This window comes from Cytobacillus sp. NCCP-133 (assembly GCF_026011715.1).
Lineage (GTDB): Bacteria > Bacillota > Bacilli > Bacillales > Cytobacillaceae > Cytobacillus.
The window spans coordinates 529021-586691 of record NZ_BRVM01000001.1 but is presented as its reverse complement, the minus strand read 5'-3'; the positions used below and the strand labels follow the sequence as shown (position 1 = coordinate 586691).

Genomic DNA, 57671 nt, shown 5'->3' with positions numbered 1-57671 from the left:
TCAGGTCCCGTTTTGTTGGCTGCCTCTGGTTCAGGTAATAGGAATGAAGGGCTGAAGGATTTTCTTTGGCTTTTTTTTTGCGATATATTTAATAGACATGATGATCGGCAATAGTGAATCAGTGGATAAGCGGCGAAAAATGATTCAGTGTTAGGCAGAAGATGCAGTCAATCGAGTGAACACTAATCGCCAACTCGCCTGGCCAAACAGACGATTGGCACACAGGGATAAGCAATGAGCACAAATCAGTCAATCTATATGTGACCACAAACTAAACTAAAATTAAACGGAAAAAGGTGAACGCTATGGCCCAGCATTGGCAAGAAATGCTTCCAATTGACCGATACACAGTAGCCGCCAGCGGGCTTTTGCATGATTATGATCGAAAAGTACTGACATTGCTCTACCAGCCACTTATTGGTTCAGCTTGTTTCAGCCTTTATATGACCCTCTGGGCTGAGCTGGAAGAGAACCGGCTTTGGTCTTCCTCTAATTCACATCATAGTTTAATGAATTTCATGGATATGGGGCTTAAGGATATTTATGAATCCCGCCTTAAACTGGAAGGCATCGGGCTTTTGAAGGTTTATGTCAATAAGGAAGAGGATACCCGCTCTTTTATCTATGAACTTCTTCCTCCTTTAACGCCCGAGCAGTTTTTTCTTGATGGCATGCTAAATATTTATCTCTATAAGAAATTGGGAAAAAACCAGTTTATGAGACTGAAACGCTTCTTTTCAGATCAGCGGGTAGAGTTGAAGTCTGGATATCAAGAAGTCACAAAAGCTTTTCAGGATGTGTATCAGTCCGGTTATCCCGGCTCTTTTGAGGTTGACGGGGAAATGAATCAGCTCATGAGTGAATCAGATGGGACAGGGTATATAGGAAGGCAGGAACGAGGAGGAATACAAATCTTAAATGAGACTTTTAATTTTGAATTGCTGCAGGCAGGGCTGAATGAATCACTCGTACCAAAAAAAGCTCTTACAGGTAAAGTGAAGGAATCAATCAGCAACCTTGCTTTTTTGTATGGAATCGATCCTATTCAAATGAAAAATATAGTAATTAGTGCTGTAAATGAAGATAATGAGATTAACATTGAAGAGTTAAGAAAGACTGCACGTGATTGGTATCAATTTCAGAATCAGGATCAGCTGCCATCCTTAATCGATCGGCTGCAGCCTGCCATTCACCAAACTCATAAAAAAGAACCTAAAACACAGGAAGAAGAGCTGGTCCGCTACTTGGAAACTACCTCGCCAAGGCAGCTATTGAAGGATATATCCGGAGGAGCTGAGCCATCCAAAAGCGACTTGCAAATTATTGAGGAAGTCATGTTCCAGCAAAAGCTCCTTCCTGGCGTAACCAATGTACTTATTCAGTATGTTATGCTTAAAACAGACATGAAACTGACAAAAGGCTATGTAGAAAAGATAGCTGGCCACTGGGCAAGAAAAAAAATCAAAACTCCCCAGGAGGCCATGCTTTTAGCTAAAAAGGAACATCGCCAATACCTTGATTGGGCAGAAGGGAAGAAAACAGCCAATCCAAAAGGTACCCGTAAGCAGCCAATCAGGACAGAAATGCTCCCTGACTGGTTCGATGATAAAAATAACACAAGCAATAATAAGTCTGAATCTCATCCGCCTAAGAGCGCAAAAGATCAGGATGCGCTTGAAATGAAAAAAAGAGAGGTTAAAGAAAAGCTAAAGAAATTGCGATCACAGGAGGTGAATGACTGATGGAAAAAATAAATGAAACACTTAGGCGACTTGCAGGAAATGAAGATTTTCAAAAAAGGTATGAAATGATGCGAAATCAAACGCTGAACCATCCGGAGGTTAAGGCTTTTTTGCGAAACCATCAAGAAGAATTGACTTCTCAAATGGTGGAAAAAGGCCTGTCCAAGCTATTTGAATATACACAGCAAAGCAAGGAATGCAATAAGTGTCCAAGCTTGGAGGGCTGTGTTAATTTCATGCAGGGCTATCATCCTGAACTGGTCATTCAAAGGGGTACCATTGATTTAAAATATGATAAATGTCCCAGGAAAGTTATGCATGACGAAAAGCGCAAAAATGAAAAGCTTATCCAGAGCTTGTATGTCCCAAGTGATATTCTTCATGCCACTTTTGACTCTCTATATGATGATGACGATCGGATCATGGCAGTGGACAAAGCTGCCTCATTCGTAATGGACTATCAGCCCCGCTCTAAGCAAAAGGGGATCTATTTTTACGGCAAATTCGGTGTGGGCAAATCCTATTTGCTTGGTGCCATCGCGAATAAGCTGGCAAGCAAAAAAGTGTCTTCCATGATTGTGTATGTTCCAGAGCTATTCAGGGAATTGAAAAATTCAATCGGCGACCAGACACTGAACAGCAAGATAGAAACGATCAAGAAGGCATCTGTCTTAATGTTTGATGACATCGGCGCTGAAACAATGTCCAGCTGGACCAGAGACGAAATTTTAGGCCCAATACTGCAATTCCGTATGCAGGAAAGCCTGCCAACCTTTTTTACCTCTAATTTTGACCTAAAAGGGCTGGAACATCATCTATCCTACAGTCAGCGTGGCGAGGAGGAGAAGATGAAGGCAAGAAGAATTATGGAACGCATTAAATATCTTGCTGAACCTGTCCTTGTCGAAGGTCCGAACAGAAGAGTATAGCAAGAAAAGCGCAAGCGCCTTGTCCACGAAGGAACGCAGGCTAAAAACACCACGCACAACCAAAAGCTGCCGCTTTCGGTTGTGCGTGGATATCCTCAAAAAAAGCTACCGCTTTTTTCTTCGTGCCAAAAGATTTGCTGACGAAGCCTTCCTTGTCCTGAGGGCCTCAAGCCCAAGACGGGCCTCCCGGAAAGACGTCCTTTGCTTTTTTGGGAGGATTGGTTTGGGAACTCGAGGGGGAGGCTGATTGCGCTAGACAGTTATCTAAGTTCGAAATTTTCTTATCTTTCAAATAAAGCTGCCGATAAAATTTTCGGCAGCTTTATTGTTATTCTGTAACCATGTTTTATTAGATTAAAAGGTCAAACCATACTTCTATTTTGACCAAGTCCACCATATACATAAAACAGAGATGTGTATAAAGGGGGGATTTGGTTGATCGAAATCATTTTCCAAAGCAGTGCAGATGCCAGGAATTTTCATGAACAGCTTCATGGACGGCTTCTGCCTTCTAGCCAAACGGATAAAAAAACTCTTCAATTTGAAGGTCAACATATAGTAAAAATCTTTATTGATCATCATATAAAAGATTTGGAATGTGTTAAAGAAGTATTTTGCCAGTTTATTGTGAACCGCAAGCAGGATGATTGGTTCAGAAAAATTTTAATGGAAAATTATTATTATGAAGATGAAGGTGAACAGCAGCAAATTTTAGAGATTATCCATTCTATTTTAGAAGGAAACCGGGAGGATCTTGCTGCATTTGTCAGTGATCTCGATGTTAATGGGAGCTTGAAATGCGCAATCGATCAGCTGTTTCAAGAGAATATTTCATTTTCTTTTGATTCCTTTGTAAAGTTTCGGATGCGTCCACTGATGGATCAGATGGCAAAATATGTGGAAGTATCCATTGATGAGTATAAGATGGAGCAGGAATACCAGATGTTTATTCAGACATTAAGGGACTTTTTATCAGGCAGGAAGGCTAAGCTGGATAAAATCCATATTCTTATGGATGAGGGCATTACGTTTTTTGATGATCAGTTTTATGAAATGAAACGCGGGGAGCTGTTAAGGATGATTGACCGGAAGCTAATCTCCAATCATCCTGTATATGTAGATTCCGGCACAATTGCACCGCTTCTATCCATAGCACCATCCTGCATTTATCTTTATTCGGATGATTACGAACAGCCACTGGTGAGAACCATTCGGAATATATTTGAAGAAAGGCTTGTGCTCGATTCCATTTCAGCCTTTTACGAAAATAAAAGATTCTATCCTTACGCAGCGGATGAAAAAATGTAAAGATACCCTTGATTTTCCTGAAGTAACAAACTATAATAACGTACATATTATGATAATTAAGCAAATGTTGCGATGAGGACAAGGGTATTCTTAAACGGTTCAAAGAGAGGGAAGGCATGGCTGAAACCTTCCTAACACGATTTGAATGCTTACCGCCTCTGAACTCCAGCCAGGAAATGGGCTGGCGGGAAAAGACCGTTATCTTACTACAGAGTCATTTTTTAGTTGCGAAAAGTGAGAAGTAGGGTGGAACCACGTGTTAATCATAACTCGTCCCTTTTTTAGGGGCGGGTTTTTTGTTTTTTAAACTGTAAAACGCGCTTTAGGAGTAAATCAGAATCAAAGCTCCTGCGCCTAGCCCCTCGAGGTCACAAGCTTGTCTGATGCTTGTCGTCCCTGGGCAGTCGCTCCACATTTCGGGCAAGCCTCCAAAAAAGGAAAGAACGCCTTTTTTGGAGGCTCGTCTTGTGCTTGTCGGGGCTGATCGAGGCGCTTCCCGCTTTTCGCAGTCTGACGGGCAGTAAATCCCTATGCAAGTTGGTGACACTCGATAAGATATGTAGAGATAACTGCCCGTTAGGCCCGATAAGTTCAACTAACAATCAGGAGAAAATCACTCCTGATTGAAGTTTCACTTTATAAATAAGGAGGAAATATCATGTCAGAAGTTGTTAAAGTTTCGTTTCCAGATGGTGCTGTAAAGGAATTTCCAAAGGGAACGACAACAGAAGATATTGCAGCTTCAATCAGCCCGGGCCTTAAGAAAAAGGCGATTGCCGGTAAACTGGATGGAGAAATGTATGATCTTCGCCGTCCGATTGAAAACGATGGGGCAATTGAAATTGTTACACCTGACTCAAGCGATTCGCTGGAGGTTCTTCGCCACAGCACAGCCCATTTGATGGCTCAGGCGATTAAACGTTTATATAAAAATGTAAAGCTTGGAGTAGGGCCCGTAATTGAAGGCGGTTTTTATTATGACATCGACCTGGAGGAATCATTGTCTCCAGAGGACCTTCCTGTGATCGAAAAAGAAATGAAAAAGATCATCAATGAGAACCTTGAAATTGTACGCAAAGAAGTCAGCCGCAATGAGGCGGTTGAGATGTACAAAGAAATTGGCGACGAATATAAACTTGAACTAATTGAAGCCATTCCTGAAGATGAAACAGTGACAATCTATGAGCAAGGTGAATTTTTTGACCTTTGCCGCGGCGTTCACGTTCCATCAACAGGAAAACTGAAAGAGTTCAAGTTATTGAGCATTGCGGGAGCATACTGGAGAGGCGACAGCGATAATAAAATGCTTCAGCGCATTTATGGAACAGCTTTCTTTAAGAAGGAAGACCTTGCTGAGCATTTACGTTTGCTTGAGGAAGCGAAAGAGAGAGACCACCGTAAAATCGGCAAAGAGCTTAATTTGTTCATGAACTCGCAAAAGGTTGGGCAGGGCTTGCCGCTATGGCTCCCGAAAGGCGCAACAATCCGCCGCAACATTGAGCGCTATATTGTTGATAAGGAAGAAAGACTGGGTTATGACCATGTGTACACTCCAATCATGGGAAGCGTGGATCTTTATAAAACATCCGGCCACTGGGATCATTATCAGGAAGACATGTTCCCTGTGATGGAAATGGATAACGAACAGCTTGTTCTTCGTCCAATGAACTGCCCTCATCACATGATGATCTACAAAAATGGCATTCACAGCTATAGAGAGCTTCCTATTCGGATTGCTGAACTTGGAACTATGCACCGCTATGAAATGTCTGGAGCATTATCGGGGCTTCAGCGTGTGCGCGGCATGACTTTAAATGATGCCCATATTTTTGTGCGTCCTGACCAAATCAAGGAAGAGTTCAAGCGCGTTGTTCACTTGATCCTTGAAGTATATAAAGATTTCGATATCAATGACTATTCATTCCGCCTGTCCTACAGAGATCCGCAAGATACGGAGAAATACTTTAATGATGATGAAATGTGGGAAAAAGCACAGGCAATGCTAAAAGAGGCCATGGATGAAATCGGCCTTGATTACTTTGAGGCAGAAGGCGAGGCAGCTTTCTACGGTCCGAAATTGGATGTTCAAGTTAAAACTGCGCTTGGCAAGGATGAGACATTATCTACTGTCCAGCTGGACTTCCTGCTTCCTGAACGTTTTGATTTAACTTATGTAGGAGAAGATGGAAAGCCTCACCGCCCTGTGGTTATTCACCGCGGTGTCGTTTCCACTATGGAACGATTTGTGGCATTCCTTATTGAAGAATACAAGGGAGCATTCCCGACGTGGCTCGCGCCTGTTCAACTCCAGGTAATTCCTGTCTCTCCTGATGTACACTTTGACTATGCAAAACAAGTACAGGAGCAGCTGCAAGCTGAGGGCTTCCGGGTTGAACTTGACGACCGCAATGAGAAAATTGGCTACAAGATCCGCGAGGCCCAAATGCAAAAAACTCCGTATATGCTTGTAGTTGGGGACAATGAAGTAGCTGAAAAAGCTGTCAATGTACGCAAATACGGAGAGCAAAAATCAGAAACCGTATCATTCGAAGACTTTATCGCTTCTTTAAAAGCTGAAGTAAAGCGCTGATGAAAGGAAGGGCTGCGTAATGTGCGGCCCTTTTTCCGTTTGCTGAGGGCGAAGGGTTGATCTATTTGAAACTTTGGTTGATAAATGCTTAATTTTGATTGATAAAACAGAGTTTCTGTTGATAAATTAAAGATTTTATTGATAGACTTTTTCAGTCATGTGTTAAGCAATCATGAAAAATGGGTACATAATTCTTTTCCGAAGAAAATAACAAAATCATATTGCAAAAAGTGATTTATTTTGATATGCTTTTCTTCGTTGTGATAAAAGTTATTCGTTTGACAAAAAATCATACTTTGTGATATAGTAGCTAATGAATTGAATACAGTTTGAGGAAAAGAAGAAGCACCCGCTTCTCACCTGATTGACGCAAAGTGCAGTTGGCAGGTTTTACGTGAACATTTTTTGTTTATATACGTAAGTGTGGGTGTTTTCATCCGCACTTTTTTATTTGGTTAAAAACAGTTCAGCTTCCCTTTCGGAAGAGAAATGTTTCATAACTTGCGATTCAGCTTTGGTCCGGTGCAGATAGCTGCTTATAAAGCTGTCAATCTCCAGCAGGCGCTTGCGCTTTTCTTGACCCAAACGTTGTGTTCGCATTAAACCTTGGAGGTGTCTAGCTATTAGCAAAGATATGTTGTTAAACGAGGGCATTCGCGCCCGCGAAGTCCGTCTTATTGATCAAAACGGCGAGCAGTTAGGTATTAAATCAAAATTCGACGCACTTGAGATTGCTTCTCGTGCCAATCTTGATCTGGTTCTGGTTGCACCGAACGCGAAGCCTCCGGTAGCCCGTATCATGGACTACGGAAAGTTCAAGTTCGAGCAGCAGAAGAAAGACAAAGAAGCTCGCAAAAACCAGAAGATTATCAGTATTAAAGAAGTTCGTCTTAGTCCGACTATTGAAGAGCATGACTTTAATACTAAACTTCGCAATGCGATTAAATTCCTTGAAAAAGGCGATAAAGTAAAAGCATCGATCCGATTCAAAGGTCGTGCCATTACGCATAAGGAAATCGGCCAGCGTGTTCTAGTCCGTTTTGCGGAATCTTGCAATGAAGTTGCAGCAGTAGAATCACATCCAAAAATGGATGGCCGAAGCATGTTTATGGTCTTAGCACCGAAAAACGACAAGTAAGAGGAGGAATTCCCCATGCCAAAAATGAAAACTCACCGCGGCGCTGCTAAGCGTTTCAAAAGAACAGGTTCTGGTAAACTGAAGCGTTCTCATGCTTACAGAAGCCATATGTTCGCTAACAAATCTCAAAAGCAAAAGCGCAAGCTTCGCAAAGGAACTCTTGTTTCTTCAGGCGATTACAAGCGTATTCGTAACTTATTAGTAAATCTTAAGTAATATCTCGAAAATAGGAGGGAAATAATATGCCACGTGTAAAAGGCGGTACAGTTACTCGCAAACGTCGTAAAAAAGTCATTAAATTAGCTAAAGGTTATTTCGGTTCAAAACATACATTATACAAAGTTGCTAACCAGCAGGTTATGAAATCCCTAATGTATGCTTACCGCGATCGTCGCCAGAAAAAGCGCGACTTCCGTAAACTTTGGGTTACTCGCATTAACGCAGCAGCTCGCATGAACGGTCTTTCTTACAGCCGTTTAATGCACGGATTAAAGCTTGCTGGCATCGAAGTTAACCGCAAAATGCTTGCTGAATTAGCAATCGCTGACGAAAAGGCATTTGCTGAATTAGCATCAGCTGCAAAGCAGCAGCTTAGCAAGTAATAATTGATCAACAGCCATTCTCTAACAGGGAGTGGCTGTTTTATTTTCTTTTCTTGGCTTAGTTAAATGATGGTGTTGATTTCCGTTCCAGGCACGCAGCAAACCCGCGGGGAGGGCGGTGAGCCTCATCGGCGCTCACGCCTGTGGGGTCTCGCCTGTCCCACTCCTCCTGCAGGACGTTGAATAAGCTTCCATGAATGAACACCGCACGAAGGAAATGCGAAGCATTTTCGAGGATCGAGCGCCTTCCGCTTCAATCAACTTAGTGAAAAATCTACAATAAGCTTTTTCTTAAGAGCAAATCGATCTTACAAAAAAAATTGCCATTTACTTATAGACAGAATCCTCCGCTTCTCTTAAGCTCATTACAGGCTTAATACATACAAAGGAGATCAAGCATGATTAAATCAATTTTTCTCATTTATCTGATTGTGAATTTTGCCGGCTTTTTCTTAATGAAGCTGGATAAAGAAAAGGCGAAAAGAAAACAGTACCGGATCAGTGAAAAGAATTTGTGGCTTGTTGCTTTCTTAAGTGGTGCTGCAGGGATGGCGCTTGGGATGAACACCTTTAGGCATAAAACAAAACATCTTCAATTTAAAATTGGTTTACCTGTTTTAGCTTTGCTGGAAGCAGGGTTAATCCTGTATCTGATTATTCAATTGTCATAAGCAGGCATGGCCTTCCATAAGCTTTAGTGAACACCCAGAATGTCAGCAGGGGAGAAGGTGGATGCATGAATGACCAATTGTCGCTGCTGTTTGTGATTGTGGAGACTGCAGGAATTCTTGCTCCCATTGCTTTTATTTTTTTCCATCTCATCAGGCAGTTTTTGTTTGTTCCTGTTCCGCTCGTTTGTGTGACAGGGGGAGTCTTATTTGGAAGCTTTTTTGGCGCTGCTTTTTCGATGATCGGATTATTTATGAGCAGCATTCTCTTCTACTTCATGATCAGTAAAATGCCAAAAACACATGAAAAGCTCTCCACCTTAAAGAAAAAATGGTTCGGTGAATACCGGAATTTGACTGTCGGGCAGGTAACAGTCTTAAGGCTTATTCCATTTATCCACTATCATCTGCTAAACTTTTGTTTGATGGAGAGAAACAGGAATTTTAGTGATTATGTAAAAAATTCCTGGATCAGCAATTTGCCTCTGGCGATTTTTTATACCGTATTCGGAGAGTTCATCAGCCGGTTTACTCCCTCAATGATTCTGTTAATTCTATTTTCTTTAGCTATTTTAGTGTTTGTTTTAAGGGAAAAAGTCACGGTGATAAAGTGGAGGGAATTCTTTAAAGCAGCATAAAAAAACGTTCGGTCAGCCGAACGTTTTTTACATATGATCATGAAATGGTTCCTCTGGGGAAGGGGCTTTATGCAAAAACTCCTTAACGGGGCTCTTCCAGTCGACTTTGGCATTTGGATAGGCTTCGCTGATTTTTCTTTCGATGAAAAGAAAATCTTCCCGAACCATTCCTTTAAGGGCAGCAGTGCTGCGCGGCCAGATAAAAATAGACACGACTTCAAAAGCATTGTCCGTTGTACCGAGATACTTTTCGCCTTCAAATAAAACACCTTTATACGTAATCAGGAAATTTTTCCGGACATTTTCCGGGTCATCCCAAAAATAATAACGTTTTTGTTCGTGGGCAAGTTCAAGCTTTCGCTTCGAATTCAGAAGATATTTTACCGCTGTGTATATAAGAAAAAGGATGAGTGCAAACAACAGCATGCGCAGGAGCCACATAATAACCAGCCCTCCAATATGATTTTCTTTACTTTACGGATGAGATCTAAAAAAGTTTCAACTTTTTATCAATTTGCTATAATTTTTTTAAACAGAAATAGTGAGATATAATTTATATAGTTATTTAAGTATATAGGATGGTGGAAAATGAATTATCAGCAATTATTTAAAATGCAAAAGGGATTGGATCAGCATATAGAAAAAAATCATCAGCTGCAGGATGAAGATTTATTTGAGCGCAAGGTTTTGGCCTTGCTTGTTGAATTAGGTGAGCTTGCAAACGAAACAAGATGTTTTAAATTTTGGAGCTTAAAACCTTCTTCTCCTCAGGAAACAGTATTGGAAGAGTTTGTAGACGGGATACACTTCATTCTATCAATCGGCATTGAGTGCGGATTTGACCGGGAAGCAGAGTATGCAATCACTTTAGAAAAAGAAGATTCCGTCAATGGGCAGTTTTTAGCTGTTTATGAAGCTATCGGCAAATTTCGGACAAGCCGTTCACCTTCCCATTACAAAGATCTAGTTACAGCTTATTTAAACCTTGGGGAAATGCTTGGATTCACCTCTTCAGATATAGAAAAGGCATATATAGACAAAAATGAAGTAAATTATAAAAGGCAGGCGGAAGGTTACTGAGATTAAAAATCCGTCTTCAGCAGGATTGGATACCTGTCTGATAATTCTTTATATTAATTCGCAGGTTCTGTATAATAGGAATGAATACATATTAAGGGAGTCGAAATGATGGCTGAATTAGATGAAACATTGACAATGCTTAAAGAATTAACAGATGCCAAAGGGATTCCGGGCAATGAGCGCGAACCGCGCGAAGTGATGAAAAAATACATTACAGCATACGCTGATGAAGTGACAACAGATGGACTAGGGAGTTTAATTGCGAAAAAGACCGGTCAGGAAGGCGGCCCTAAAATCATGATAGCAGGCCATCTGGATGAAGTTGGATTCATGGTAACAAGCATCGATGATAAAGGATTCATCCGCTTCCAGACTGTTGGCGGCTGGTGGTCCCAGGTTATGCTTGCACAGCGTGTCACGATCGTAACTTCCAAGGGAGATGTAACGGGGGTAATTGGATCAAAGCCACCTCATATCCTATCTCCGGAAGCACGCAAAAAGCCAGTTGAAATTAAAGACATGTTTATTGATATCGGGGCTTCCAGCCGTGAAGAAGTGAAGGAGTGGGGAGTTAAACCTGGTGACATGGTGGTTCCTTATTTCGAATTCACAGTAATGAACAATGAAAAAATGCTTTTGGCAAAAGCATGGGATAACCGCATTGGCTGTGCGATTGCCATTGATGTTTTAAAGCAATTGAAAGATGCTGACCATCCTAACGTTGTTTACGGTGTAGGAACAGTACAGGAAGAAGTTGGACTGCGTGGCGCCCGCACTTCTGCGCAAAAGATCGAGCCGGATATCGCATTTGGTGTCGATGTTGGAATTGCAGGAGACACTCCCGGAATTTCTGAAAAAGAAGCAATGAGTAAAATGGGCAAAGGGCCGCAAATCATTCTTTATGATGCATCCATGGTTTCGCATAAAGGTTTGCGTGATCTTGTTACTGATGCAGCCGATGAATTGAATATTCCATATCAGTTTGATGCGATTGCAGGCGGAGGAACAGATTCAGGCTCCATCCATGTGACGCATAATGGCGTACCTTCCCTTTCCATTACAATCGCAACACGCTATATCCATTCACACGCAGCAATGCTTCATCGTGATGACTACGAAAATGCAGTCAAGCTGATTACTGCAGTAATTAAGAAGCTTGATCGTGAAACAGTTGATAAAATTACTTTTGAGTAAGTTTCTTTAAAAACTCCGGGAGCATTCCCGATTTTTTGCTCTAATTAGGGGCTGCAAAAAACGTAAAACTGCGCTTAACATGATTCTTAGCCAGCAGATTAAAGATCAAAACACCCCCTTTAAATGGTTTACAAAAAGAATGCAAAAAAGATAGAATAGGGCCAGATATCAGAGCAGTTTTTATGTGAGGTGGAGAAGATTATCTGGGAATATATATTAGTTTTTATTCTGGCGGCTATTCCATGGATAGAAATTGCAGCAGTTATCCCTCTAGCCATTCTCAAGGGTTTGAATCCGTTTCTTGTTGCACTGCTTTCATTCGCGGGAAATTTTTTTACGGTTTTCCTGCTGATTGTTTTATTTGAACGGTTTCAGGAATGGAGAAGAAAAAGGAAAGGAGCAGAGGAGAAGGAAACTGGCCGTTCCAAAAGAGGCAAGGAGATTTGGAACCGATATGGGCTGCCAGGCTTGGCTCTCGCCGGCCCTATACTAATCGGGACCCATATTGCAGCTGCAATTGGGATGGGGTTAGGGGCAAAAAAGCAATGGACTACCCTTTGGATGACCATTTCACTTGTATTATGGAGCGGGATTTTTGCTGTCGCCAGCCATTTTGGTTTTGATTTTTTTAGAGGCTAAAGAAGAAAACTGCCCTTCGAGGAGCAGTTTTCTTCATTTCGGTTGTTAGTTATTTAAGTCCGCTTTCCAATGTTTGGAGCATCTCCTGTTTGTCTTCCTCAGAAGAGTTTCTCCAGATTACTTCAAATAAAACACCTAGACCAGGCAGCATTTTTTCTTCTCCGTTTTGAATCGCATCTACGATTGTATCTTTTAGTTCATCTTGAGAATTCCCTGAAACATTGTGTAAAATAGCATTGCGAAGGTTTAAGTTCACCTTTATGCACTCCTTCCAGATTTAATTCGTTATTATGTTCTCTATTTTCGCTTTTATTATGTATTTTAAATTGGATAAACTAAAAAAAATTGTATAAAAGAAATTCCGGATCTGCGGTTTTTCTATAAAAAGGAGAGACAGCGTTGAATCATATTCAATCTGCAAAAAACCCTAAAATAAAAGAGTGGAAAAAGCTCTTAACTAAAAAAGAGCGGGATCAAACAGGCACTTTTTTGGTTGAAGGCTTTCATCTGGTTGAAGAAGCCCTTGCAGGCGATCGAATTATAGAGATGATTATCATCGAAAGTAAGGACATGCCTCCTGGGTGGAATTATGGCGATATTCCTGTGACGATGGTAACTGATGAGATTATTGGAATGCTGGCTGACACAGAAACACCTCAAGGCATTCTTGCAGTCTGCGAACAGGATCATTCATCTGTTGATATTGAAGGCAGAAGGTATTTGCTGATTGATGCAGTTCAGGATCCGGGTAATCTCGGCACCATGATTCGTACAGCAGATGCTGCTGGGCTGGATGCCGTCATTGTGGGAGAAGGAAGCGTAGATGTTTATAATCCAAAGGTACTCCGCTCAGCTCAAGGGAGCCACTTTCATCTGCCTGTCATAAAAGGGAATTTGTTTGATTGGGTGAACAGACTTAAGGAGAATCATGTACCTGTTTATGGAACTGCTTTGGAAGGTGCCAGTGAATACACGGGGCACGGGCAATTAGATTCCTTTGCCCTCTTGGTCGGAAATGAAGGTAGGGGAGTTAACAAGGAGCTGTTAACTCAAACAACCGCTAATCTCTATATCCCGATATTAGGTAAAAGTGAATCACTTAATGTTGCAGTAGCTGCCGGAATCCTGCTTTATCATTTCAGAAAATAAAAAATGGGCAGCGTTTTTATGAAAACCGTTTGAAACAGCTTGAAGAATATAATATAATTAACAGCAAAATTATAAGAAATAAAACGATGATGGAGATCAGTACTTTGTCAAAACCTTTTCAGGGAGAAAATGCCTTAGACTGAAAGCATTTTTACAGGGATTGCAAAGGAATTTTCAACTCCTGAGTTGGCATCGGGACCATTGAAAGCATTGTTGGCGTTCGGCTGAGTTGTTCAGCTGCAGCGGCTGGCCCCTCGAGGTCATAAGCCAATCCTCTCAGAAAGGTAAAGAACGCCTTTCCAAGAGGCTCGCCTTATGCTTGTCGGACTTGCACAGGATGTGCTGACTTCAACGTTCGCCACAGGACGTGGCGGTTCTTAGTTGAAGTTCATCCTAAGCCACTTCCGCTTTTCTTTGTAAAGATGTACCGGCACATGCCGTTATCTCAATGAAGTGAACACGTGCTTTATGTACATATATGTGTTAAAAAGGGTGGTACCGCGAAACCTCGTCCCTTTATGGGGATAGAGGTTTTTTGTTTTGGCTAAAAAAGTAAAAGGAATCAATTAAAGGAGGATTTTCAGATGCAAGAGCGTTTAAAAGAACTGCAAACTGAAGCGTTGGAAAAAATCAGTACTGCTGCTGATTTAAAAGAACTTAATGATATCCGTGTATCTTATCTGGGCAAAAAAGGCCCAATTACAGAAGTTCTAAAAGGAATGGGAAAATTGTCTGCTGAAGAGCGCCCGAAAATGGGGGCCCTTGCGAATGAAGTGCGGGACAGCATTGCTGCTGGAATTGAACAAAAGCAGAAACACCATGAAGAAGCAGCTGTGAAGCAAAAGCTGGCCGCTGAAAAAATTGATGTCACTCTTCCAGGACGTCCTGTTAAAACAGGTAACCATCATCCATTAACACGCATTATCGAAGAAATAGAAGATTTGTTCATTGGAATGGGCTATACAGTGGCAGAAGGTCCTGAAGTTGAAAAAGATTATTATAATTTTGAAGCGCTGAATCTTCCTAAAGGCCACCCTGCCCGTGATATGCAGGATTCTTTCTATATTACAGAAGAGATTCTTCTTCGCACACATACTTCTCCAGTACAGGCAAGAACGATGGAGAAGCATGAAGGCAAAGGGCCGGTTAAAATCATTTGTCCGGGAAAAGTGTATCGCCGTGATAATGATGATGCAACACACTCTCATCAGTTCATGCAAATTGAAGGACTTGTTGTGGATGAGAATATCCGTATGACAGACCTTAAAGGAACACTTGAAGTGTTTGCAAAGAAAATGTTCGGAGATGACAGGGAGATTCGTCTTCGCCCAAGTTTCTTCCCATTTACAGAGCCATCTGTTGAAATGGATATCTCCTGTAAAATTTGCGGCGGAAAAGGATGCAGTGTATGTAAAGGAACTGGCTGGATTGAAATTCTCGGTGCCGGGATGGTTCATCCAAATGTTCTTGAAATGGCAGGATTCGACTCCAAGAAATACACAGGCTTTGCATTCGGAATGGGTCCTGAGCGAATTGCCATGCTGAAGTATGGTGTAGATGACATTCGCCACTTCTACACAAATGATGTTCGATTCTTAAAACAATTTTCAATTCATGAATAATTAGAAAAGCGGAGGCGGCTGCTCACATAAGAAGGCAGACTAAGAACGCCACGTCCTGTGGCAACGTCTGCATGACCCCATCCTGGGGGCCTCAAGCATAAGGCAAGCTGAAAGGAAGGTTGCACTTTAACCTTTATGGCAGAATGACTTATGATCTTGAGGGGTTAGGAGCCGAAGCTGGACAATTAAAGAGGAGGATATTACATGTTCGTTTCATATAAATGGCTCCAGGAATATGTTGATTTATCAGGAGTAACTCCTGTTGAGCTTGCAGAAAAGATTACAAAAAGCGGTATTGAAGTTGAAGGCGTAGAAGTTCTGAATGAGGGAATCAAGGGTGTTGTCGTTGGTCATGTCCTGGAAAGAGAACAGCATCCAAATGCCGATAAACTTAATAAGTGCTTGGTTGATACAGGAGCAGGCGAGCCAGTACAAATCATTTGTGGAGCTTCCAATGTCGATAAAGGACAGAAGGTGGCTGTTGCAACAGTCGGAGCTGTACTTCCAGGCAATTTTAAAATAAAGCGTGCTAAACTTCGCGGAGAAGAATCAAGCGGGATGATTTGCTCCCTGCAGGAGTTAGGCTTTGATAGCAAACTTGTCGCAAAGGAATATTCTGAAGGGATTTATGTGTTCCCTGAAGACGTTGAGGTTGGACAGAATGCCATTGAGCAATTAAACCGTGACGATCAGGTTCTTGAGCTTGGATTAACGCCAAACCGTTCAGACTGCTTAAGCATGCTGGGCGTTGCCTATGAAGTGGCAGCTATTTTAGGAAGAGAAGTAAGGCTCCCTGAGCCGCAAGTGGAGACTTCTTCTGAAGAGGCATCAGATTACATCGATGTTCAGGCGGAAGCAAAAGAAGATAACCCTTTATACGTTGCCAAGGTTATTAAGAATGTAAAAGTAGGCCCGTCACCAGTATGGATGCAGGCACGATTAATGGCAGCCGGAATCCGTCCTCACAATAATGTAGTGGATGTAACGAACTACATTCTGCTGGAATACGGACAGCCGCTTCATGCTTTTGACTATGACCGCTTGGGGTCAAAAGAAATTCTTATCCGCAGAGCAAAAGACGGAGAAGTGATTGTTACACTTGATGATGCAAAGCGTGAGTTAACATCTGACCATCTTTTAATTACAAATGGCTCAGAACCGATTGCGCTTGCTGGCGTTATGGGCGGAGCTAATTCTGAAGTGCAATCTGATACTAAGAATGTACTTATTGAATCAGCTTATTTCAAAGGTGCAACTGTAAGAAAGGCATCCAAGGATCATGGCCTTAGAAGTGAAGCGAGCTCCCGTTTCGAAAAAGGAGTAGACCCGAACAGAGTCAGGGATGCGGCTGAAAGAGCGGCCCAATTGCTTGCTGAATATGCTGGCGGTGAAGTGCTGGAAGGTTCTGTAGAGGCAGATTCACTAAAGGTTGAGCCTGCGGTGATTTCCGTAACACTCGAAAAGATTAACCGTGTGCTTGGTACAGCTTTGTCCATGAAGGAAGTAAAAGAAATCTTTGCCCGCCTTCAATTTGAAACTTCGGCTGACCATCATGAAATCACTGTGACAGTGCCCACACGCAGAGGCGACATCACGATCGAAGAAGACTTAATCGAGGAAGTTGGCCGTTTATATGGCTACGGTAATCTGGACTCTACACTGCCGGTTGGGGCTTCAGCACCAGGGCACCTTACCGATTATCAGAATAAGCGCAGATTGGTCCGCCGTTATCTTGAAGGTGCGGGACTTTATCAGGCCGTGACCTATTCTTTGACAAATGAAGCAAAGGCAACACAATATGCACTGGAGGAGCGCGAACCTGTCCAATTGGCAATGCCAATGAGTGAGGACCGCAGCCTGCTTCGCTTAAGCCTCGTTCCTCAGCTTCTTGAGGTATTAAAATATAATTCTGCCCGCCAAAACGATAGCCTGGCTGTTTATGAAACTGGAGCTGTTTTCCTTTCCAATAGCAAAGGTGAATTGCCGGAAGAGCGCGAGCATCTGGCTGGAGCAGTAACTGGCTTATGGGAAATCCACCCATGGCAGGGAGAAAAGAAACCTGTTGATTTTTATGTGGTAAAAGGGATTCTGGAAGGATTATTCGACAATCTGGGGATTTCCGGTAAAATTGCATACCGCCAATCTGAAAAAGATGGCATGCATCCTGGCAGAACAGCTGAAATATTGCTGTCTGGAAATTCTGTTGGCTTTGTTGGCCAGGTTCATCCGACTGTTGAAAAAGAGCTTGATTTGAAAGAGACATATGTATTTGAATTATCTTTGAAGGCTATTTTGGAAGCGGAAGTTGCTCCATTGCAGTATGAAGCGATCCCTCGCTTCCCATCCATCACCAGGGATATTGCCCTTGTGGTTGATAAGGCAGCTGCAGCTGGCGAGCTTGAGGCCATTATTAAAGAAGCTGGCGGCAAGCTATTAAAAGATGTTCATGTATTTGACCTGTACGAAGGCGAGCGTATGGAGCCAGGCAAAAAGTCGATTGCCTTCTCCTTAAAGTACTTCGATCCTGAACGTACATTAACAGATGAAGATGTCGCAAAAGCACATGATCAAGTATTGGATGCTGTGAAGGAAAAAGCCGGAGCGGTATTAAGAGGATAATAAAGAAAAGGGCAGCCTGATGGCTGCCTTTTCTTTATGGTTATTTTTGATTGGCCGTTAAAAGCTGAGTTGTGGCTGATAAAAATAGAAAATTCGCCAATAAATGTCCAATTATGGCCGATAAATAAAAAGTGAAAGCAGCAAAAACCCATTGTTTTCATCCTTATCAATAAAACGGACATTTTTCTTTTAGAGTTTTATTGCTTATATTTCCGGCTATAAAGCTTCATTGTTTTCTCAGTATTGGCAAAATGCAGCTTTACAAAAGTGGACAGGACTTCACGGCCTTTTTCTCTGATTAATCGTGCAGCCGCCTCATCTACCCTGGGACCGGCGCCTTTTGTCAGCCTGAAGCCGGCCGCTTTACTTAGATTTTCAAAATGGCGTACAAAAGCATAGCGTGCCAGTATGGATGCTGATGCTACTGCCAGGTGGATTCCTTCAGCTTTCGTGCTGAAAAATACACGCTCCCTTTGGATGGTTTGCTGATTTTTTAAATAGTTATAGTACACCTCTTCTTTGGCAAATTGGTCGATCAGTATTGCTTCGGGTTTTTCAGGAGCAATTTTACCAAGAACATGGCCAATCGCCTGATTGTGCAGCAATGCCTTAATTTTTCCCTGAGACATGCCTGATTGCTGCAGCTTGTTGTATTTTTCATTATGAAGTGTTAATAAGCTGTGCGGTACGATATCCTTAATTTGCTTAGCAATTTCAATGATTTTTTCGTCCCTAAGATTTTTTGAATCCTTTACACCGAGCTCCTTCAGTAAAGGAATCTGCTCTTTCTTTACATATGCTGCCACAACGGTGATCGGGCCAAAGTAATCACCGGTGCCAACTTCGTCTGACCCTATGACTGAAAGGGAGCTAATATTTTCCGGAAGGCTGGCTGCTGCCGGGCTCTTCTTTTTGCTTGGCTGAGCGCTCCTTGCAGTATCTCCCCATTTCTTAGCTTCTGTTTCACTCCCGCTGCCCTGGAACAGGACTTTGCCTGATTTATAGGCAGTGATCGAACAGCCTGGAACTTTTGCTGCAAATATGCTTCCTGGTGGCTGTTTTTCATTTAAATGCTTAGAATAATAGCTTTTCATTGCCGAAATTTCATTTGTTTTTTTTAAGAGTACCACTTGGCTCATTTCCATTTCTCCTCTAGTGAATTCATTTTTGTTTCATAGCCGTCTTTTTGGAAAAAGTTTTACATGAACTGAGCTCTTTTGACATGCTTTGACTTCCCACCCATTTGCGTTCATGTTATGATATTGATTAGGATTCTTAAAGAAGGAGGGCATGGACGTTGTCAGATATACAAAAAAATCGAACAAGTGTAGACATATATGGACAGCAATATGTAATAGTAGGCTCCGAGAGTTCGAGCCATGTTCGCCTCATTGCTTCGCTGGTTGACGATAAAATGCGTGAAATCAGTTCGAAGAATCCTTCACTCGACATTAGTAAGTTAGCCGTACTAACGGCAGTCAATGCTGTTAATGATTATATAAAGCTAAAAGACCGTCTGGAGCGGCTGGAAAACGAATTAAATAGAGTAAAGGACGGAAAATAGCCATGTTGGATCTCGCAATTATCATTATTTTAATTTTTGGCTTTTTTATCGGGCTAAAGAGAGGATTTATCCTTCAATTAATTCATTTAACAGGTTTTATTATCGCTTTTATTGTAGCTCGTATGTATTATGAAGAACTTGCTCCTAAATTGACCCTATGGGTGCCATATCCCAGCTTTAGCAGTGACTCAGCGATTCAAACGCTTTTTGAGAATGCAAATCTTGAAGATGCCTACTATCGCGCCATCGCATTTGTCGTGATTTTTTTTGCGGTCAAAATAGTATTGCAAATTATTGGCAGTATGCTCGACTTTGTTGCCCATCTTCCCGTTTTAAAGCAGCTAAACGTCTGGGCAGGCGGCGTTCTTGGGTTTATAGAAGTCTATCTTATCATGTTTATCCTATTATACATAGCCGCACTGGTTCCAATTGAAGTGCTGCAGGGACCTATTAATAATTCTTTTATGGCAGAATTAATGGTTAAGAACACGCCTGTTCTCTCTAGCCAGCTGAAAGAAATGTGGGTTGAATATATAGCAGCGTAACTTCTCTATTTTTAGAGGAGTTTTCTTTTTGAAATATTTGCAGCTGGTGTGCAAAAACCTTTATGAAAAAGCAATTTGAAATAGCCATTATTTGAAGTTGCACCACAAAATAAGAGATAATACGGATACGATTACAGTAACGGGCAGGTGTTATGTATGAGTATAAATAAAAAAGATGTGATCAGGCTGTTGGAAACAATAGCCGTTTATATGGAGCTAAAGGGTGAAAACCCCTTTAAAACCGCTGCCTTCCGCAAGGCGGCATTGGCACTTGAATCAAATGATGAAAGTCTGTCTGAAATTGAGGATTTTACCAAGCTGTCCGGTATCGGCAAAGGGACTGCAGCTGTAATAGATGAATATATTCAAGAAGGAAAGTCATCCGTTCTGGATGAGCTGAAGGTAGAGGTCCCATCTGGCTTAATCCCTCTTCTCCAGCTGCCAGGTTTAGGAGGCAAAAAAATCGCCAAGCTTTATAAAGAGCTGGGGGTTGAGAATGCAGCAGATCTTGAGGAGGCATGCCGCAATAAAAAAGTGCAGGCACTGGCAGGCTTTGGAAAGAAGACTGAGGAAAAGATTTTGGCTGCCCTGGAGAATGCAGGCTCAAGGCCGGATCGGCTTCCCCTGGCTTATATGCTGCCTATAGCAGAAGGCATTGAGGATGCCCTGGCTGAAATGAAGGATATTACTAAATACTCCAGAGCAGGAAGCTTAAGAAGAATGAGAGAGACGATTAAGGATCTTGATTTTATCATTGCCACCGAAAATCCTGCTTCCGTCAAAAACCAGTTATTAAACCTATCTGGAATTAAAGAGGTCATTGCAGCAGGAGATACAAAGGTATCCGTTGTTATTGAGCATTCTTATGATATATCTGCAGACTTCCGTTTAGTGGAGCCTCACGAGTTTGCGACAACTTTGCATCATTTTACCGGTTCAAAGGACCATAACGTCCGCATGCGCCAGCTTGCTAAAGAACGCGGCGAAAAAATCAGTGAATATGGTGTAGAAAACACTGAAACAGGTGCGATTCTCACTTTTTCAACAGAAGAAGAATTTTATGCTCATTTTGGACTCCCATTTTTCCCTCCTGAAATTAGGGAAGATGGGAAAGAAGTGGATGAATATAAAGAAGGTCTGGCATTGATATCCCTTGATGATATAAAGGGGGATCTTCATATGCATTCTACCTGGAGCGATGGTGCCTACTCAATTGAAGAAATGATTGAAGCCTGCCGTGCCCGCGGCTATAAGTACATGGCCATTACAGACCATTCACAGTACTTAAAGGTGGCTAACGGTTTAACGGCTGAAAGGCTGCGGCAGCAAAGCGAGGAAATTAAACGCCTTAATGAACAATTTGATGATGTTACTATTCTTTCAGGAGTAGAAATGGATATACTGCCTGATGGTACGCTTGATTATGATGATGAGCTTCTTGAGGAACTCGACATTGTTATTGCTTCCATCCATTCTTCATTTTCCCAGCCGAAGGAAAAAGTCATGGATCGGTTAAAAACAGCCTTGCAAAATGCCCATGTTGATATTATTGCACATCCTACCGGTAGATTGATTGGCCGGAGGGAAGGCTATGAAGTGGACATGGACATGCTGATCGAGCTGGCAAAGGAGACAAATACAGCTCTTGAGCTGAATGCGAACCCGCATCGGCTGGATCTTGCTTCAGAGCATATCCGAAAAGCTCAGGAAGCTGGTGTCAAAATTGTCATAAATACTGATGCACACAAAATTGATACACTAAACCATATGGAAATAGGCGTTTCCGCGGCCAAAAAAGGCTGGATTAAAAAGGAATCTGTCCTTAATGCCATGGAACCAGAAGATCTGCTCAAATTCCTGCAAGAACGAAAATAGGGAAGTTGGGTTTGAAAGGGGAAAGTCCTCATGCAAGAACGAGTTTTAAAGATTCTTGAATTCAATAAAGTAAAAGAACAGCTGCTGGAACACGTTTCCTCTTCCTTAGGAAGAAAAAAAGCGGAAAATATCCTTCCTTCAGCAAATTATGACGAAGTAATCCGCTGGCAGGAAGAAACTGATGAAGCAGTGACAGTCCTTAGAATAAAAGGGAATGTGCCGCTAGGAGGCATTTTCGATATTCGGCCTCATGTAAAAAGATCCGTTATCGGCGGTATGCTCAGCCCTCAGGAGCTCACGCAGGTTTCGAGTACAATCCATGCAAGCAGACTGATGAAAAGATTTATCGAGGATTTTGCAGAGGAAGAAAGCAGCCTGCCCATCTTGCATGGATATACTGATAAAATCATTGTCCTGGCAGATCTGGAAACATCTATCCGCAATGCTGTCGATGATAATGGGGAAGTGCTGGACAGTGCAAGCGAGACATTGCGATCGCTCCGCAATCAGCTGCGCACAAAGGAATCGCGAATCAGAGAACGCCTTGAGAGCATGATCCGCTCCTCAAATGCGCAAAAAATGCTTTCCGATGCAATTGTTACGATCAGGAATGACCGATTTGTCATTCCTGTTAAGCAGGAATACCGCGGACACTATGGAGGAATCATCCATGACCAAAGTTCATCCGGGCAGACATTGTTTATTGAACCGCAATCAATCGTCCAGCTGAATAACGAACTGCAGGGCATCCGGGTAAAAGAGCAGCAGGAAATTGAACGGATTTTGATTACACTCTCTGCACAAACAGCAGAACAGAGCGGTGAACTGGAGACGATTGTGGAAGTGCTTGGGGAAATCGACTTTATGTTTGCAAAAGCCAGATACAGCAAGCGGATAAAAGCTTCCAAACCGAAAATAAATAATGAAGGAAGGATTTCTCTGTTTAAGGCGCGGCATCCGCTTATTCCTGCTGACGAAGTGGTCGCAAATGATATCGCGCTGGGCGATGAATATTCGACCATCGTTATTACGGGTCCGAATACGGGCGGTAAAACTGTAACCCTAAAAACGGTTGGCCTATGTAACTTAATGGCTCAGGCAGGACTGCAGATACCTGCTCTTGATGGATCGGAGACAGCTGTTTTTGGAGCCGTCTTTGCGGATATCGGGGATGAACAGTCAATTGAGCAAAGCTTGAGTACCTTTTCTTCTCATATGGTCAATATTGTGGATATCCTGAATCACGTGGATTTTAACAGCCTTATCCTATTTGATGAGCTTGGGGCAGGAACAGATCCCCAGGAAGGGGCAGCCCTGGCAATATCCATCCTGGATGAAGTTTATAAGTGTGGAGCAAGAGTCATTGCCACAACGCATTATCCTGAGCTAAAGGCCTATGGGTATAATAGAGAAGGAGTCATTAACGCAAGTGTAGAATTTGATATTGAGACGCTAAGTCCTACTTATAAGTTGCTAATCGGTGTGCCTGGGCGAAGCAATGCATTTGAAATATCAAAGCGGCTCGGGCTTCATGACAAAGTCATTGATACAGCAAGATCCTATATTGGAGCAGACTCGAATCAGGTTGAAAACATGATCGCTTCTCTTGAAGAAAGCCGCAAGCAGGCTGAAGCTGACCGGGAAGAAGCAAATGCTCATCTGAAGGATGCAGAAAAAATCCATAAAGATCTGCAAAAGCAAATGATTGAATTTTATGAGCAGAAACATTCTATACATGAAAAGGCAGCTGAGAAAGCAGCAGATATCGTTGAAAAAGCGAAAGCGGAAGCTGAGCAAATCATCCGTGATTTAAGAAAGATGCGGATGGAAAAACATGCGGAAGTAAAAGAGCATGAACTGATTGAAGCAAAAAAACGATTGAATGAAGCAGTTCCGCAGATGAACAAAACTCAGAATAAAGCCAAGGCAGAGAATAACAAACGTGTTTTTGAGCCTGGGGATGAAGTGAAAGTTCTTAGCTTTGGCCAAAAGGGACATTTGCTGAAAAAAGTATCCGATAATGAGTGGCAGGTCCAAATTGGAATTTTAAAAATGAGGGTCGCTGAAAAAGAGTTGGAATATATTAAGAGACCGAAGCCAGTGGAAACCAAACCGATGGCGACAGTGAAGGGCAAAGATTTTCATGTCAGCCTTGAGCTGGACTTGCGGGGAGAACGCTATGAAAATGCACTCTTAAGGGTAGAAAAGTATATCGATGATGCGCTTTTGGCAGGCTATCCGCGTGTATCGATTATCCATGGTAAAGGCACTGGAGCCTTAAGACAGGGTGTTCAGGAATATCTGCGGTACCACAGAGCTGTTAAGAAAATCCGATTTGGCGAAGCTGGAGAAGGTGGCACTGGTGTTACAGTCGTTGAATTTAAATAAAGACTGTTTAATGCGGATAGCGCTAAAATATAATAGAGTCTAAAAGTTTTCTATTATCGGGCCCTGTTTTTATCATGAGCAGCTGACCAAGTGACTTCTTAAAATCACATTTGTCCTTGCGGTTTAAGGCAATGTATAGGAAAAGGTATTAAATTCCAATGGGGAGAATGGAAATGAACCAATTTTGGGAAAATGAATTTATTCAGACAGCTGCATATTATAGTGTTGTTATTTTGTGTATGATTGTCTTTTTAGCTATTTTTGAATTGGTCACAAAGTATCGGAATTGGGAAGAAATCAAAAATGGAAATGTGGCTGTTGCCATGGCAACAGGGGGCAAAATATTTGGAATTGCCAATATTTTCAGGCACTCCATTTTGCATAATGACACATTATTGACGATGATAACCTGGGGGATTTTCGGATTCTTTCTATTGCTGATTGGTTATTTTATTTTTGAGTTTTTAACGCCGAAGTTTAAGATTGATGAGGAAATCGAAAACAATAATAAGGCTGTCGGTTTTATTTCTATGATGTTATCTATCGGATTATCGTACGTTATCGGGGCAGGTTTATCTTAAGGGGAGATTTGACAGTGGAAAAGTTAGCGAAAGTTCTCCTGGTTCTTTGTGGAATATTTCTTCTTATAGGGGCCATTTATATTTTCTTTCTAGCATAATATTTTAGTGATATAGATATAAACAAGAAAACGCCATGATTGTGCGGCGTTTTTTTTGTTTTATTTTTACAGAAAATTCCCGGTTTTGGGGACAACCTATTTATAATCCCTTTATGTGTGAATGGTCTTATTCTAATTGTCATAGAGGGAGCATTATATTATAATAGGAATGAACAATTAGAATGTTCTAAAAATTTTCAGGTTTGTGTCCAATAAGCGAGTTTGCCTTTGGACATTAGATAAAGGAGGGATATAATGGCAGAAGCAAAACCATGGCTCGAGCAGTATCCGGCAGAAATCCCCTCAACTTTGTCCTACCCCAGCCAGCCGGTACAGGATTATTTGAAACAAGCTGCAGACGAATTTCCGGAAAAAATAGCCATCCATTTTATGGGGAAGGAATTCACCTTTGAATATGTGTATAATACTTCTCTTAAGCTGGCTGCGTATCTGCAAAGCATTGGGATAGAAAAGGGAGATAAGGTAGCTATCATGCTTCCCAATACTCCTCAATCTGTAATCAGCTATTACGGTATTTTGATGGCTGGAGGTGTCGTTGTACAAACGAATCCATTATATATGGAACGTGAACTTGAATATCAAATGAAAGATTCAGGGGCAAAGGCAATCATTACGATCGATATTTTATATCCAAGAGTGAGTAAGGTAATGCCTCAAACAGATATTGAACACATTATTGTAACCGCTATCAAAGATTTTCTCCCATTTCCAAAAAATTTGGTTTATCCATTTATCCAGAAAAAGCAATATGGCATTGTTGTTAATGTAAGGCATGAAGGACATAATCATTTGCTTACTGAGATTTTAAAAAGGCCTTTTGAGCCTCTCAAGATTTATGAATTTGATTTTGAGGAAGACCTGGCTTTGCTGCAATACACAGGGGGCACAACCGGTTTTCCAAAAGGTGTAATGCTATCGCATCGGAACCTGGTCTCCAATGCTGCAATGTGCAAAGCATGGCTTTATAAATGCAGGCGAGGCGAGGAAGTCGTACTGGGCATTTTACCATTTTTCCATGTGTATGGAATGACAGCAGTTATGATTTTGTCTGTAATGGATGCACACAAAATGGTGCTTCTGCCTAAGTTTGACCCTGAAACGACATTGAAAACGATTCAAAAGCAGCGTCCTACCTTATTCCCTGGCGCACCTACAATCTATATTGGCTTATTGAATCATCCTGATCTGAAAAAATATGATTTGTCTTCCATTGATTCTTGCATCAGCGGATCAGCAGCCCTTCCTGTTGAAGTTCAGCAGAAATTTGAAGAAATAACAGGCGGAAAACTTGTTGAAGGATACGGCTTAACCGAGTCTTCACCCGTTACTCACGCGAATTTCCTATGGGATCGTCCGCGGGTAAAAGGAAGCATAGGCGTACCTTGGCCGGATACTGATGCAGCAATTTTTTCACTGGAGACAGGAGAATCGCTTCCGGTAGGTGAAGTAGGTGAGATAGCAGTAAAAGGCCCTCAGGTAATGAAAGGCTATTGGAACCGGCCGGAAGATACCGAACAGACTTTAAGGGATGGCTGGCTCCTGACAGGTGATCTTGGTTACATGGATGATAATGGATATTTCTATGTTGTGGACAGGAAAAAAGATATGATCATTGCAGGCGGGTTCAATATTTACCCGCGTGAAATAGAAGAAGTTCTTTACGAGCATCCTGAAGTACAAGAAGTAGTAGCTGCAGGAATTCCAGACCCTTATCGGGGTGAAACCGTAAAAGCTTATATTGTGCTGAAAGAGGGTTCAAAAGCAACTGAAGATGAGTTGAATCAATTTGCGAGAAAGCATCTTGCCTCCTATAAGGTACCCAGGCTATATGAATTCCGTCAAGAGCTTCCAAAGACAGCTGTCGGAAAGATATTGAGAAGGGCACTTGTAGATGAGGAAAAAAAGAGATTAAAAGAAGAAGAGGAAAAGCGGGCTTAATTGCAGAGACCGATTCTCATCGGCTCTTTATTTTTGATGAATTATGCTTGTCCGCGGTTTAAAGGAATGTCATAATGAACCATATATTTCCGGGGGTAACTTCTTGACAGAAATGAATTGTACTACTATTATAAAATTATGAATGATTATTCATTCATAATAGGACATCGGGACGATTTTTAGAAATATTTAAAATCATAGTTAAACATACTGGCTTACTAGTTCTTATTTTACTGGTTAATACAGCAGCGGGGATGGTACTTCACGTATAACGAAGGCGATCCTATGCGGCTGCACCTAACTAAGATTGAAAAAAGGCACTGCCGTTTAGCTGGTTTTATTCTTGAAAGGAGGGAAAAGCTTGAAGAAAACGAAACCCAAATACCGGCAAATTATTGATGCGGCAGTAGTCGTGATTGCTGAAAATGGCTATCACCAGGCACAGGTATCAAAAATTGCAAAGCAGGCAGGTGTCGCTGATGGCACCATATACTTATATTTTAAAAACAAAGAAGATATCTTAATATCCCTCTTTCAGGATAAAATGGGTTACTTTGTTGAGAAAATCGAGGAAAAAATTGCAGGAAAAGAGAAATCTGCAGAGAAACTATTAATGATGGTAGAATCGCACTTTAAAATGCTCTCAGAAGATCGGCACCTGGCAATTGTCACCCAGCTCGAATTAAGGCAATCAAATAAAGATCTCCGCCATAAAATCAATGAAGTCCTAAAGGGATATCTTACATTAGTTGAAAGGATTCTGGCTGATGGAAAGGAAAGCGGAGAGTTTGCAAGTGACCTGGATATAAGGCTTGCCCGCCAAATGATCTTTGGTACGATGGATGAAACAGTAACGACATGGGTGATGAATGAACAAAAATATGATCTGACTGCTTTGGCAGAACCTGTGCACAAACTGCTGATTAGCGGGTGTGGAAGAGTATGATCCGAAAGTGCTCATAAAATATTGTGAGGAGGGATAGGATGGAGTACTTAAAATGGTCCCATCAGGATATGGTAGCGACAATTACAATTGAACGTCCACCGGCAAACGCTCTTTCATCCGGCCTGTTAAAAGAGCTATCATCAGTACTGGATGAAATTGAACCAAATGATGATATAAGGATAGTCCTTATTCACGGGGAAGGCAGATTTTTCTCTGCCGGTGCCGATATTAAAGAATTTACTACAATTGAAAGCGGAGAAGATTTTTCTAATCTGTCTGCCTATGGCCAGGATCTTTTTGAAAGAATGGAAAAATTCCCTAAGCCAATTATTGCAGCCATTCATGGCGCTGCGCTCGGCGGCGGATTGGAACTTGCGATGGGCTGCCACTTCCGGCTTGTTTCTGAGAATGCAAAGCTTGGGCTTCCTGAGCTTCAGCTAGGCTTGATTCCAGGCTTCGCTGGGACTCAGCGGCTTCCACGCTTTGTTGGAACAGCCCGTGCAGCAGAAATGTTATTTACAAGTGACCCGATTACAGGACTGGAAGCTGTTCAATATGGTTTAGCAAATCATGCTTATCCAGAAGAAGAGCTTTTGGAAAATGCCTATAAAATGGCGAAAAAAATAGCCAAAAAGAGTCCAGGCTCGATCAAGGCAGCCATTGAACTGTTGAATTATGGGAAAAATGGCCAGTTCACCGAAGGTGTAAAAAAGGAAGCAGAATTGTTTGGTCAGGTCTTTGTTTCCAAGGATGGCAAGGAAGGCATATCTGCCTTTATTGAAAAACGGGAACCAAAGTTTACCGGCCAATAGTATTTTTAAAGATTTGCCCTGAAAGATTACATTCATTCTCATTATCTATTATAATAGACTTGTATGCGGATGATTTAATCTTCAGAAGATTCATTGGTTAAATTATGATCTGTGAACGAGCGCCCGCTCAATTTCAAAAAGCTTGGCGTTCGCAGCAGATATACCTTTCTGTATGCCTTGAATATTTTCAATCTTTCGAAGTAAAGAAATGTTTTTATTACTAGGAGGGAAATCATGAACATCTACGTATTAATGAAGAGAACATTTGATACTGAAGAAAAAATTACGATCTCCGGCGGCAAAATCAACGAAGATGGCGCTGAATTTATCATTAACCCTTATGATGAATATGCGATTGAAGAAGCCATTCAGGTTCGTGATGCACAAGGCGGAGAAGTTACAGTTGTTTCTGTGGGTACAGAAGAAGCTGAGAAGCAGCTTCGCACAGCCCTTGCCATGGGTGTGGACAAAGCAGTATTAATCAATACTGAAGATGACCTTGAAGACGGAGATCCATTTACAACTGCAAAAATACTATCAGAATACCTGAAAGATAAAGATGCTGACTTAATCATTGGCGGAAATGTAGCCATTGACGGCGGTTCTGGACAAGTGGGGCCAAGAGTGGCAGAACTTCTGGGCATTACCTATGTAACAACAATCACTAAGCTTGAAATCAGCGGCAGCTCTGCAACTGTAGTGCGCGATGTTGAGGGTGATTCCGAAGTCATTGAAACATCACTTCCACTATTAGTAACTGCACAGCAAGGTTTGAATGAGCCTCGCTATCCGTCTTTACCTGGAATTATGAAGGCAAAGAAAAAGCCTCTTGATGAGCTGGAGCTTGACGACCTTGGCCTTGATGAGGACGATGTTGAAGCAAAAACAAAGACAATTGAAATCTATTTGCCTCCTAAGAAAGAAGCAGGAAAGGTTCTTGAAGGCGAACTGGAAGATCAAGTGAAAGAGCTTGTAAACCTTCTTCATACTGAATCCAAAGTTGTCTGATCGTCAATAACTGATAATAATAACGCAGGGGGTAAAACATATGGCTAGAAAAGTATTAGTATTAGGTGAAGTCCGTGACGGTTTATTGCGTAATGTATCCTTCGAAGCCGTGGCAGCAGGAAAAACTGCAGCTGAGGGCGGAGAAGTTATTGGTGTTTTAATTGGTGATTCTGTAAGCGCTTTAACGCAAGGGATGATTCATTATGGAGCTGACCGTGTTGTAACGGTTGAGGATGAAAAGCTTAAACAATATACTTCAGATGGCTTTTCACAGGCTCTAATGGCTGTAATTAATTCAGAAAGCCCAGAGGGCCTTATTTTTGGACATACAGCATTAGGAAAGGATCTTGCTCCTAAAATTGCAGCCAAAATGGAATCAGGATTAATCTCTGATGTTACAAGCCTTGAAGAAGCAGGTGGAAATCTTGTATTTACACGTCCTATTTATTCAGGAAAAGCATTCGAAAAGAAAATTGTAACAGATGGAATCCTATTTGCGACAATCCGACCTAACAACATTGCTCCACTTGAAAAAGATGAGTCAAGATCTGGGGACGTTACTTCTGTGTCTGCAGAAATCAAGGAACTTCGTACCATCATTAAAGAAGTTGTCCGCAAAGCAAGCGAAGGCGTTGACCTTTCTGAAGCAAAAGTTATTATTGCCGGCGGACGCGGTGTTAAGAGTGAGGAAGGCTTTGAGCCATTAAAAGAACTTGCTGCTGTATTAAACGGAGCTGTGGGTGCATCCCGCGGTGCATGTGATGCTGATTACTGTGACTATTCACTGCAAATTGGCCAGACAGGAAAGGTAGTTACACCAGACCTTTATATTGCATGCGGTATCTCAGGAGCGATTCAGCATTTAGCGGGTATGTCAAACTCAAAAGTAATTGTAGCCATCAATAAAGATCCTGAAGCTAATATTTTTAAAGTGGCGGATTACGGCATAGTTGGCGACCTGTTTGAAGTTGTCCCAATGCTGACGGAAGAGTTTAAAAAATTAAAAGTAAACGCATAAGAATCAGCTGAGCAAGTTTTTTCTGGCTGTATTTCGGTAAAAAGGGCGGCTTATGGCTGCCCTTTATACATAAGCCTAAAATAAAGGCAAAGTAGAATAATTCCCTTTAAATAGGGTAAATTACGATCGAGCAAATTGTTAGCAACATAATATAAACGATGATATACTGTCGTTAGTATTTGAGTTAAATTTTAGGAGGCATATTAAATGGCTATTACACATGCAACGGATCAAAATTTCTCTACTGAGACAGGCTCTGGCTTAGTATTGGCTGATTTCTGGGCTCCATGGTGCGGACCTTGCAAGATGATTGCACCTGTATTGGAAGAGCTTGATGCAGAAATGGGCGATAAAGTAAAAATCGTAAAAATTGATGTGGATGAAAACCAGGAAACAGCTGGCAAATTTGGCGTAATGAGCATCCCAACACTAATTGTCCTTAAAGACGGTGAAGTTGTAGATAAAGTGGTTGGCTTCCAGCCTAAAGAAGCTCTTGCTGAACTTCTTACAAAACATGCATAATGCATTAGGAGCCTCTCGATGTCCGGTAGAGACATCGGGGGTTTTTTTGTAATATTTGTAATATCAGAATTTATATCCTTTTGAACTTTGATAACTGTCTATCGCAAGGAGCCCTGCGCTTTTCTTACAGCGTATAGCTTTTATGTATGGGCCCCCTTGATTTTTGCCTCTCTATTATTACAGCCACTATACCCCATATCCAATACCCGTTATAATTAGATTGTTGATTCTCGCATCAGACATCACAGCGGACTAAAATGTACAAAAGCAGGCTGAAAGATGCCTTTAGGCAATGCGTTCAGGATGGTTAATTATATCGTTTTATATAAATGAAGTGAAAACCCGGGAGGTGAGACTGGTGAATGACACGATAAAAAATAAGCTGATGCTGCTTCCGGCACAGCCAGGCTGTTATTTGATGAAGGACAGGCAAGGGACCATTATTTACGTAGGCAAGGCAAAAATTTTAAAAAATCGCGTCAGATCCTATTTTACCGGTTCACATGATGGGAAAACATTAAGGCTTGTCAATGAAATTGAGGATTTTGAATATATTGTTACATCTTCAGATATGGAAGCGTTGATCCTTGAGCTGAACCTTATTAAGAAATATGATCCCAAATATAATGTGATGCTTAAGGATGATAAGAGCTATCCATTTATCAAATTGACAGCTGAAAGACATCCGAGGCTGATTACAACCCGTAAGGTTAAAAAGGATAAAGGAAAATACTTTGGACCTTATCCAAATGTCCATGCTGCCAATGAAACAAAGAAGCTGCTCGACCGGATATATCCTCTCCGGAAATGCTCGACTCTTCCTGATCGAGTTTGTCTATATTATCATTTGGACCAATGCCTGGCACCCTGTATAAAGGATGTCAGTGAAGAAGAATACAAAAAAATGACAGAGGAAATTGCCAGATTCTTGAATGGAGGATACAAAGATATAAAAAAAGAATTGATGGAAAAAATGACGGCTGCTGCAGAAGAACTCGATTTTGAGAGAGCTAAAGAGATCAGGGATAAAATTGCCCATATTGATGCTACGATGGAAAAGCAGAAAATGACGATGACAGACTTTACAGACCGGGATGTGTTTGGCTATGCGGTTGATAAAGGCTGGATGTGCGTTCAGGTCTTCTTCATCAGGCAAGGAAAACTCATTGAACGAGATGTATCAATGTTCCCGATTTATAATGAATCGGAGGAAGAAATCTTAACCTTCCTTGGCCAGTTTTATTCTAAGGCCAACCATTTTAAGCCTCGTGAAATTTTGGCTCCAGACTCCGTAAATACGGAAATGGCAGAACAGCTTCTAGGAGTAAAAGTGTTAAAGCCACAGCGCGGCCAAAAGAAGGATCTTGTAAAATTCGCCTATAAAAATGCCAAAATTGCTCTTCAGGAGAAATTCTCATTGATTGAGCGGGATGAGGAACGCACAATTAAGGCAGTAGAAAACCTCGGCCAGCAACTCGGCATATATACCCCTTACAGAATTGAAGCATTCGATAATTCAAATATACAGGGATCAGATCCAGTATCTGCCATGATTGTTTTTATTGATGGAAAGCCTGAAAAAAGGGAATACAGAAAATATAAAATTAAGTCTGTAAAGGGCCCTGATGACTATGAATCCATGAGGGAAGTGGTTCGGCGCAGGTATACAAGAGTTCTGAAAGAAGAGCTGCCGCTACCTGACTTGATTATGATTGATGGCGGAAAAGGTCATGTGGAAGCTGTGAGAGATGTGCTTGAAAATGAATTGGGCCTTGATATTCCGATCTCAGGCATGGTTAAAGATGAAAAGCACAGGACCTCCCAGCTTCTATACGGAAGTCCGCTGGAAATCATTCCGCTTGCGAGAAACAGTCAGGAATTTTATTTGCTGCAGAGAATTCAGGATGAGGTGCACCGTTTTGCCATCACTTTTCACCGCCAGCTTCGTGGGAAAAGTGCTTTTCAATCAATACTTGATGAGATTCCGGGAATTGGCGAGAAAAGGAAGAAGCAGCTGCTGAAAGCCTTTGGATCTGTAAAAAAGATGAAAGAGGCAACGCCTGAAGAATTTAGGGAAATAGGCATCCCGGTAAAAGTTGCTGAAGAACTTATGCAGCGCCTTGAGGAAGAAAGCGGGAAGGCTTCCACGTAAATTGGATATAGACAGCGAATATCTGATATGTTATACTAATTGAAACTTTATATCAATATCACTTTATAGCGATAAAGTATGTGTTCGAATAAGGGATAAAGGAGCTAAATGCTTTTTATCTCAGGCTTTTTGAACTGCATCGTTAAGTGAAGGTAGAGGTGCAAACTTCATCAGTAAAGGCTTGGAGAAGAATGAGCTTCCGTGAAGAGCTTTGAAAGGGAATGTTTGCCGAAGTGGAGAAAATCTCATCATTTTCTTTGCTGGTTTTGCATTGAATAAATGCGGGATTGTCAGGGCTATGCCGTCCTGGAGAGCTATCTCACTGTGTTTGCTCACTTTTATACATTTGGCGCACAGCAATGGGATAGTATTATATCCCATTGCTTTTTTTATTGTCAAAAAGCGGAAGTAAACTGGTAAAGGGTAATTTACATAAGGACGGCAAACAATACAACAAGATTGATTAGAAAGAAGGGGAAGCTGTGGGAATTATTGTGCAGAAATTTGGAGGCACCTCTGTAGGTACTGTCGACAGAATTCAAAATGTGGCAAATCGGGTGATTGAAGAAAAGAAAAAAGGAAATGCTGTTGTCGTGGTTGTATCAGCTATGGGAAAAACGACAGATCAGCTAGTCGGTATGGCGAAGGAGATATCTCCTTCGCCAAATAAACGGGAAATGGATATGCTGCTTACAACCGGTGAACAGGTGACCATCTCTTTATTAGCAATGGCTTTGGGTGCGAAAGGCCACCCTGCTGTTTCTTTTACAGGCTGGCAGGCCGGTATAAAGACTGAACCCATTCACGGAAATGCAAGAATCCTGGACATTGACACAAGTAAAATCCAAGGAGAACTGCAACAGGGGAATATCGTCATTGCTGCAGGGTTTCAGGGTGTGACAGAAAATGGTGCAATCACTACGCTGGGACGCGGAGGATCAGATACAACAGCTGTGGCATTGGCGGCTGCACTTAAGGCAGATAAGTGCGATATTTATACAGATGTAACTGGGGTATTTACAACTGATCCCCGCTATATAAAAAGTGCCAGAAAACTTCATTCTGTTTCATATGATGAGATGCTTGAACTGGCAAATTTAGGTGCTGGTGTACTTCACCCTAGAGCTGTAGAATTTGCCAAAAACTATGGCCTTCCGCTAGAAGTGCGTTCAAGCCTAGAGAAGGAATCCGGGACAATAATTGAGGAGGAAGTAAAAATGGAGCAAAATTTAGTCGTTCGCGGTGTGGCATTTGAAGATGATATTACAAGGGTGACGATACTTGGTCTTCCTAATTCACTGACCGGCTTGTCTACCATTTTTTCAGCCCTTGCAAAAAGTCACATCAACGTCGACATCATTATTCAAAGCATGACAGAAGCCCAAACAACTAACCTGTCATTCTCGATTAAAAATGAAGACCTGACTGATACGATAAAGGTACTGGAAAAGAACAGAGAAAGCTTAAACTACGATCGGATTGAATGGGAATCGGGACTTGCCAAGGTTTCAATAGTCGGATCAGGCATGATCTCCAATCCTGGTGTGGCAGCTGAAATGTTTGAAGTTCTTTCAGCCAATGAAGTTCAGGTGAAAATGGTAAGTACATCGGAAATAAAGGTCTCAGCTGTAATAGAGAACGGAAAAATGCTGGATGCTGTTGATGCTTTGCATGATGCTTTCCGGCTTTCGGGTTCTGCAGTTCAAGCTTAACTGTTAAGTCTGTTAATGCTTGAATGAACAAAAAGCTTTCAAAGGGAGTGTTTGAAAGCTTTTTGTCCTGGAAATGAAATCAAACAGCTGTATCTTTTTTATCCCATTTGATTGTAATGAGGATTTTTCCGGTTTTTTTGCGGGGGTGTTCAAAAGCCTCGCAAATGACTTCCTTCTGGAATTCTATTTGCTGGGCTATAAATCCGGCTTCCAGCTGAAATGTGCATCCCTTATTTTTTTTGCAGCGTTCGGCGATCAGCGGGCTGAATAGTTCCATTTCTACTTCATTTTTTGTTTCATTTTTAATGGAGAGATTTCCCCAGCCGGCATCTTGAAAAAACTGTGCAATATGCTCGGCTGATTCAAGAGGATATTTGCGTGCAAGCTTTTTGCCTGCCCAATATAAGATTTCTGGTGCTTCATCTCCTAATAGGTCATGGAGCAGCACTTCCCGAATTAGTTCATAACCAAATGCCGGGACTGACTGTACGTGATCTTCGTTAGTGATTTTCGCAGATGCTAATTCGCTCAATAGTCTCCCCTCTTTCTATTATTCTATTATATACAATATGCAGAGGGTTGTAATATCCATTCAAGAAAAAATAGAACGATATACACAGAAAAAATTACTATTTTAATATATGTCGAGCTTAAAAATACTGCCAAGCTGAAAGCATGCTGGAGATGGATTTATAGTATAAAATATTCTAAAAGAATTTTATTAATATGGAACATTTTGTGTATTCGTTTTCTTGACGCTCTAATATCTTGGGAGTAAAATGGACATGTCACATAATTGTAAGAAAATGAATAACATTTTCGAGATGATGTTCTGAGCGGGGGCTCAGCATCGTTTTATACAAATCAGGGGGGAAAGTTTATGGCAGGTAATCGAGAGTTTTTTAATCGCAGATTGCATTCATTACTTGGAGTTATACCGGTTGGACTGTTTTTAGTTCAGCACCTTGTAGTGAACCATTTTGCAACAGGGGGAGAAGAGTCTTTTAATAATGCGGCGCATTTTATGGAGAGTCTTCCTTTCAGGATTTTCCTTGAAACGTTTGTTATTTATCTACCTTTGTTGTTCCACGCAATTTACGGCCTTTATATTGCTTTTACTGCGAAAAATAATACGAGCAGATATGGATTCTTCCGAAACTGGATGTTTATGCTTCAGCGTGTGTCGGGTGTAATCACATTGGTTTTTGTTGCATGGCACGTTTGGGAAACTCGTGTAGCGGCAGCCTTTGGATCAGAAGTTAATTTCCAGATGATGGAAAATATCCTCTCTAATCCTTTCATGTTCTGGTTCTATATTATTGGTGTTATTTCTGCGATTTTCCACTTCGCAAATGGCCTATGGTCATTCCTTGTAAGCTGGGGAATTACAGTATCACCTCGTTCTCAAGTTATTTCCACTTATGTAACGATCGGCATTTTCATTGTTCTATCGATTGTTGGCGTGCGTGCACTTACAGCATTCATTTAATAGTCATTAAAAGACTGAAAGACTAGATTGGAATATTAAAATTTTGAAGATACAAGCTTTAGAGTAGACAGCTGTCTAGCTCAGGCGCCATCGGCTTAAGAGAATTCTTGCCGATATACGGGCGCCATACGCTTTTCTTTGTACTAGGATTAAGGGAGTGAGTCACGATGGGTAAAGGAAAGGTTATAGTTGTCGGCGGCGGATTAGCTGGATTAATGGCGACAATTAAAGTTGCAGAATCAGGGACTCCGGTTGAATTATTTTCATTAGTGCCGGTTAAACGTTCTCACTCCGTTTGTGCCCAGGGCGGTATTAACGGAGCAGTAAATACTAAAGGAGAAGGAGATTCTCCTTATATTCATTTTGACGATACAATCTATGGCGGTGACTTTTTGGCAAACCAGCCCCCTGTTAAAGCAATGGCTGAAGCTGCACCAGGCATCATCCATTTATTTGACCGTATGGGTGTAATGTTTAACCGTACACCTGAAGGATTGCTTGACTTCCGCCGCTTCGGTGGAACACAGCATCACCGCACAGCATTTGCGGGTGCTACGACTGGCCAGCAGCTGCTTTATGCGATGGACGAGCAGGTTCGCCGCCATGAAGTTGCCGGCTTGGTTACGAAGTATGAAGGCTGGGAATTCCTGGGGGTAGTGATTGACGATGATGGAGCTTGTAAAGGTGTCGTTGTCCAGAATCTGACTTCAATGGAAATCAAATCATTTGCAGCAGATGCTGTTATTATGGCAACTGGCGGACCAGGAATCATTTTTGGAAAATCAACGAACTCTGTCATTAACACTGGTTCAGCAGCTTCGATTGTGTATCAGCAAGGTGTTTATTATGCGAATGGAGAATTCATTCAAATTCATCCAACAGCTATCCCAGGAGATGATAAGCTTCGTCTTATGAGTGAATCAGCCCGCGGTGAGGGTGGGCGAGTTTGGACTTATAAAGATGGCAAGCCTTGGTATTTCCTTGAAGAGAAATATCCTGCCTATGGAAACTTGGTGCCGCGTGATATTGCAACACGTGAAATCTTTGACGTATGTGTTAACCAAAAGCTTGGCGTTAATGGGGAGAACATGGTTTATTTGGATCTATCCCATAAAGATCCTAAAGAATTAGATATCAAGCTGGGCGGAATTATTGAAATTTATGAGAAATTCCAGGGTGAAGATCCTCGTAAAGTACCAATGAAAATCTTCCCTGCAGTCCACTATTCAATGGGCGGACTGTGGGTCGATTATGACCAAATGACAAATATTCCTGGCTTGTTTGCAGCAGGTGAATGCGATTATTCACAGCATGGTGCAAATCGTCTGGGTGCCAACTCACTACTTTCAGCCATTTATGGCGGAATGATAGCAGGCCCTAATGCAGTTAAATATATCAGCGGATTGGATAAGAGTGCAGAGGATCTGCCATTATCACTATTTGACCGCTATGTGAAACAGGAAGAAGAAAAATGGAATAACATTATGTCTCTTAATGGTACAGAAAATGCCTATGTCCTTCATAAAGAGCTTGGCGAATGGATGACTGATAATGTGACAGTTGTTCGCCACAATGACAGGCTATTAAAAACAGATGAAAAAATTATTGAACTGATGGAGCGATATAAAAAAATCAATATTAACGACACAGCGAAGTGGAGCAACCAGGGTGCTAGCTTTACACGCCAATTGCAGAATATGCTTCAATTGGCTCGCGTTATTACAATCGGTGCTTATAACCGTAATGAAAGCCGCGGTGCTCACTATAAGCCTGAATTCCCAGAACGTAATGATGAGGAGTTCATGAAAACAACCATGGCGAAGTTTGTAGATGCAAACTCTGCTCCTGAGTTTCATTACGAAGATATTGATGTAAGTTTAATTAAACCGCGCAAGCGTGACTATTCCAAAAAGAAAGGGGAGAATTAAGCAATGCAAGAAACGAAAACGAAAACTGTCCGTTTCATAATCAGCCGCCAGGATACTACTGATTCAGCCCCTTATCAGGAAGAATTTGAGATTGAATACCGTCCAAATATGAACGTTATTTCCGCTCTTATGGAAATCCGCCGTAATCCGGTTACTGTGAAAGGTGAAAGTACTACACCGATTGCATGGGATATGAACTGTCTTGAAGAAGTTTGCGGAGCATGTTCTATGATAATAAACGGAAAGCCTCGCCAGTCATGTACGGCACTTGTTGATCAGCTCGAGCAGCCAATCCGCCTTGAACCAATGCGCACTTTCCCAGTAGTCCGTGACTTGCAGGTGGACCGAAGCCGCATGTTCGATTCTCTAAAAAAAGTTAAGGCATGGATTCCAATCGATGGAACATATGATTTGGGACCAGGGCCTCGTATGCCTGAAAGAAAGCGCCAATGGGCTTATGAGCTGTCTAAATGCATGACTTGCGGAGTTTGCCTGGAAGCATGTCCGAACGTAAACAGCAAATCCGATTTCATTGGGCCAGCTCCTTTATCACAAGTTCGTTTATTCAATGCCCATCCAACAGGGGAAATGAATAAAGCTGAACGCTTGGAACAAATTATGGGTGATGGCGGACTTGCCAACTGCGGCAACTCCCAAAACTGTGTACAGTCCTGCCCTAAAGGAATTCCTTTGACAACATCGATTGCAGCGCTAAACCGTGATACCACCTTCCAGTCTTTCAAAAACTTCTTTGGAAGCGACAGAATCTAAATCGTATAGAACCCCCTTTCCAGTTCGGAGAGGGGGTTTTTGTGAATTTCAGAGGCCGAAAGGTTTTCAAAAAAATTCTAAAAATATTATAATGAATAAAAAAGTGAATGTTCATTCATAATTTGCCGGGAGGATACAACATGGTAAAATTAAGCTATATAGAGGACTTTAAAAGATGGGAAGGGGAATTTAATTTTTTTCATCCAGTAAAGGTGCGTTTTTCTGAAACAGATATGTTTGGCCACTTGAACAATACTGTTCCATTCACATACTATGAAGAAGCAAGGATCGAATTCTTTAAGAGCAAGGGATTTATGCAGGAATGGGTAAAGCCGGAGAATGAAACCATTCCAGTGGTAGCGGATCTGCAATGCGATTTTTTAAGCCAGGTTTTCTTTGATGAAAAAATTAACATATATGTAAAAGCTGCTTCCATAGGGAGGTCCTCTGTTGATATTCACTATATGGGGAAGAAATCGGACAATTCAATCTGTTTTGCCGGAAGGGGGACTATGGTGCAAATATCAAAAAAGACCGGCAAAGGCATCCCTTGGTCTGTAGATATGAAAGAAATGCTGAAAAGCGGAGTGAGAGTACAGGCCTAGGATCACAAATGCACATTGTAAAAAATAACTTTCTCCTTTACGTAAATATAGTCACTTCAATACTTTTGCTGACATATGATATGGTGACTAAATATATACCCACCCGTGGTTCATAGCTGGCGAAAGGCAAGGAGGGTTACATTACTTGAAGGAGAATGAATATACTCACAAGCCATTACTCACCAAACGAGAAAGAGAAGTATTCGAATTGTTAGTACAAGATAAAACAACAAGGGAAATCGCTGGTGAATTGTTTATAAGTGAAAAAACCGTTCGGAACCACATTTCCAATGCGATGCAAAAGCTTGGTGTAAAGGGGCGTTCACAAGCTGTTGTAGAGCTCCTTCGAATGGGAGAGCTAGAACTTTAATCTAGACCGGCTATCCTTCTGGGATGCCGGTTAATACTTTTATACGGGGATATTTTTCAGTTATGGATTTAATTCTTTCTTGAAATTTATGCTGAAAAAGGTGAAAATATATGCACAAGAGCAAAAATATCGTTTTTTTTTTTTTTTATACGGTAAAAGCTGAAATGGGAGTGTTTATATTATGAAGCTTGAAGATCCTAAACTCAATGAAATAAATGATGTTGTGGCTGACATAGAAAAAGACCTTAGATACATATCCGGCATAATCAAGCAAAAGGGAAGGGAAATTTTGAGTGATTTCACCATCACACCTCCTCAATTTGTGGCTTTGCAATGGCTTTTTGAAGAAGGCGACATGACGATTGGCGAGCTTTCAAACAAGATGTATCTGGCCTGCAGCACAACAACAGACCTTGTCGACCGTATGGAAAAGAATAATCTTGTGAAAAGGGTAAAAGATCCCAATGACCGAAGGGTAGTCCGCATTCACTTGCTGGAAGAAGGCGAGCGGATTATTGAGGAAGTGATTAGAAAGCGTCAGGAATATTTGAAAGAGGTTCTTAAAGACTTTTCACATGATGAGGTATTGTTCCTTAAAGACAATCTTATGAAATTACACCATGATATGCGCGTAGAATGAGGCGGTACGTTTGAAACAACCTATAGGAATTATTGACTCCGGAGTAGGAGGCTTAACAGTCGCAAAGGAAATTATGCGGCAGCTGCCAAATGAAGATATTGTTTACCTTGGGGATACGGCCCGCTGTCCATACGGTCCGCGGACTGGCGAAGAGGTAAAAGCCTTCACATGGCAATTGACTCAATTTTTACTCGGTAATAATATTAAAATGCTTGTGATCGCATGCAATACAGCTACGGCTGTAGCTCTTGAAGAAATTCGCCATGAGCTGTCCATACCGGTAATTGGCGTTATATATCCAGGGGCAAGAACGGCCATTAAAGTAACAAAGAATCTTACAATCGGTGTGATTGGTACTGAAGGTACGGTCAAAAGCAAGGCTTATGAAAAAGCATTGATACAGATAAACAGCAAATCCACTATCCATAGCCTGGCATGCCCTAAATTTGTTCCACTTGTTGAAAGCGGGGAATATGAAGGGCCTGTAGCCAAAAAAATTGTGGCTGAAACCTTGCAGACACTAAAAGGCAGAGGGATGGACACCCTGATTCTTGGGTGTACACATTATCCGCTTTTAGAACCAATTATAAAAAATATTATGGGGAAAAACGTAAAAGTAATTAGTTCTGGGGAAGAAACAGCAAGGGAAGCCAGTACAATTCTGCACCATCACGGATTGCTGAAGGAAAATGCGGAGGAACCTGAATATACGTTCTTCACAACCGGTTCTACGGCAATTTTTTCAAAAATTGCTGCCAAGTGGCTAAAAACCCCTGTAAATAAAGTTGAAAAAATTTCGCTTTAAAAACGATAGACACCTTCTTAGCATTCCCTGCAGAAGGTGTTTTGATTTTTATGGTTACAATTAAAAAATGCTTTGGTATCATGAAGTTGCAAAACAAATTTTAATCGAAGTTGGTGGTCAATTTGCTGGCACAAGCAGAAACTTATTTGAATGAATACTTTGGTTACACCTCTTTCCGTCCAGGGCAAGAGGAAATTATCCGAAATATCATCGGACAAACAAATACACTCGGAATACTCCCTACAGGAGGCGGTAAGTCGATTTGCTTCCAAATACCTGCTCTTGTTCTCCCCGGAACGGCCATCGTCATTTCTCCATTAATTTCCTTAATGAAGGACCAAGTAGATGCTCTCCTGACAGCGGGTATACCCGCTGCTTATCTCAACAGTTCATTGTCAGCTGATGAGTACCATAACATCATAGCAGGTATCCGGAATCGTGAGTATAAGCTTGTGTATGTTGCACCCGAAAGATTTGGCTCCCTGGCATTTTTAGAACTGTTAAACGATGTGCAGGTTAGTTCGATTATTTTTGATGAGGCGCATTGTATCTCTCAGTGGGGACACGACTTTAGACCAAGCTACAGGTCTGTTGTCGGTCAGCTTGAGAGCTTGAGCCAGAAGCCTGTGGTCGCTGCTTTGACAGCAACAGCGACACAGGATGTAGCTGGTGATATTCGGAGGCTTTTAAACATAAGCGAGGAAAATACGTTTATAACTGGTTTTGCCCGGGAAAATCTCTCTTTTCAAGTACTGAAAGGTGTTAACAAAAGGGATTTTATTCTGCAGACGATTGAAAAACACAAGAATGAAGCAGGCATCATTTATACATCTAGCCGCAAGGAAACAGACCAGCTTCATCACTTTTTAAAAGGGAAAAGTTATTCAGCTGCAAAATATCATGCGGGACTAAAAGAAGAGGAGAGAAAAGAAGCCCAAAATGCGTTTGTATATGATGAAGCAGATATTATGATAGCAACAAATGCATTTGGGATGGGAATCGATAAATCAAATGTCAGATATGTGATCCATTATAACTTGCCCCGCAATATTGAAGCTTATTACCAGGAAGCGGGCAGAGCGGGGAGGGATGGTGAAGAGAGTTCATGCTATCTGCTGTTTGCTCCACAGGATATTCAGCTGCAGAAATTCCTGATTGAAGAGAGCCGTTTAGACCTTCAGAAGATGGAGCAGGAATATAGAAAGCTAAAGGATATGGTGAATTATTGCCATACAGAAAAATGCCTTCAATCCTACATTATTGAATACTTTGATGAGAATGCAGACCCTTCTACATGCGGTAAATGCAGCAGCTGTCTGGATGATCGGAAGAGCATCGATATTACCCAAGAAGCATTAATGATCTTTTCATGCATTAAGAGAATGGGAGAAAGGTTTGGAGTTACGCTGACTGCCCAGGTTTTAAAAGGATCGAATAATAAAAGAATCCGTGAAATGAAGTTTAATGAGCTATCCACATTCGGGTTATTGAAAAACCGAAAGGAAAAGGAAATTATTGATATACTGAATTATTTGCTTTCAGAGGGATTCATAGCTTTAACAGATGGGAAATATCCAACAGTGAAACTATCAGCCAATTCCCTTCCGGTGCTTAAGGGTCAGGAAAAAATCGCTATGAAGATAAAAGAGCCGGATGCTGTTCAGGAAACAGAAGGAAACAGTGAACTCTTCGAGGTACTGAGAGCACTAAGAAAGAAACTTGCTGACGAAGAGAAAGTCCCGCCATATGTAGTATTTGCCGATACCGCCTTAAAAGAAATGAGCCGCTATTATCCGGTTGCGAAGAATCTGATGTTAAATATCAAGGGTGTTGGGCAAATGAAGTTCGAAAAGTATGGGGAGCATTTTATACAAGAAATCAAACACTTTGTTGAAAAGCATAATATCTCACTTGAAGATGCAGGGCCTGAGCAATCGGCAAAGGCAGAGGAGCCTATGGATGATCGCCCTAGTTATCAGATCTCGTATAATTATTATATGGATGGACTTTCAATAAGCGAGATTGCTAAAAGGCGGAATTTTTCACCGATAACGGTTCAGGAGCACATTCTTCGTTCGATAAAAGAAGGCAATGCAATCGACTGTTCTGATATTTTTAACGAAACAGAGGAAGACCTCGTTTTGCAAGCAGCTGATCAAGTCGGAAGGGACAAGCTTAAACCAATTAAAGAAAAGCTATCGGAAGAAATTGATTATTTTAAAATAAAAGCAGTTTTGGCTAAAAATGAAATGCCAGAGTAAGCATACAAAAGGAAGCTTCCGTTTGGAGCTTCTTTTTGTATGCTTGCTTTTTTTAAAAATCCTATTTATTAAGAATTTGTCCAAATCTGTCAAAAATCTATTTATACTTTTCTGCTGAAAGGCGGTCTAAATTACAGATAGGCTCGTATACATGTAGTACAAACTGTCTCAGGGGGGATTAAATATGTCTATAAATAAAAAAACGACTATAGTTTCAGCTGTACTCGTTTCATCTGTATTATTATCAGGATGCGGTCTATTTGGAAGCCAGGGGAAGGAAAAGGTGGATCCGCCAAAAGCGGTAACGTACTCCGATGAAGGCGAAAATACTGCTGAAGAAACGAACGGAACGGAAGCAGAGTCAGCAGAGAACGAAGAAGGTGTTGTGGCAAACCTTAAGACAGAACTTTATTTAATTGATAAAAACGGATATGTCGTATCGCAGACACTTGAGCTTCCAAAAACCAATTCTGTAGCTACTCAGGCGTTGGAATATCTGGTAGAGAACGGACCTGTAACCGATTTGCTTCCTAACGATTTCCGGGCAGTACTTCCTGCTGATACGAAGGTTTCAGTGAATATCGAAGATAAGGTTGCCACTGTTGATTTCTCGAAAGAATTCCAGGAATACGCTCCTGAAGATGAAATGAAAATTCTGGAATCAGTTACATGGACGCTGACCCAATTTGACTCTATCGATAAGGTAAAGCTTACATTGAACGGACATGAATTAAAAGAAATGCCTGTAAACGGAACGCCGATCAGCGGATCATTAAGCAGGGCCAATGGCATAAATATGGATACTGCAGAAGTGGTAGATATTACTAATACAAAGCCTGTTACAGTATACTATCTAGGCGGAGATGAAGAAAACTATTATTATGTCCCTGTCACAAAACGTGTCAGCAATAAAACGGATAATAATGTTGAAGCGGTTGTTAACGAATTGGTTAAAGGCCCTAACTATGCTTCTAATCTGGTAACAGATTTCCTTCCAGATGTTGAGCTCCTTGAAGATCCAATGATAGAGGACGGCAAAGTCACACTCAACTTTAATGAAAGTGTCTTCAGCAGCTTTGAAGAAAAAATCATTTCAAAACATCTGCTGAATGCCTTAGTACTCTCATTGACGGAACAAAAAGATATTGAAAGCGTTGCTGTGACAGTTGATGGCAAAGCGGAAATTGTGAATGAGGACGGGGAGAAATTAACAGAGCCAGTGACTCGTCCTGAAAATGTGAATACAGGAAGTTTTTAAAAAAGAATAATTTGTTATACTATATAGTAAAAGGAAAGAGGTAGGCATAAATTGCCGCCTCTTCTTTCTTGCAGAAAAACGAAGGGCGTAGCTCCATTTCACTGCCCTTTTTGATTGGGCTGTTATATTGCCATAACCAAAAACGTTTTATTGCATTAAAAAAATCAAGGGGGAATCAGATCGTGCGTGCAGATGGACGTAAACCAATGCAGCTAAGGCCAATACATATTGAAACAGAATACTTAAAGCATCCTGAGGGCTCAGTCCTTATTACAGTAGGAGATACAAAGGTGATTTGTACAGCGAGTATTGATGAAAGAGTCCCTCCTTTTATGAGGGGAAAGGGAAAAGGCTGGATCACAGCTGAATATTCAATGCTTCCAAGAGCTACAGAACAAAGAAACATAAGGGAATCAGCCAAAGGGAAAATTTCAGGCAGAACAATGGAAATACAGCGCCTAATTGGCCGTGCCCTTCGTGCCGTTGCAGATTTGGAGGCAATGGGCGAAAGAACCGTTTGGCTTGATTGTGACGTTATTCAGGCAGATGGTGGGACGCGCACTGCCTCCATAACTGGCGCATTTATTGCAATGGCGTATGCAATGGACAAGCTTTACAGCAATAAGAAGCTTTCCCAATACCCAATCAATGATTTTCTTGCTGCTACAAGTGTCGGTATCCTTGATAATAAGCTTGCAGTGGCAGACTTGAATTATATGGAAGACTCTGCTGCACAAGTTGACATGAATGTAGTCATGACAGGAAATGGAGAGTTTGTAGAACTTCAGGGGACCGGGGAAGAGGCAACCTTTTCTTATTCTCAGCTTCAGGAGCTGTTAAGTGCTGCCCAGGGAGGCATCTCAGAGCTCTTTGAACACCAGAAGGAAGCACTTGGAAACAAAATTACATCAAGCATTCAAAACAAAAGAGAAAAGCTGGAAGGGAAGGCTTAGCATGCAGGAAGTAATCATCGCAACAAAAAATTCAGGTAAGGCAAGAGAGTTTGAGCGAATGTTCAAGCCTCTTGGTTATAGGGTTAAAACGCTATTGGACTATCCGGATTTTCAGGATGTGGAAGAAACAGGCAGCACCTTTGAAGAGAATGCCATTCTAAAAGCCGAAACCGTTTCTAAAGCATTTGGAACGATGGTTATTGCTGATGATTCCGGATTAATGGCAGATGCCCTTGGCGGAAAGCCTGGCATTTACTCCGCACGATATGCAGGTGAAGATAAAAATGACCAGAAAAATATAAATAAAGTGCTGGAAGAAATGGAAAGCATACCTGATAATAGCCGGCAGGCGAGGTTTTATTGTGCGCTTGCAATTGCTGCACCAGGGAAAGATACAATTACAGTTTCAGGAACATGTGAAGGCTATGTTTTGAGAGAACAAAAAGGCACTCATGGATTTGGCTATGATCCCATTTTCTTTGCGGAGGAAAAAGGAAAAGCAATGGCAGAACTAATGCCTGAAGAAAAAAGCCAGATCAGCCATAGGGCGAAAGCTCTGAAAAAACTGGAAGAAGTGCTTCCATCATTTCTTTCTGGAGCTGAAAAACGATGAAGCTTCTGGTCGTTAGTGACAGTCATGGATTAACTGCTGACCTGAAGAGAATTCGTGAAAGGCATTCAGACATGGATTTGATGATTCATTGCGGAGATTCTGAACTGCAGGCTGATGACGATTCAATTAATGGATATACAGTTGTCAGAGGAAATTGCGACTTTGATGCAGGGTTCCCGGAAGACCGTGTTGAAAAGGCTGGGGGGCTTCTTATTTTTGTCACGCATGGACATAGATATTCGGTAAAATCAACTCTTATGAATCTCTCATATCGCGCACGCGAAATAGATGCAGATATTGTTTGTTTCGGCCACTCCCATTTTCTTGGGGCAGCAATGGAAGAGGGAATATTATTTATTAACCCAGGAAGCATCAGGCTGCCAAGAGGAAGAAAGGAAAAGACTTATGTAATCCTTGAGGCTGAGGGAAAAGAAATTTTATTGGATATTTATGATTTAACTGGCGGGAAAATTCCTGAACTAACACAAAAATTTTCACTGGCAAAAACGCAATAATTTAAATATAATAATTGAGGGAAGAATTGCTTCCCTCTTTCAAAAAAAATTTAATAAAGTGTTGACTTTGTATTATTTGTCTAATATAATAAAACTTGTCGTTGAGGTAATATATCCAAAAAATTAATATTATTTCATGTCCCAGTAGCTCAGCAGGATAGAGCAACGGCCTTCTAAGCCGTCGGTCGGGAGTTCGAATCTCTCCTGGGACGCCATTTACACACCAAGCAACACTACATATCTTACCGAATTTCACTCACCATTCCGGTGAGTTTTTTTGTGTTCTGATGTTCCCCGCAATTCCCTCGAACATGTCAGCGATCTTCGGTATTAGGAAAATTTTCAAAAAAAATTTTGTCCAACAGAATGTGAATACATCAACATTGTAAGCGGATACAAAAAAGCGCACTAGTCTAAATTATCAAATAATTCACAAAAGGGGTGTTGACGGCTTGTGAAAATGGGCGTAAGATAGTCCTCAATATAAGAAATTCAAATCTGAATCAATTGGAATTTCAACCGCTTAAATGGAATGATTGATCATGCCGTTTGCAGATTTTTTTAATCTGAAAATTCAGCGGTTTAAAGTGTTAAACAATAACGATGAGTATCCTGAGATACGTCTCCTTAATGAGAAATTGAAACACTAAATATGAAAAGCGTAGAAGAGGATAAGTAGTTTTATGATCAGGCATTCACAGAGAGCCGGAGGTGCTGAAAACCGGCAATGCCTTCATGAAATGAACTCACCTCGGAGCGCAGGCCTGAAAGAAAACTCCTCGAGTAGGGGCTGCCGGGTGTATTGCACCCGTTATCAAAACGGATAGCAGTTTTGCTATCCATGAGTGCACGTGTTACGCGTGAATCAGGGTGGTACCGTGGAACAGGTTTATCAAAGCCTTTTCATCCCTTAAGCCTAGAATCAATAGGCATGTATAGGGATGGAAGGGCTTTTTATATTGGAGTAAAAACCAGAGGAGGTTATCAACAAATGTTGCAGGAAGCTGCCTTAACAGAAACAAAAACGGAGACCGAAACGGTTACCGGTGCAGATCTGTTATTAAGAGCCTTGGAATTTGAAAATGTTGAAGTGATTTTTGGTTACCCAGGAGGTGCAGTTCTTCCAATCTACGATAAGCTGTATGATTCAAAAATTCTTCATGTTTTGCCCCGGCATGAACAGGGAGGAATACATGCAGCCGAAGGATATGCCCGCATTTCAGGAAAGCCGGGTGTAGTAATTGCCACATCAGGTCCAGGGGCTACGAATATTGTAACAGGGCTTGCGGACGCAATGATGGATTCACTTCCTCTGATTGTTTTTACAGGCCAGGTGGCTACAGGCGTCATTGGATCGGATGCCTTTCAGGAGGCGGATATCCTCGGGATCACAACGCCTATCACGAAATATAACTATCAGATCCGCAGTATTGAAGATATACCAAGAATTGTGAAGGAAGCTTTTTATATCGCTTCAACTGGAAGGCCTGGTCCGGTATTGATTGATATTCCTAAAGATATCGCAGCATCAATTGCGCAGCCTCCGGAAGAAAAAGAAGTGGATTTGCCAGGGTATCAGCCTACATTAAAACCTAATTATTTGCAAGTAAGGAAATTAACAGAGGCGGTAAGCAGAGCGAAAAAGCCTGTCATATTGGCAGGAGCAGGCGTTCTCCATGCCAAAGCTTCCGCCGAATTAAAGGAGTATGCAGAGCAGCAGCAGATCCCGGTTATCCACACACTGTTGGGACTGGGCGGGTTCCCGGCAAACCATTCGCTATTTGTTGGAATGGCAGGTATGCACGGCTGCTACGCAGCGAATATGGGTTTAACAGAATGTGATTTGCTGATAAATATAGGAGCTCGATTCGATGACAGGCTGACTGGCAATTTGAAGCATTTTGCCCCTCATGCAACAGTAGCCCATATCGATATCGATCCTGCTGAAATTGGCAAAAATGTTCCGACATCGATCCCGATTGTAGCAGATGCTAAGGAAGCTCTTCAGCAGCTGATCCAGCAGGATGGAAAACCGCCGGCACAAAAAGAATGGATGGAAACCATTCAGCAATGGCAAGAGGAGTATCCCTACTTCTACGATAGAGAAGCGGAAAGATTAAAGCCACAAAAGGTTATGGAAATGCTCCATGCAAAAACGAACGGAGATGCCATTGTAGTCACCGATGTAGGCCAGCATCAAATGTGGGCAGCCCAGTATTACCGCTTTAAAAGAGCAGACAGATGGGTAACTTCAGGCGGGCTTGGAACAATGGGATTCGGCTTTCCGGCAAGCATAGGCGCACAGCTGGCAGATCCTGATGCATGTGTTATTGCTGTTTGCGGAGATGGCGGCTTCCAAATGTCCACTCAGGAGCTCGCAATCATCAAGGAATTGAACTTGCCGGTTAAAATAGTCATTTTAAATAATATGGCGCTTGGCATGGTTCGCCAATGGCAGGAAATCTTTTATGAATCACGCTTCTCCCATAGCAAGATCCCAGTACAGCCATCGTTTGTGAAACTGGCAGAAGCATATGATATTAAAGGCTATATGATTCAATCAGAAAAAGAAGCAGAAGCTGTTCTGGATGAGGTTCTCAACAGCCGCGAACCGGTTCTTTTGGACTTCAGGGTTGATCCGGATGAAAATGTTTATCCAATGATAGCTCCTGGAAAAGGACTACACGAAATGGTAGGTGTTAAACCATGAAAAGAATCATTTGCCTGACTGTTATGAACAGGCCGGGTGTTCTGAATAGAATTACAAATTTATTTTCCAAAAGGAATTTCAATATAGAAAGCATCTCAGTAGGCCTCTCTGAACACGAAGGGATGTCCCGCATCACTTGCGTGGTTCATGTAGAAGATGACAGGGCTAGCGAACAAATTACAAAACAATTAAACAAGCAAATTGATGTGATCAAGGTAACGGATATCACAGATCAATCAATTGTTGCAAGGGAACTTGCTCTTATCAAAGTCCAGGCTGTACCGTACACAAGGAATGAAGTTTACTCATTAATTGAGCCGTTCAGGGCTTCGGTTATAGACGTCAGCAAAGACAGCATGACGATTCAAATAACCGGGGAATCCGATAAAGTGGAAGCTTTCATTGACTTGATCAAACCATATGGCATTAAGGAGCTTGCCCGTACAGGAACCACAGCATTCCCAAGGGGGACACAGCGTAATTCCCAGCAGCACAAGTCTTATTCTATTATTTAATGAAGGAATATTTAAAAAATAAAAAATTTTAATTAGAGAGGGAGATTTAACATGGCAAAAATGTATTATAACGGAGATGCAAATCCAGCATATTTAAACGGAAAGAAAGTAGCGGTAATCGGCTATGGATCCCAGGGACATGCGCATGCATTAAACATGAGGGACAGCGGTGTTGAAGTAGTCATCGGCCTTCGCAAAGGAAAGTCATGGGAAAAGGCTGCAGAAGACGGTTTCCAAGTATACACAGTAGGGGAAGCAGTCGCACAGGCAGATGTGGTGATGATTTTGTTGCCTGATGAACTTCAGCCAAAAGTATATAAGGAAGAAATCGAACCGAATTTAACCAGCCAGGCATTAATGTTTGCCCATGGTTTTAATATCCACTTTAATCAGATCGTACCTCCAGAAAAATGTGATGTGTTGCTTGTGGCCCCTAAAGGCCCAGGACATCTTGTACGAAGAACATACGAACAGGATGCAGGTGTACCGGCGCTATTTGCAGTCTATCAGGATGTGACTGGAGAGGCACAGGAATTGGCTCTTGCTTATGCCAAAGCCATTGGCGCTCTTCGTGCTGGTGCTTTGGAAACAACATTTAAAGAAGAAACTGAAACGGATCTATTTGGAGAACAGGCGGTGCTTTGCGGGGGGCTGACTTCACTTGTAAAAGCTGGTTTTGAAACCTTAACGGAAGCAGGCTATCAGCCGGAATTGGCATACTTTGAGTGTCTTCATGAATTAAAGCTCATTGTCGACCTTATGTATGAAGGCGGCTTGGAAGGAATGCGCTATTCAATCTCGGATACAGCACAATGGGGAGATTTTGTCAGCGGTCCGCGAGTGGTAGATGCAAGGGTGAAAGAAGAAATGAAGGCAGTCCTAAAGGATATTCAGGAAGGCAAGTTTGCTAAAGGCTGGATCTTGGAAAATCAGGCGAACCGCCCAGTTTTCAATGCTGTGAACCAAAGCGAGAATGAGCATCCAATTGAGCAAGTAGGAAGAGAACTTCGGAAAATGATGCCGTTTGTAAACAGCGGCAAAAAGAAAGAAGTGGTTGTCAGTGCGAACAATTAAGATTTTTGATACGACTTTAAGAGATGGTGAACAGTCAGCCGGTGTGAACTTGAACTTCTCTGAAAAACTGGAGATTGCAAGGCAGCTGGAGAGATTGAACGTTGATATTATTGAAGCTGGATTCCCTGCTGCTTCGAATGGCGATTTTGCTTCCGTTCAAAAAATTGCCCAAACAATTAAAAACTGTTCTGTAACAGGGCTGGCAAGAGCTGTTATTTCTGATATAGATGCAGCTTGGGGAGCCTTGAAGGACGGAGCGGAGCCAAGAATACATACATTCCTGGCTACCTCTCCGATCCATAGACAATATAAATTGAAAAAGTCAAAGGAAGAAGTAATCGAGACTGCTGTCGAAACAGTTAAGTATGCAGCAGCAAAGTTCCCAATCGTCCAATGGTCAGCCGAGGACGCTTCCAGGACTGAATTGCCATTTCTTGCTGAAATAATTGAAAAGGTCATTCAGGCAGGGGCAAGGATTATCAATATTCCGGATACTGTCGGATATACGACGCCGCAGGAGTACGGAGAAATTTTTCAATATTTAAAAAATAATGTTCCTTCCATTGATAAGGTTTCCCTTTCTGCACACTGCCATGATGACCTTGGGATGGCCATTGCTAATTCTTTATCTGCCATCCAAAATGGGGCAACACAAATTGAAGGGACCATTAATGGCATTGGTGAGAGAGCAGGAAATGCAGCTTTAGAAGAATTAGCAGTTGCTCTTTATATCCGAAATGACTATTATCAGGCGTCAACCCGTTTATACCTTAACGAAATCAGCCGGACCAGCGGCTTAGTCAGCAAACTGACCGGCATGGTGGTTCCAGCCAATAAAGCGGTTGTTGGAGGTAATGCTTTCGCTCATGAATCGGGCATTCATCAGGATGGCGTCTTAAAAGAAAAAACAACCTACGAAATTATTTCTCCGAATTTGGTTGGATTTCAATCCAATTCCATGGTACTGGGAAAGCACTCAGGTCGGCATGCATTTAAAAACCGCCTGATGGAACTGGGGCTTGAGGTTTCAGATGAAGAAGCCAATCGATTATTTGCGGTATTCAAAGATTTGGCTGACCGCAAAAAGGAAATGACAGATGATGATCTGGCTGCCATCGTATTGGAGGAAAAGCTTTCCAAAGAGCAGCGCTTCTACGAACTGATTGGAATCCAAATCCAATATGGCACAAATTCTGTTCCAACGGCAACTGTTACTCTATCTGGTTCAAACAATGAGTTTATACAGGAAGCGGGTACAGGAGCGGGAAGCATTGAAGCACTATATAACACATTGGAGAAATGCGTAAATGGGTCAGTCAACCTGCTTGATTACCGGATTCAATCCGTTGGGGCGGGAAGAGATGCTCTGGCTCAGGTATATGTGAAACTAAAATATGATGGAGTTGAAACCAGCGGACGCGGGTTAGCCCAGGACGTACTGGAAGCTTCATCAAAGGCCTATTTGAATGCCGTTAATCGAGTGATCTATATGAATGAGAAAGCGGCAGTGCCCGCAGCTGAAGCAAATTAAACAGATGAGATAGAGGTGCCGGCTGATGTGGCACCTCAAACTATAAAACTAGGCGGAGGGATAAAGAATGAAAAAACGTATCGCTGTACTTCCTGGAGATGGAATCGGCAAAGAAGTAGTGAAGGGGGCAATTGAAGTTCTGCAGGCTGTAGGGGAACGTTTCGGCCACCAATTTGACTTTTCATACGGAAAGATTGGTGGAACGGCGATTGATGCAGCTGGCACTCCGCTGCCCGATGAAACACTGGAGCTTTGCAAAGAATGCGATGCGGTCTTACTTGGAGCAGTAGGCGGACCGAAGTGGGACTGTCAGCCTCCACACCTTCGTCCTGAAAGGGGACTCTTGAAGCTCCGCAAGGAATTGGCCTTATATGCTAATTTAAGACCTACACAGTATTATTCAAGCCTTTCTGATACTTCTCCATTAAGAAAGGAAGTAATCGAGGGTGTGGATATGCTGATGGTCAGGGAACTAACCGGCGGCCTTTATTTTGGAAAACCGAGTGAACGAACGAAGCAAAACGGGGAAGATGCTGTAGTAGACACTTTATATTATCAAAAAGATGAAATGCACCGTGTCATTAAGCTGGCTTTTGAGCTTGCCAGAAAACGGCGTGGGAAAGTTACATCCATTGATAAAGCAAATGTCCTTGAATCCAGCAGAATGTGGAGAGAGGTAGCTGAAGACCTTTCCAAGCGATATCCGGACGTGACTTTAGAACATATGCTTGTTGACAATGCAGCTATGCAAATGATCAAAAATCCAAAACAATTTGATGTTGTAGTAACCGAGAATATGTTTGGGGATATTCTCAGTGATGAGGCATCGGTATTGACTGGTTCTTTGGGAATGCTGCCATCTGCCAGCATTTCAGAAAATGGGCCGTATTTATATGAGCCGATCCATGGCTCAGCGCCTGATATCGAAGGAAAAAATACTGCTAATCCAATTGCCATGATATTATCAGCCGCTATGATGCTGCGTTTATCTTTTGGAATGGAAGAAGAAGCGGCAGCAATCGAAAATGCGGTCAATCAAGTATTAGATGCCGGTTGCCGCACAAGAGATATCGTCTCATTTGGCAAAAAGCAGGTCTCTACTTCGGAAATGATCGAAGAGGTAAAGGCTACTCTTTTGGACAATGAAGCAATCTTAAACATTATGGGGGCTTATGCTTAGAATAAAAATTTTAAAACTGAAACACGGCCATCGGCGGTCGTGTTTCTTTTAAAAAGGGAGTCGAGCAAAAATGGGAAAATCAATAATAGATAAGATTTGGGAAAGACATGTTGTCCACAAGGAAGAAGGAAAGCCAGATTTAATATATATTGATCTTCATTTAGTGCATGAAGTTACATCCCCTCAAGCTTTTTCAGGCTTAAGGATGAAAAATAGGAAGGTTAGAAGGCCAGATAAAACGTTTGCAACAGTGGATCATAATATCCCAACCGATAACCGCAAGGTAATAAATGACCCGGTTGCGTTGAACCAGATGACTACTCTTGAAAAAAACTGCATGGAGTTTGGCATCCAGCTTGCCGGATTGGATAGCCCTGAACAGGGGATTGTACATGTCATTGGCCCTGAACTGGGGCTGACCCAGCCGGGAATGACGATTGTATGCGGTGATAGCCATACATCAACCCACGGAGCATTTGGGTCCATTGCCTTCGGGATTGGCACAAGTGAAGTAGAGCATGTGATGGCAACCCAGACACTATGGCAAACAAAACCTAAAAGTTTAAAGTTGGAAATTAATGGAGAGTTAAATAAGGGTGTTTCAGCTAAGGATGTAATCCTTTATGTGATTGCCAAAAATGGGATTGGTTTTGGCACGGGCTATATTATCGAGTATTGCGGGGATACCATTGCAAATATGAGCATGGAAGAAAGAATGACGATTTGCAATATGTCAATTGAAGGTGGCGCAAGAGCTGGGCTGGTTAGTCCGGACGATACTACATTTGCCTATTTAGAAGGCCGTAAGTATGTTCCAAAAGGAGAAGGCTTTGAGCAGGCAGTTGAAAACTGGATAGACCTTGCCTCCGATTCTGATGCAACCTACGATAAAACTATTAAAATAGATGCAGCGGATATTGCGCCGATGGTCAGCTGGGGAACAAATCCATCGATGACATCAAAAGTGACAGAAGAAATACCGCGCCTGGAGGATTGCGAAACAGAACTTGAGAAAAAATCTTTGTCCGGAGCATTAGCCTATATGGGGCTGAAGGAAGGGCAAAAAATAGAAGATATTCAAATTCAGCATGTTTTTATTGGATCATGCACTAATTCCCGTTTAGAGGACTTAAGGCAGGCTACGGAAATAATCAGAGGAAAAAAGATTCACCCGCAAGTTAGAGCACTGGTTGTTCCAGGTTCGCAGCAGGTTAAGAAGCAGGCTGAGGCTGAAGGCCTAGATGTTATTTTCAAGCAAGCAGGATTCGAATGGAGAGAGTCAGGCTGCAGTATGTGCTTAAGCATGAATAATGATATTGTGCCAAGCGGAGAGCATTGTGCATCAACATCAAACCGGAATTTTGAAGGGCGCCAGGGGTCTGGTGCAAGAACGCATCTTGTCAGCCCTATGATGGCAGCTGCAGCAGCAATATATGGCCATTTTGTCGATGTCGGTGCTTTGCTTGCAGCGGAAACAGTTCAATAAGATAGGGGAGAGCGGAATGGACGGATTTAAGACGTTACATGGAAAAGCAATAGCTCTTGATAGAGCGAACGTGGATACAGATCAAATTATTCCAAAACAATTTTTAAAAAGAATAGAAAAGACAGGATTTGGACAGTTCTTATTCTATGATTGGAGATTTACAAAAGAGGGAGAGCCAAATCCGGATTTTGAATTAAATAGAAAAGAGAATCAGGGAGCTCCAATTCTTATTGCGAATGAAAATTTTGGCTGTGGCTCTTCGCGTGAACACGCTCCATGGGCACTAGGAGATTACGGTTTTAAAGTGATCATCGCCCCTTCATTTGCTGACATTTTTCATCAAAACTGTTTAAAAAATGGACTTTTGCCGATCAGCCTGCCTGCTGAAACGGTAGACTATCTGCTGGAGCGGGCTAAAAATCAGCCGTATGAGCTGAAGGTTGACCTGGAGAATGAATGTATTGAAGATGGGCAGGGCTTTACCGCTAAATTTTTTATTAACGACTATTGGAAGAAAATGCTCATTAACGGGTGGGATGAAATAGAGATAACACTTCAACTGGAAGATCACATAGGAAACTTTGAAAGAAAAGAGATTGTAAGACAATAAATTCTTGAAGGTTCATGGCAACTGCCATGAATCTTTTTGTTTTTTTATTCATTCATGCTAAACTAATTTCAAAAATAAAGTTGAGGCGGTTCTGGCATGGATAAACGGGAACAGAAAAAACAAAATAATAAAATCATTCTATTTCCCGGCGTTGCAGAAAGATTGATGGAAAAAGGGCTTGAGAGTTTTCAGCAGAACAAGTATCAGGAGTCGATCTGTTTTTTTGAGGAAGCAATGGAGATCGAACCAGATCATACAGATATCCACATAGGCCTGGTTTTGGCTTATTTCGAAGCTGGCAATCTTCAGAAAGCAAAGGAGCTTGCGAATAAAATGCTTCAATCAGGCATTGGGGATTACATACAAGTAATGGATTTATATTTAATGATCCTTGTCCAGCTCCATCAGTATAATGAAATTGTTGCAACCGTTGAAGTTCTGCTGGAAGAGAGGGAGATACCGAAAGAAAAGTTTGACCATTTTAGCAGAATGCTTGCCTTCTGCAGAAGAATGGAGAGAACAAGTCCTGAAAAACAGGAGCGTGAAGCGATACCTGTAGAAGAAAATAAAAATAAAAAACTGAATCTGTTTTCATATCAGGACCAAAATGCACAAATGATGCTGGCTGCACAGCTGGCAGAACAGAATATAAGACCCTATATAGATGATATTAAAGCATACCTCGTATCTGAACAAGGCCATCCCTTCTTTAAAACAATGCTTTTAAATGTGATGTCAGAGCATGAGTATGATAAGGAAGTGGTGCTGGAGAAATTCGGAAAATCCTTAAGTCTTAATCCGTCTGATCTTCCTCCGGTACATCAGCAGCCGAAGCTGTCAGCAATTGTCAGCCAACTGGCTGCACAACTGGAACAAGAAGACCCTATTTTATATGAAAATATAAAAGGCCTCATTGAAAGGCAGTTTTTTTTAGTTTATCCGCTTGAGCTGGAACCTTTCAATGCAGCATCATGGGCAGCAGCTTATCACAGGCTTGCCAGCGAATATCATGGTCTTGAGGCTTCCAGTGGGAAGATGGCAAAGCTTTATGGGATTTCTGAAGAGGAATTGGAAGAAGCCCTTAGCTGTATTAGAAAGATAGAAGAAATTTCTTATCCCAATATATAGCCTGATTGTTGAAAGACCACGTACGTATGTTATAATATAATGGTTGTATTATGTGTATATATACATTTAATCCATGAATATGCCTTGCAAACCAGGAGATATTCATAACATTCTGCAGTGAATGAAATGAT

52 protein-coding genes, 1 tRNA gene, 1 riboswitch and 2 other annotated features are annotated in these 57671 nt (G+C 41.7%); of the genes, 49 read left to right on the top strand and 4 right to left on the bottom strand.

The genetic code is table 11. The features are described from left to right. Positions 1–305: 305 nt before the first annotated feature. The 9 genes from NCCP133_RS02975 (at position 306) to NCCP133_RS02935 (ending at position 9615) form a co-directional block, all read left to right on the top strand. The gene (locus NCCP133_RS02975) at positions 306–1742 is read left to right on the top strand and encodes a replication initiation and membrane attachment family protein (protein WP_264803466.1); all 1437 of its coding nucleotides are present in this window, start codon (positions 306–308) and stop codon (positions 1740–1742) included. Then, on the top strand, positions 1742–2671 hold the full coding sequence (gene dnaI / locus NCCP133_RS02970; protein ID WP_264803465.1) for a primosomal protein DnaI: 930 nt from the start codon (positions 1742–1744) through the stop codon (positions 2669–2671). Before NCCP133_RS02975 ends, dnaI begins: the two co-directional genes overlap by 1 nt. A 435-nt stretch (positions 2672–3106) precedes the next feature. Continuing rightward, positions 3107–3979, top strand: coding sequence for a putative sporulation protein YtxC (gene ytxC / locus NCCP133_RS02965; RefSeq protein WP_264803464.1), 873 nt, complete (start codon positions 3107–3109; stop codon positions 3977–3979). A 658-nt stretch (positions 3980–4637) separates the two neighbouring features. Beyond that, the gene (gene thrS / locus NCCP133_RS02960; RefSeq protein ID WP_264803463.1) at positions 4638–6569 is read left to right on the top strand and encodes a threonine--tRNA ligase; all 1932 of its coding nucleotides are present in this window, start codon (positions 4638–4640) and stop codon (positions 6567–6569) included. Positions 6570–6900: 331 nt separating this feature from the next. Next, positions 6901–7024 (top strand) — a sequence feature (ribosomal protein L20 leader region). Positions 7025–7203: 179 nt separating this feature from the next. Beyond that, entirely contained in the window at positions 7204–7707 is a 504-nt protein-coding gene (gene infC, locus NCCP133_RS02955; protein WP_264803462.1) for a translation initiation factor IF-3, read from the top strand. 15 nt (positions 7708–7722) lie between these two features. Continuing rightward, positions 7723–7923 (top strand): 50S ribosomal protein L35, encoded by a 201-nt coding sequence (gene rpmI / locus NCCP133_RS02950; RefSeq protein WP_009333215.1) that lies wholly within the window; start codon positions 7723–7725, stop codon positions 7921–7923. A 26-nt stretch (positions 7924–7949) separates the two neighbouring features. Next, positions 7950–8309 (top strand): 50S ribosomal protein L20, encoded by a 360-nt coding sequence (rplT, locus tag NCCP133_RS02945; protein ID WP_264803461.1) that lies wholly within the window; start codon positions 7950–7952, stop codon positions 8307–8309. A 398-nt stretch (positions 8310–8707) separates the two neighbouring features. After that, complete coding sequence (locus tag NCCP133_RS02940; RefSeq protein ID WP_264803460.1) at positions 8708–8980, top strand: DUF1294 domain-containing protein; 273 nt, start codon at positions 8708–8710, stop codon at positions 8978–8980. A gap of 65 nt (positions 8981–9045) precedes the next feature. Further along, a complete protein-coding gene (locus NCCP133_RS02935) occupies positions 9046–9615 on the top strand; it encodes a TVP38/TMEM64 family protein (RefSeq protein WP_264803459.1) in 570 nt (189 codons plus the stop codon). Positions 9616–9642: 27 nt separating this feature from the next. Here NCCP133_RS02935 and NCCP133_RS02930 read toward each other — a convergent pair whose 3' ends face one another. Continuing rightward, positions 9643–10056 (bottom strand): sigma-w pathway protein ysdB, encoded by a 414-nt coding sequence (locus NCCP133_RS02930; protein WP_264803458.1) that lies wholly within the window; start codon positions 10054–10056, stop codon positions 9643–9645. Positions 10057–10203: 147 nt separating this feature from the next. On the opposite strand from NCCP133_RS02930, the gene NCCP133_RS02925 reads away from it, so the two are divergent. The 3 genes from NCCP133_RS02925 to NCCP133_RS02915 all read left to right on the top strand — a co-directional run bounded on the left by NCCP133_RS02925 (position 10204) and on the right by NCCP133_RS02915 (position 12528). Then, complete coding sequence (locus NCCP133_RS02925; protein ID WP_264803457.1) at positions 10204–10695, top strand: dUTP diphosphatase; 492 nt, start codon at positions 10204–10206, stop codon at positions 10693–10695. A gap of 108 nt (positions 10696–10803) precedes the next feature. Beyond that, positions 10804–11889: a M42 family metallopeptidase gene (locus tag NCCP133_RS02920; RefSeq protein WP_264803650.1), complete on the top strand. Its 1086-nt coding sequence runs from the start codon at positions 10804–10806 to the stop codon at positions 11887–11889. A 189-nt stretch (positions 11890–12078) separates the two neighbouring features. After that, positions 12079–12528, top strand: a complete 450-nt coding sequence (locus NCCP133_RS02915; RefSeq protein ID WP_309298030.1) for a small multi-drug export protein — start codon at positions 12079–12081, stop codon at positions 12526–12528. Between the two features lie 49 nt (positions 12529–12577). Here the strand turns inward: NCCP133_RS02915 and sspI are convergent, their stop codons facing one another. After that, positions 12578–12784, bottom strand: a complete 207-nt coding sequence (gene sspI, locus NCCP133_RS02910) for a small acid-soluble spore protein SspI (protein WP_264803456.1) — start codon at positions 12782–12784, stop codon at positions 12578–12580. Between the two features lie 143 nt (positions 12785–12927). Between sspI and NCCP133_RS02905 the strand changes: the two genes are divergently transcribed. The 3 genes from NCCP133_RS02905 (at position 12928) to pheT (ending at position 17918) form a co-directional block, all read left to right on the top strand. After that, positions 12928–13677 (top strand): TrmH family RNA methyltransferase, encoded by a 750-nt coding sequence (locus NCCP133_RS02905; RefSeq protein WP_264803455.1) that lies wholly within the window; start codon positions 12928–12930, stop codon positions 13675–13677. A 584-nt stretch (positions 13678–14261) separates the two neighbouring features. After that, positions 14262–15299, top strand: coding sequence for a phenylalanine--tRNA ligase subunit alpha (gene pheS / locus NCCP133_RS02900; protein WP_264803454.1), 1038 nt, complete (start codon positions 14262–14264; stop codon positions 15297–15299). A 204-nt stretch (positions 15300–15503) separates the two neighbouring features. Then, positions 15504–17918, top strand: coding sequence for a phenylalanine--tRNA ligase subunit beta (gene pheT, locus NCCP133_RS02895; protein WP_264803453.1), 2415 nt, complete (start codon positions 15504–15506; stop codon positions 17916–17918). Between the two features lie 197 nt (positions 17919–18115). Here pheT and rnhC read toward each other — a convergent pair whose 3' ends face one another. Then, the gene (gene rnhC / locus NCCP133_RS02890) at positions 18116–19057 is read right to left on the bottom strand and encodes a ribonuclease HIII (protein ID WP_264803452.1); all 942 of its coding nucleotides are present in this window, start codon (positions 19055–19057) and stop codon (positions 18116–18118) included. A 158-nt stretch (positions 19058–19215) separates the two neighbouring features. Between rnhC and zapA the strand changes: the two genes are divergently transcribed. The 13 genes from zapA (at position 19216) to NCCP133_RS02825 (ending at position 35098) form a co-directional block, all read left to right on the top strand. Continuing rightward, positions 19216–19482 carry a cell division protein ZapA gene (gene zapA, locus NCCP133_RS02885; RefSeq protein ID WP_264803451.1) on the top strand — a complete coding sequence of 89 codons (267 nt, stop codon included), beginning with the start codon at positions 19216–19218 and terminating at the stop codon, positions 19480–19482. Positions 19483–19484: 2 nt separating this feature from the next. Continuing rightward, positions 19485–20027, top strand: a complete 543-nt coding sequence (locus NCCP133_RS02880; RefSeq protein WP_264803450.1) for a CvpA family protein — start codon at positions 19485–19487, stop codon at positions 20025–20027. 156 nt (positions 20028–20183) lie between these two features. Beyond that, the gene (polX, locus tag NCCP133_RS02875; protein WP_264803449.1) at positions 20184–21902 is read left to right on the top strand and encodes a DNA polymerase/3'-5' exonuclease PolX; all 1719 of its coding nucleotides are present in this window, start codon (positions 20184–20186) and stop codon (positions 21900–21902) included. Positions 21903–21932: 30 nt separating this feature from the next. Next, a complete protein-coding gene (locus tag NCCP133_RS02870; RefSeq protein WP_264803448.1) occupies positions 21933–24290 on the top strand; it encodes an endonuclease MutS2 in 2358 nt (785 codons plus the stop codon). Positions 24291–24463: 173 nt separating this feature from the next. Continuing rightward, positions 24464–24871 carry a DUF350 domain-containing protein gene (locus NCCP133_RS02865; protein WP_264803447.1) on the top strand — a complete coding sequence of 136 codons (408 nt, stop codon included), beginning with the start codon at positions 24464–24466 and terminating at the stop codon, positions 24869–24871. A gap of 353 nt (positions 24872–25224) precedes the next feature. After that, entirely contained in the window at positions 25225–26928 is a 1704-nt protein-coding gene (locus NCCP133_RS02860) for an AMP-binding protein (protein ID WP_264803446.1), read from the top strand. Positions 26929–27289: 361 nt separating this feature from the next. Next, positions 27290–27874: a TetR/AcrR family transcriptional regulator gene (locus NCCP133_RS02855; protein WP_264803445.1), complete on the top strand. Its 585-nt coding sequence runs from the start codon at positions 27290–27292 to the stop codon at positions 27872–27874. Between the two features lie 38 nt (positions 27875–27912). Further along, on the top strand, positions 27913–28686 hold the full coding sequence (locus NCCP133_RS02850; protein WP_264803444.1) for an enoyl-CoA hydratase: 774 nt from the start codon (positions 27913–27915) through the stop codon (positions 28684–28686). A gap of 234 nt (positions 28687–28920) precedes the next feature. Then, positions 28921–29694: an electron transfer flavoprotein subunit beta/FixA family protein gene (locus tag NCCP133_RS02845; protein ID WP_264803443.1), complete on the top strand. Its 774-nt coding sequence runs from the start codon at positions 28921–28923 to the stop codon at positions 29692–29694. A gap of 40 nt (positions 29695–29734) precedes the next feature. Beyond that, complete coding sequence (locus NCCP133_RS02840; protein ID WP_264803442.1) at positions 29735–30712, top strand: electron transfer flavoprotein subunit alpha/FixB family protein; 978 nt, start codon at positions 29735–29737, stop codon at positions 30710–30712. 207 nt (positions 30713–30919) lie between these two features. After that, the gene (trxA, locus tag NCCP133_RS02835) at positions 30920–31234 is read left to right on the top strand and encodes a thioredoxin (RefSeq protein WP_264803441.1); all 315 of its coding nucleotides are present in this window, start codon (positions 30920–30922) and stop codon (positions 31232–31234) included. Between the two features lie 358 nt (positions 31235–31592). Further along, positions 31593–33386 carry an excinuclease ABC subunit UvrC gene (gene uvrC, locus NCCP133_RS02830; RefSeq protein WP_264803440.1) on the top strand — a complete coding sequence of 598 codons (1794 nt, stop codon included), beginning with the start codon at positions 31593–31595 and terminating at the stop codon, positions 33384–33386. 145 nt (positions 33387–33531) lie between these two features. Beyond that, positions 33532–33711: riboswitch (Lysine riboswitch) on the top strand. Positions 33712–33868: 157 nt separating this feature from the next. Then, the gene (locus NCCP133_RS02825) at positions 33869–35098 is read left to right on the top strand and encodes an aspartate kinase (protein ID WP_264803439.1); all 1230 of its coding nucleotides are present in this window, start codon (positions 33869–33871) and stop codon (positions 35096–35098) included. Between the two features lie 79 nt (positions 35099–35177). Here the strand turns inward: NCCP133_RS02825 and NCCP133_RS02820 are convergent, their stop codons facing one another. Then, the gene (locus NCCP133_RS02820) at positions 35178–35630 is read right to left on the bottom strand and encodes a YslB family protein (RefSeq protein WP_264803438.1); all 453 of its coding nucleotides are present in this window, start codon (positions 35628–35630) and stop codon (positions 35178–35180) included. A 348-nt stretch (positions 35631–35978) separates the two neighbouring features. On the opposite strand from NCCP133_RS02820, the gene NCCP133_RS02815 reads away from it, so the two are divergent. The 21 genes from NCCP133_RS02815 to NCCP133_RS02715 all read left to right on the top strand — a co-directional run bounded on the left by NCCP133_RS02815 (position 35979) and on the right by NCCP133_RS02715 (position 57540). Next, positions 35979–36587, top strand: coding sequence for a succinate dehydrogenase cytochrome b558 subunit (locus tag NCCP133_RS02815; RefSeq protein ID WP_264803437.1), 609 nt, complete (start codon positions 35979–35981; stop codon positions 36585–36587). Positions 36588–36754: 167 nt separating this feature from the next. Then, positions 36755–38515, top strand: a complete 1761-nt coding sequence (gene sdhA / locus NCCP133_RS02810) for a succinate dehydrogenase flavoprotein subunit (protein WP_264803436.1) — start codon at positions 36755–36757, stop codon at positions 38513–38515. Between the two features lie 3 nt (positions 38516–38518). Continuing rightward, positions 38519–39286: a succinate dehydrogenase iron-sulfur subunit gene (gene sdhB / locus NCCP133_RS02805; RefSeq protein ID WP_264803435.1), complete on the top strand. Its 768-nt coding sequence runs from the start codon at positions 38519–38521 to the stop codon at positions 39284–39286. A gap of 140 nt (positions 39287–39426) precedes the next feature. Beyond that, on the top strand, positions 39427–39891 hold the full coding sequence (locus tag NCCP133_RS02800) for an acyl-CoA thioesterase (RefSeq protein WP_264803434.1): 465 nt from the start codon (positions 39427–39429) through the stop codon (positions 39889–39891). Positions 39892–40036: 145 nt separating this feature from the next. After that, entirely contained in the window at positions 40037–40261 is a 225-nt protein-coding gene (locus NCCP133_RS02795) for a helix-turn-helix domain-containing protein (RefSeq protein WP_009333184.1), read from the top strand. A gap of 181 nt (positions 40262–40442) precedes the next feature. Further along, entirely contained in the window at positions 40443–40901 is a 459-nt protein-coding gene (locus tag NCCP133_RS02790) for a MarR family winged helix-turn-helix transcriptional regulator (RefSeq protein ID WP_264803433.1), read from the top strand. A gap of 10 nt (positions 40902–40911) precedes the next feature. Continuing rightward, positions 40912–41706 carry a glutamate racemase gene (racE, locus tag NCCP133_RS02785; RefSeq protein WP_264803432.1) on the top strand — a complete coding sequence of 265 codons (795 nt, stop codon included), beginning with the start codon at positions 40912–40914 and terminating at the stop codon, positions 41704–41706. 122 nt (positions 41707–41828) lie between these two features. Next, entirely contained in the window at positions 41829–43967 is a 2139-nt protein-coding gene (gene recQ / locus NCCP133_RS02780; protein ID WP_264803431.1) for a DNA helicase RecQ, read from the top strand. Between the two features lie 184 nt (positions 43968–44151). Continuing rightward, positions 44152–45225: a GerMN domain-containing protein gene (locus NCCP133_RS02775; RefSeq protein ID WP_264803430.1), complete on the top strand. Its 1074-nt coding sequence runs from the start codon at positions 44152–44154 to the stop codon at positions 45223–45225. 182 nt (positions 45226–45407) lie between these two features. Next, entirely contained in the window at positions 45408–46178 is a 771-nt protein-coding gene (rph, locus tag NCCP133_RS02770) for a ribonuclease PH (RefSeq protein ID WP_264803429.1), read from the top strand. 1 nt (position 46179) lies between these two features. Next, complete coding sequence (locus tag NCCP133_RS02765) at positions 46180–46791, top strand: XTP/dITP diphosphatase (RefSeq protein WP_264803428.1); 612 nt, start codon at positions 46180–46182, stop codon at positions 46789–46791. Next, entirely contained in the window at positions 46788–47306 is a 519-nt protein-coding gene (locus tag NCCP133_RS02760) for a metallophosphoesterase (RefSeq protein WP_264803427.1), read from the top strand. The genes NCCP133_RS02765 and NCCP133_RS02760 overlap by 4 nt, the downstream gene beginning before the upstream one ends. A 138-nt stretch (positions 47307–47444) precedes the next feature. Further along, positions 47445–47521: transfer RNA gene (locus NCCP133_RS02755), tRNA-Arg, on the top strand. A 438-nt stretch (positions 47522–47959) separates the two neighbouring features. Further along, positions 47960–48220: a binding site (T-box leader), on the top strand. A gap of 77 nt (positions 48221–48297) precedes the next feature. Continuing rightward, positions 48298–50016, top strand: a complete 1719-nt coding sequence (ilvB, locus tag NCCP133_RS02750) for an acetolactate synthase large subunit (protein ID WP_264803426.1) — start codon at positions 48298–48300, stop codon at positions 50014–50016. Next, on the top strand, positions 50013–50531 hold the full coding sequence (ilvN, locus tag NCCP133_RS02745) for an acetolactate synthase small subunit (protein WP_264803425.1): 519 nt from the start codon (positions 50013–50015) through the stop codon (positions 50529–50531). The genes ilvB and ilvN overlap by 4 nt, the downstream gene beginning before the upstream one ends. Positions 50532–50582: 51 nt before the next feature. Next, positions 50583–51605, top strand: coding sequence for a ketol-acid reductoisomerase (ilvC, locus tag NCCP133_RS02740; protein WP_264803424.1), 1023 nt, complete (start codon positions 50583–50585; stop codon positions 51603–51605). Further along, the gene (locus tag NCCP133_RS02735; RefSeq protein ID WP_264803423.1) at positions 51592–53136 is read left to right on the top strand and encodes a 2-isopropylmalate synthase; all 1545 of its coding nucleotides are present in this window, start codon (positions 51592–51594) and stop codon (positions 53134–53136) included. Before ilvC ends, NCCP133_RS02735 begins: the two co-directional genes overlap by 14 nt. Positions 53137–53203: 67 nt before the next feature. After that, entirely contained in the window at positions 53204–54316 is a 1113-nt protein-coding gene (leuB, locus tag NCCP133_RS02730) for a 3-isopropylmalate dehydrogenase (protein WP_264803422.1), read from the top strand. A 70-nt stretch (positions 54317–54386) separates the two neighbouring features. Continuing rightward, positions 54387–55802: a 3-isopropylmalate dehydratase large subunit gene (gene leuC / locus NCCP133_RS02725; protein ID WP_264803421.1), complete on the top strand. Its 1416-nt coding sequence runs from the start codon at positions 54387–54389 to the stop codon at positions 55800–55802. Between the two features lie 16 nt (positions 55803–55818). Next, a complete protein-coding gene (gene leuD, locus NCCP133_RS02720; protein ID WP_264803420.1) occupies positions 55819–56412 on the top strand; it encodes a 3-isopropylmalate dehydratase small subunit in 594 nt (197 codons plus the stop codon). A gap of 96 nt (positions 56413–56508) precedes the next feature. Beyond that, the gene (locus NCCP133_RS02715) at positions 56509–57540 is read left to right on the top strand and encodes a tetratricopeptide repeat protein (RefSeq protein WP_264803419.1); all 1032 of its coding nucleotides are present in this window, start codon (positions 56509–56511) and stop codon (positions 57538–57540) included. The last annotated feature ends 131 nt before the right edge of the window (positions 57541–57671 follow it).

What these genes read in the sequence shown, in the direction of transcription:
- NCCP133_RS02845 (WP_264803443.1), top strand. Translation starts at nt 28,921, where the DNA reads ATGAACATCTACGTATTAATGAAGAGAACATTTGATACTGAAGAAAAA.
- NCCP133_RS02715 (WP_264803419.1), top strand. Translation starts at nt 56,509, where the DNA reads ATGGATAAACGGGAACAGAAAAAACAAAATAATAAAATCATTCTATTT.
- NCCP133_RS02870 (WP_264803448.1), top strand. Translation starts at nt 21,933, where the DNA reads ATGCAAGAACGAGTTTTAAAGATTCTTGAATTCAATAAAGTAAAAGAA.
- leuD (WP_264803420.1), top strand. Translation starts at nt 55,819, where the DNA reads ATGGACGGATTTAAGACGTTACATGGAAAAGCAATAGCTCTTGATAGA.
- rpmI (WP_009333215.1), top strand. Translation starts at nt 7,723, where the DNA reads ATGCCAAAAATGAAAACTCACCGCGGCGCTGCTAAGCGTTTCAAAAGA.
- infC (WP_264803462.1), top strand. Translation starts at nt 7,204, where the DNA reads ATGTTGTTAAACGAGGGCATTCGCGCCCGCGAAGTCCGTCTTATTGAT.
- trxA (WP_264803441.1), top strand. Translation starts at nt 30,920, where the DNA reads ATGGCTATTACACATGCAACGGATCAAAATTTCTCTACTGAGACAGGC.
- leuC (WP_264803421.1), top strand. Translation starts at nt 54,387, where the DNA reads ATGGGAAAATCAATAATAGATAAGATTTGGGAAAGACATGTTGTCCAC.
- NCCP133_RS02930 (WP_264803458.1), bottom strand. Translation starts at nt 10,056, where the DNA reads ATGTGGCTCCTGCGCATGCTGTTGTTTGCACTCATCCTTTTTCTTATA.
- rnhC (WP_264803452.1), bottom strand. Translation starts at nt 19,057, where the DNA reads ATGAGCCAAGTGGTACTCTTAAAAAAAACAAATGAAATTTCGGCAATG.
- NCCP133_RS02760 (WP_264803427.1), top strand. Translation starts at nt 46,788, where the DNA reads ATGAAGCTTCTGGTCGTTAGTGACAGTCATGGATTAACTGCTGACCTG.
- NCCP133_RS02975 (WP_264803466.1), top strand. Translation starts at nt 306, where the DNA reads ATGGCCCAGCATTGGCAAGAAATGCTTCCAATTGACCGATACACAGTA.
- sdhB (WP_264803435.1), top strand. Translation starts at nt 38,519, where the DNA reads ATGCAAGAAACGAAAACGAAAACTGTCCGTTTCATAATCAGCCGCCAG.
- polX (WP_264803449.1), top strand. Translation starts at nt 20,184, where the DNA reads ATGAGTATAAATAAAAAAGATGTGATCAGGCTGTTGGAAACAATAGCC.
- NCCP133_RS02940 (WP_264803460.1), top strand. Translation starts at nt 8,708, where the DNA reads ATGATTAAATCAATTTTTCTCATTTATCTGATTGTGAATTTTGCCGGC.
- NCCP133_RS02765 (WP_264803428.1), top strand. Translation starts at nt 46,180, where the DNA reads ATGCAGGAAGTAATCATCGCAACAAAAAATTCAGGTAAGGCAAGAGAG.
- NCCP133_RS02775 (WP_264803430.1), top strand. Translation starts at nt 44,152, where the DNA reads ATGTCTATAAATAAAAAAACGACTATAGTTTCAGCTGTACTCGTTTCA.
- NCCP133_RS02815 (WP_264803437.1), top strand. Translation starts at nt 35,979, where the DNA reads ATGGCAGGTAATCGAGAGTTTTTTAATCGCAGATTGCATTCATTACTT.
- thrS (WP_264803463.1), top strand. Translation starts at nt 4,638, where the DNA reads ATGTCAGAAGTTGTTAAAGTTTCGTTTCCAGATGGTGCTGTAAAGGAA.
- ilvN (WP_264803425.1), top strand. Translation starts at nt 50,013, where the DNA reads ATGAAAAGAATCATTTGCCTGACTGTTATGAACAGGCCGGGTGTTCTG.
- NCCP133_RS02860 (WP_264803446.1), top strand. Translation starts at nt 25,225, where the DNA reads ATGGCAGAAGCAAAACCATGGCTCGAGCAGTATCCGGCAGAAATCCCC.
- NCCP133_RS02880 (WP_264803450.1), top strand. Translation starts at nt 19,485, where the DNA reads ATGTTGGATCTCGCAATTATCATTATTTTAATTTTTGGCTTTTTTATC.
- NCCP133_RS02865 (WP_264803447.1), top strand. Translation starts at nt 24,464, where the DNA reads ATGAACCAATTTTGGGAAAATGAATTTATTCAGACAGCTGCATATTAT.
- NCCP133_RS02850 (WP_264803444.1), top strand. Translation starts at nt 27,913, where the DNA reads ATGGAGTACTTAAAATGGTCCCATCAGGATATGGTAGCGACAATTACA.
- NCCP133_RS02935 (WP_264803459.1), top strand. Translation starts at nt 9,046, where the DNA reads ATGAATGACCAATTGTCGCTGCTGTTTGTGATTGTGGAGACTGCAGGA.
- ilvC (WP_264803424.1), top strand. Translation starts at nt 50,583, where the DNA reads ATGGCAAAAATGTATTATAACGGAGATGCAAATCCAGCATATTTAAAC.
- leuB (WP_264803422.1), top strand. Translation starts at nt 53,204, where the DNA reads ATGAAAAAACGTATCGCTGTACTTCCTGGAGATGGAATCGGCAAAGAA.
- rplT (WP_264803461.1), top strand. Translation starts at nt 7,950, where the DNA reads ATGCCACGTGTAAAAGGCGGTACAGTTACTCGCAAACGTCGTAAAAAA.
- NCCP133_RS02840 (WP_264803442.1), top strand. Translation starts at nt 29,735, where the DNA reads ATGGCTAGAAAAGTATTAGTATTAGGTGAAGTCCGTGACGGTTTATTG.
- NCCP133_RS02925 (WP_264803457.1), top strand. Translation starts at nt 10,204, where the DNA reads ATGAATTATCAGCAATTATTTAAAATGCAAAAGGGATTGGATCAGCAT.
- pheT (WP_264803453.1), top strand. Translation starts at nt 15,504, where the DNA reads ATGTTCGTTTCATATAAATGGCTCCAGGAATATGTTGATTTATCAGGA.
- NCCP133_RS02800 (WP_264803434.1), top strand. Translation starts at nt 39,427, where the DNA reads ATGGTAAAATTAAGCTATATAGAGGACTTTAAAAGATGGGAAGGGGAA.
- pheS (WP_264803454.1), top strand. Translation starts at nt 14,262, where the DNA reads ATGCAAGAGCGTTTAAAAGAACTGCAAACTGAAGCGTTGGAAAAAATC.
- ilvB (WP_264803426.1), top strand. Translation starts at nt 48,298, where the DNA reads ATGTTGCAGGAAGCTGCCTTAACAGAAACAAAAACGGAGACCGAAACG.
- dnaI (WP_264803465.1), top strand. Translation starts at nt 1,742, where the DNA reads ATGGAAAAAATAAATGAAACACTTAGGCGACTTGCAGGAAATGAAGAT.
- NCCP133_RS02920 (WP_264803650.1), top strand. Translation starts at nt 10,804, where the DNA reads ATGGCTGAATTAGATGAAACATTGACAATGCTTAAAGAATTAACAGAT.
- NCCP133_RS02790 (WP_264803433.1), top strand. Translation starts at nt 40,443, where the DNA reads ATGAAGCTTGAAGATCCTAAACTCAATGAAATAAATGATGTTGTGGCT.
- sdhA (WP_264803436.1), top strand. Translation starts at nt 36,755, where the DNA reads ATGGGTAAAGGAAAGGTTATAGTTGTCGGCGGCGGATTAGCTGGATTA.